Genomic DNA, 56027 nt, shown 5'->3' with positions numbered 1-56027 from the left:
TGAGCTCAGGCCGGGTCGGCGCCCCGGCCTTCGGTGACGCGGCCCAGCGTGACCCCGGCATAGCGGGCCAGGCTGGCGAGCAGCGCGCTGGTGCTCGGATCGATCGGCCCGGCTTCCGCCCAATAGGCGCCCATCGCCATGCTCGGCCCCATCAGCCCGATCGGATACATCGACATGCTGCGCACGAAGGTGGGCTTGTACGCATCCACCGGAACGCGCGGATCGTCATAGATGTCGGGAATGTGGATCGGCCGCGCCTCGAGGATGGCGAGGCCCGATATGCAATTCTCGATCGGAAAGCGCTCGCCCGCCCAGAGCGGAGTCATCGCATCCTCGGCGACATAGGCAACACGGTCGCCCTCGCGGCGGATGACGGTGACGCCGTCGCAGCGCGCGATCGTGCGCGCGCATTCCCGCAGCACGTTGACCAATTCGTCGATCGAGGTCGCATGCGACAACCGGGCCATCGCTTCGGTCAACAATCGGCGTTGCTCGAAACTGTCCGGCTCCCTCAAGCCTCGCTCCTCACGAGCGGACCCGTTCAGGGTCTCGCCTGCCTCAATCCCATTGGTCACGGCCAGATACGCAGCCTTGTTCTAGACGTTTCAACGCGAAATCCGCCAGATCGGATCGGCTTCAACACGACGAAGCCACGCGATGACCCGCAGTCGCCTGCGCACCAGAGGAGCAGGCGGCCTGGGCATTGCGCCGAGCAGCACCATTTCGCCTGCATCCTGAACGGAGTTCCAGTATGCGCAACTACGCAAAAATACCGGTGCCGTGAAAGTCGGATAGGCATGAGGCCCCCAAGCTAGGCGCGCACGCGCAGGGCCGAAACGGCGGCGGGCGGCAAGTCGCGCGTCGTGCCGCTGAAGATCGGGTGCTTGCCATTGGGGGGAGGCGGCATGGCGGCCGCATCGGTGCGGAAGGCGCCGGTGCGCTCGGCGAGCGTCCGGGCTTCCTGGGCGAGCGTGCGAGTGGCGGCCGAAGTCTGCTCGACCATGGCCGCGTTCTGCTGCGTGCCCTGGTCCATGGCGCCGATCGCGGTGGAGACTTCGCCGATCGCGATCGCCTGGGCGCCATTGTCCCGCGCCATGCTGCCGAGCAGCGCATGCACTTCGCCGACGTCGCTCGCGATGTTGGCCAGCGCGCCGTCGACCTGCATCACCGCATCGACCGCGGTGACGACCTCCGCCTGGGTGGTGGTGAGCTGCTCGCGGGCGCGGCCGGCTTCCTCCTCGGCGCGCATCGCCAGCGCGCTGACCAGGTCGGCGACGACGGCGAAGCCGCGCCCCGCCTCGCCGGCGCGCCCGGCCTCGACCGCGGCGTTCATCGCGAGCACGCGCGTCTGGAACGCGATCTTGTCCAGCCCCTCGATCACCGCGTCGATGCCCTTGGCGCTTTCCGAGACCCGGTTCATCGCCTCGACCGCCTGGGTGGCGACGCCGCGCCCGCCATCGACGGTGGCGATCGCCTGATCGGCGCGCATGACGGTCGACTTCGCGGCCTGGGCGGTGCTGCGCGAGCGATCGCCCATCTGCGCGACGGCGGCGTTGGTCTGCTCGAGGCTGGCGGCATTCGCCTGGGTGCGCCGGGCGAGATCGTCCGCGGCCTGCGCGATCTCGTCGGTGGTGCCGTTGATCCGCCGCGTGCCGATGGCAACGGCCTGGATCATCTCGCGCATCCGGGCGAGCGTGTGATTATAGCTATGCTCGAGCGAGGCATAGGCGCCCGGCGTGTCCGCAAGCTGGCGGGTGAGGTCGCCGCTGGCGAGCGCGGCCAGGGCCTCGTCCAGCGTGCCCATCGCGGCTTCGCGGCTCGCCTGCTCCTCCTCGAAATAGATCGAGAGCGACAATTCCATGTCGAGCAACGCGGCCTTGACCAGCGCGGCGGGCAGGACCGCGAGCGCGCGCGGGCGCAGCGTGCCGAGCAGGCGCCGCCACCAGGGCGTGCGCGCCATCGCCTCGTGGAGCAGCTGCTCGAGCACCAGCGCATAGCCGCCGACATACCAGCGCGGCTCGAGCCCGATGCGCGCATGGGTGGCGCCGATGCGGCGCACGCTCTGGTGATATTGCGCATCGAACTGCCCCGTGGCGAGGTGGTTCCAATGGCCTTCCTGCGCCGTCTGGGCGCTGCGCATATGCTCGGGGCTGGCGAAGAAGCGCGCGGTCTCCGGCGTGGCGCGGACGCGGGCGTAGAAACGATCGAGTGCCTTGCCGATCGCCGAGCGGATCAGCGCGCTGTTTCCGGAAAGCGTGGCGCGCTGGGCGGCATCCATCTCCATGAACGCGAGACGGGAAGAAATGGGGTCGGTCACTCGGCACTCCTTGGGGGGAGGCCCGCCGGTCTGGCGGCGGGCCATTCCCCCCATTCTAGGAGGCCGCGAGGGCGGAAGCATGGGTCGCTACGGGTTTATCCCGCCGCTTTCGCGAGGCCCCGCGACAGCTGGAGCGCGCCGTTGAGCCGGGCCTGGGGCGTCGCCCAGGCGCGAGCGATCACCAGCTTCATGTCGGGGCGCAGCTTCGCCGTGCCTTCCAGCTTGTCGACATAGGCGAGCAGGCCGTCGACATTGGGGAATTTGTCGTCGTGGAAACTCACCAGCGCGCCCTTGGGGCCGACATCGAGCTTGGCGATGCAGGCGCGCTTGGCGTTCAGCTTGGCCTCGATCAGCGTGATCAGGTTCTCGGTCGCCTCCGGCAGCTTGCCGAACCGGTCGATCAGCTCGGCGGCGAAGGCCTCGATGCCGGCGCGGTCGTCCACGTCGTTGAGGCGGCGATACAGGCCCATGCGCAGGTCGAGATCGGGAACATAGGTCTCGGGGATCATGATCGGCGCGTCGACGGTGATCTGCGGGCTCAGGTCGCGCGGGCGCTCGTCGCGCAGGCCGCCCGCCTTGGCGTCGAGGATCGCCTCCTCCAGCATCGACTGGTAGAGTTCGTAGCCGACCTCCTTGATATGGCCGGACTGCTCGTCGCCGAGCAGGTTGCCGGCGCCGCGGATGTCGAGATCGTGGCTGGCCAGCTGGAAGCCGGCGCCCAGCGATTCCAGGTCGGACAGCACCTTGAGGCGCTTTTCCGCCGCCTCGGTCATCAGGCGCTGGGCCGGGGTGGTCAGATAGGCATAGGCGCGCGTCTTGGAGCGCCCGACCCGGCCGCGCAGCTGGTAGAGCTGGGCGAGGCCGAACTTGTCCGCCCGGTTGATGATCAGCGTGTTGGCGCTGGGAATGTCGATGCCGCTCTCGATGATCGTGGTCGAGACGAGCAGGTCGTATTTGCGATCGTAGAAGGCGGACATGCGCTCCTCGACCTCGCCCGCCGCCATCTGGCCGTGCGCGACGACATAGCGGATCTCGGGCACGTCGTGGCGCAGGAATTCCTCGATCTCGGGCAGGTCGGAGATGCGCGGGGTGACGAAATAGGCCTGGCCGCCGCGATAATGCTCGCGAAGCAGCGCCTCGCGCAGCACCACCGGATCCCAGGGCATCACATAGGTGCGCACCGCCAGGCGATCGACCGGCGGGGTCTGGATCACGCTGAGCTCGCGCAGGCCCGACATCGCCATCTGGAGGGTGCGCGGGATCGGCGTGGCGGTGAGGGTGAGGACGTGGACGTCCGCCTTCATCGCCTTGAGCCGTTCCTTGTGGGTGACGCCGAAGCGCTGCTCCTCGTCGACGATGACCAGGCCGAGCCGCTTGAACTCGACGCCCTTGGCGAGGACGGCATGGGTGCCGACGACGATGTCGATCGTGCCGTCGGCGGCGCCGTCCTTGGTCGCCTTCATCTCGGTGCTGCCCACCAGGCGCGAGAGGCGGCCGACCTTGATCGGGAAACCCTCGAAGCGCTGGGTGAAATTATTGAAATGCTGGCGGGCGAGCAGGGTGGTGGGGCAGACCACCGCGACCTGCATGCCCGCCATCGCCGCGACGAAGGCGGCGCGCAGCGCCACCTCGGTCTTGCCGAAGCCGACATCGCCGACGATCAGCCGGTCCATCGGGCGGCCGGCGGCGAGATCCTCGAGCACGTCGCCGATCGCGCGGTCCTGGTCGTCGGTCTCCTCATAGGGGAAGCGGTCGACAAAGGCGGGATAGCCGCCGGCATCGGGCTCGGCGACTTCGGCGGGTCGAGTGGCGCGCTTGGCGGCGGTGGCGATGAGCTCGCCCGCGATCTCGCGGATCCGCTCCTTCATGCGGCTCTTGCGCCGCTGCCAGGCCTCGCCGCCCAGCCGGTCCAGCGCCGCGCCCTCCTCGCCCGCGCCGTAGCGGCTCAGGACCTCGAGATTCTCCACCGGAACATAGAGCTTGTCGCCGCCGGCATAAGTGAGGGCGACGCAGTCGTGCGGGGCCTTCTGCACCGGGATCTGGGTGAGGCCCTCATAGCGGCCGATGCCGTGATCGACGTGCACCACCAGATCGCCCGGCGAGAGCGTCGCCAGCTCGTTGAGAAAGGCGTCGGTCGACTTGCGGCGCTTCGAGCGGCGGACGAGGCGGTCGCCCAGCATGTCCTGCTCGGTGAGCACCGCGACGCCGGGGGCGGAGAAGCCGTGATCGAGCGGCAGCACGATCATCGCCACCGCGCTGTCGGCGATGCCCATCGCCTCGTGCCAGCTGTCCGCCTTGCGCGCCGTCTTGAGGCCGTGATCGGCGAGCAGCCCGGTCAGGCGCTCGCGGGCGCCGTTCGAATAGCTGGCGAGTATCGGTTTCTTGCTAGATTTCCGTAGCTTGGCGATATGGTCTACGACAGATTCATAGACATTGGCACCGGCGGCCCGCTCGGGCGCGAAGTCGCGCGGGCCGTCGACGTCGAAGTCGAGGACGGTGGCGCTGACCGGCTCGTGAAAGGGCGTGCTGGTGTGCGCCGGCCAGTCGGCGAGCCGCTTTTCCCATTCGTTCGCAACAAGATAGAGCGCATCGGCGGCCAGCGGGCGATAGCTGCCCGGATCGGCGGACTGGGCGCGGACGCGGTTCGACTGATAGTCGGCGATCGCTTCGAACCGCGCTTCGGCGGCACCGGCATCGCCGGCGTCGCGGATCAGGATCGCATCGCCGGGAAGATGCTCGAACAGCGTCTCCAGCCGCTCCTCGAACAGCGGCAGCCAATGCTCCATGCCGGCGAGGCGGCGGCCGTCGCTGATCGCCTGGTAGAGCGGGTCGCCGGTGGCGGTGGCGCCGAACTTTTCCCGATAGCGCGTGCGGAAGCGCTTGACCGACTCCTCGTCGAGCAGAGCCTCGGAAGCGGGGAGGAGCGTGAAGCCGTCGATCCGCCCGGTGGTGCGCTGGTCCGAGGGATCGAAGGTGCGGACGCTCTCGATCTCGTCGCCGAAGAAATCGAGCCGCAATGCCTGTTCGGCGCCCGAGGGGAAGAGGTCGACCAGCCCGCCGCGCACCGCGAACTCGCCGGCGTCGTTCACCGTGTCGACGCGGATATAGCCATTTGCCTGGAGCAGGTTTCCGAGCTTTTCCAGGCTGATACGCTCGCCCGGCGCAAGGCGGGCGACGAGCTGGCGGATGCGGAAGGGCGTGAGCGTGCGCTGGGTGACGGCGTTTACCGTGGTGACCAGCAGGCGCGGCTTTTCGCCTTTGTTCTGAAGGGCATGGAGCGTCGCCAGCCGCTCGGCCATGACCCGCAGGGTCGGGCTGGCGCGGTCATAGGGAAGGCAGTCCCAGGCCGGAAAGCCGAGGATTTCGAGCTCGGGCGCGAAATAGGGCGCGGTGCCGGCCACGGCGCGCATCGCGGATTCGTCGGGCGCGACGAAGACGGTCATCCGCCCGGTGCGCGCCAGATCGGCCAGCATCCAGGGGAGGAAGCCGGTCGGAGCGCCCGACAGGGTGAGAGGCCGTTGCGCGGAGAGGATGGTCTTGAGGTCGGGCATTCGGGATCAGCGAGAAATAGGCACGTAGTTCAATGTCTTGAGGGCGGTCATTACCGTGCCGGCATAGCGTGGGGGAGCGGGTTCGACGCCCATCGCCCAGGCCATGATATCGACGTCCTGCTCCTCGAGCAGTTCCTCGAACAGGTCCATCTCGGCGTCGTTCCAGCCGGCGCCATGCCGATCGAAGAAGCCGCCGATCAGCAGGTCTGCTTCCTTCACGCCGCGATGCCAGGCGCGGAAGCGCAGGCGCTTGAGACGGGTTTCGCGGTCCATTCGGTCCTCAACGGGAAATGGCCGGCAGCGCGAAAAATGCGTGTCGGCGAAAATGGTGGATACGATTTCCCAGATAGGTTGCCGCGCCGGCGAACGCCAGCCGCAACTTAATCGGCCGTTTCCGCCCGCCCGGCCGGCGATCTTGCTATGATGGGCAGATACTCTGCGTAAAGGCCGTCCAAAAATGCGTTTCGTGATGCTCAAGTCGATCAACGGCGACCCCATGCTGGTCAACATTGCCGCGGTGCGGACGGTCGCCACGATCAACATGGCCGGTGCCGATGTCGGCGTGCTTTCGTTCGACGGCGCGCACGAAGTGGTGGTCGGCTCGACCGTGATCGAAGTGCATGCCGCGATCGAGGCGGCCGGCCAGGCGATCGCGCCCGCGCGCAGCATCGCCTGATCCCGCACCCCCTAGCGGCGCGCCATCGCAAGGATTAGGTCGGGCGCCATGCGCCCCGAGATCCTCAATCCGCTCTTCGCCGAAGTCACGGCGCTCAAGGGGATCGGCGCGGCCCTGGCCAGGCCGCTCGAGCGGCTGGGGCTGGCGCGCGTCGTCGACGTCGCTTTCCATCTCCCCACCGGCTTCATCGACCGCATTCCGCGCGACGCGCTGATGGCGTCCGACGCCGGAAGGATCATCGCGATCGAGCTCACCCCGGTGCAATATCGCTTCGGCGGCAGCGCCCGCTCCCCCGCGCGGGTGCAGGCGGTGGACGCGCACGGCAACCATGCCAGCCTCGTCTTTTTCGGCGGCAATTCGGGCTGGGCGAAGAAGCTGCTCCCGCTGAACGAGAAGCGCTGGGTCTCGGGCCGGCTCGACCAATATGGCCAGGAGCTGCAGATCGTGCATCCCGAGGTCGCGCTGCCCGAAGAGGCGGAAGGCGGCGGGCGCGAGGCGATCTATCCCTGTTCCGAGGGCATCACGTCCAAGCGGATCGCGGCGCTGGCCGCCCAGGCGATCGCGCGCGCGCCCGATCTGCCCGAATGGATCGAGCCGAGCCTGAAGGACCGCCACCAATGGCCGGGCTGGAAGGAGGCGCTGGCCCGCATCCATGCCGACCCCGCCGACGCCAAGGCGCGCGAGCGGCTCGCCTATGACGAAGTGTTCGCCAACCAGCTCGCGCTGATGCTGGTGCGCGGCGAGGCCCGCGCCAAGCGCGGCCGGCCGCTGACCGGCGACGGGCGGCTGCGCGACCGGCTCCGGCTGCCCTATGTCCCCACCGGCGCCCAGTCGCGCACGATCCGCGAGATCGAGGGCGACATGGCGCAGAGCCAGCCGATGCTGCGCCTGCTCCAGGGCGATGTCGGCGCGGGCAAGACGCTGGTGGCGACGATGGCGCTGCTGATCGCCGCCGAGGCCGGGGCGCAAGGCGCGATGCTGGCTCCCACCGAGATCCTCGCCCGCCAGCATTACGACAATCTCTCGCGCCTGCTCGCCGGGCTCGACATCCGCGTCGCGATCCTCACCGGGCGCGACAAGGGCAAGGTGCGCGAGGCCGTTCTGATGGGGCTCGCCGCCGGCGAGATCGACATATTGGTGGGCACCCATGCGATCTTCCAGCAGGGCGTGACCTATCGCGACCTGGGACTGGTGGTGGTGGACGAGCAGCACCGCTTCGGCGTGGCCGAGCGGCTGATGCTCCAGGCCAAGGCGCAGGTGCCGCCGCACCTGCTGGTGATGACCGCCACGCCGATCCCGCGCACGCTCCAGCTGGCCAGCCATGGCGAGATGGACGTGAGCCGGCTGGACGAGATGCCGCCCGGCCGCCAGCCGATCCAGACGACAGTGATCGCCGAGGACAAGCTCGACGCGGTGATCGCCGGGCTGGGCCGGCATCTCGATGCGGGCAAGCAGGCCTATTGGGTGTGCCCGCTGGTGGAGGAGAGCGAGAAGACCGACCTTGCCGCCGCCGAGCATCGCGCCGCCACGCTCACCGCGCGGTTCGGCGACAAGGTCGGGCTGGTCCATGGCCGGATGAAGGGGCCGGAGAAGGACGCGGTGATGGCGCGCTTCGCCGCGGGCGAGCTGGGCGTGCTGGTGGCGACGACGGTGATCGAAGTGGGGGTGGACGTGCCCAACGCCACGCTGATCGTGATCGAGGCGGCGGACCGGTTCGGCCTCGCCCAGCTCCACCAGCTGCGCGGGCGCGTGGGCCGGGGCGGGGGGCAGTCCCACTGCATCCTGCTGCGCGGGGAGAAGCTCAGCGAGACGTCGCGGGCGCGGCTGGCGCTGATGCGCGACACCACCGACGGCTTCCTGATCGCCGAGCGCGACCTGGAGCTGCGCGGCGCGGGCGAGATCCTCGGCACCCGCCAATCGGGCGAGCAGAGCTTCCGCCTGGCGACGCCGGAGAGCCTGGCGACGCTGATCGCGGCGGCGAACGCCGATGCGCGGCTGCTGGAGGACCAGGACCGCGCGCTGCACACCGCGCGGGGCGAGGCGGCGCGGATCGCGCTCTACCTGTTCGAGCGTGACGCGGCGGTGAGCCTGTTGCGGGCGGGATAGGGGGCGATAGGCCCCGCCGTCTTCCCGTTTTTCCCGTCATGCCCGCAATCCTTCGGCGCCACCCCCTATCCTCGGCGTCTATCCCCTTGAGGAAGGAGTGCCCCAATAGCCGTCATCCCCGCGGAGGCGGGGATCCAGGGTAGCGCGGGACAAGGATGCTGCCAGGCGAGCGCTCCCCGGAGCGCGCGGGACTCGACTGCGCGCAACTCGCCCCTGGCCCTGGATCCCCGCCTGCGCGGGGATGACGAAGGGAGTCGCTGGGATTGCGAATAAAATCAAAGCCTTGATCGGGCTATTATCCTGGATTGGGGCCTCGCTATTCCTCCTTCGCCGCTCCGGCCTTGCGCCGGAGTCCCGCTGTCTTGCCGAGGGCAGAAGAAGCGGGATCCCGGCGCAAGGCCGGGATGACGGTGGGAAACGGATACTCGTTTGGGTTCCCAACCTGCGCGCGCGACTCAATCAACAAAGCCCGTCCTCCCCGCGCGGGCGGGGGTGACGGGAGTAGTTTCAACGGCTTGTCCGAGCTTGTGCCGAACCGTCGGTGCGCGGGTTCGCCGCCGCCGACGGATCGGCGGCGGCGGTCCGGTGCCGCTCAGTCCGCGCGGCGTGGATTTGCCTTGATCGCGCGCGCGGGCAGCGGGATCCCGTCCGCGTCGAAGATATTGGGGCTGAACGTCTTCTCCGGGCCGCTCGGGCAGTTCAGCGGGCCCGCCGTGCCCGGCGTGCCATCCTTGTTGTAGCACGCCACCGAGCCCGGCAGCGATCCGTTCACCCAGGTGCCGGAGCAGGTGCGCGTGCACCCGTTGGAGAAAGTATGGACCTGTTCCGCCGAAGCCGGCGCCGCCCAAGCAGACATCGCGAACAATGCCGTCCCTGCAATATATGCCTTCATTTCAGCTTCCCTCCTTTAGTGGGAGGCAAAGCTTCTCACCAATAGATCTTATGCAGGCTGAACGATCTGTTGTGTAACGGAAAGAAGATATGCGTAATTTGCAAGAAAAGGCGCCACTTGTCTTGGGTGTCGAGGCAGTGTCGCGCCGCATCTCGATGCCAGGGAGGCACTGCGTCCGGAGAATGGACGATGGCGCCTTCCACCGTCATCCCCGCGCAGACGGGGATTCAGGGTAGCGTGGAACAATCCAGGCAATCGCGCCGGGTATCGGGGGGCAATCCGGGCCTCGTGGCCCTTGCTCCTGCCTGCGGGGCGGCAGCGGGTAGAATGGCGGGACGGGAACATGCGTATCCCAACCTGGCTGGATAGTAATCCATCCCGTTGTTTTCACGTAGAGTTGTAACGAGCTCGAGGGCCGGTGACTTTAGTGATCGATGGTGCGCGGACCTCGTGTCATGACCCGGAAATATTACTAATGAAAACTATATTCGAATCGTGCGGTCCGCGGTGCATTCCGTCGGTCGGCGAAATCCACGTTCTGAGCATGGAGGTGTTGTGTCCTTCCTGGCGAAAATCCTTTTGATTTTTTCTGCCTGTTTTCTGACGACGGCAGGCGCTTCAACCCAGGCTTTGCCCAAATATTACAAGGTCTCGCTGCAGATCGAGCGCGGCGGCAAGATCATCGGGAAGCCAAACCTCATCATGACGCCCGGCGCTTCGGCGATCATGACGGCAACCAACGGCGAATATTCGCTGCGAACGTCGACCGGAACCGATGGCGGGATCAAGACCTCATCGATCAATGTCGCCACGGAGCTTTACTTCTCCAGCAACGGCCGGTGGGAGCTTGTCGCCGTGCCCAATATCTTCGCCACGATCGGGCGAAGCGTCGATATGCACTACAATCTCCCGAAGTACGGCAATGTCGTTTTGACGTACAATGTGGAGGTCGTGGATACTCTGGCCACGAACGTCACCTCATGGGGAAAGAATGCCTGCTCGGAAAAGCGCGTTTCCGAATGGAAGGCAGCCATGAAGAAGCCGGTCTCCTTCCTGTCCGCCAGGAAGAAAAATCAGGTAATCAATATATGTTGCAGCCCGTGCTCGACGATACGCTGCTGTTCCGCCGGCCCCATATGCTGCAGCGATGAGGCCAGGTGCCCGGGCCAGCGCTGCTGCAGCGATCCGCCGGTCTGATGATCCCGATGGCCTGCCGGGATCGATCCGGGCAGGCCATCGCGCGAAACGCCTGCCGGGCTCGCGCGGCCGTTCGGTCTTCAGCGTCTTTGGAAGCCGCCGACGGAGCGATCGGGCAAGGCGGAACTCCCACGGCCACGGCATCAACGGATGCCCAGGCCCCGCATCCATGCTATGGTCGCTGCCGGGCGCAGGAAGAGAGGCCTCTATGCAAAGGTCATGGTGGTTGGCGGCGGTGCTGCTGGTGGTCGCAATCGGCCTGGTGGGCGGCGTTTACGAAGGGGCCCTGGCGGCGATGCGCCTGGACATGCCCCATTGGGTGATCCTCCTGCTGGCCGTCGCCGTGCCGGTGGTGCTCGGCAGGGCCGCGGATCGCGTCTGGCGCCAGTTGAAATAGCGGGCGGCCCCCTCCGTCCCGGGGCCTATTTCGCCTTCACCATGGTCGAGATCAGCTCGTAATAGCTGGCGAGATCGATCGCGCGCTCGAACTGGCAGCCGATCCGGCCGCCCAGCGCCCAGCGCACATCGGCCACCACGGTGCCGGCATGCGGCAGCACCACGCGGATGCGCGCGCCCGTCTCGAACGGATCGTCGCACCGCGCCATCAGGCCGTGCGGCGAGATGTTGACGATGATGAAGTTCAGCTGCTTCGCGTCGGGGCCGAAGGCACGCGCGCGGTAATAGACGTCCTCGCGCCCCTCCCGCCGGATCTCCGAATAAGCCAGGTTCGATCCAAAATTCACGCACGGCCTCACGAAACGCTTGAGGTACGTCTGCGATTGATACCGTTACCGCGTGAATCCCGTTGCAACGAAGAGGCTTAACAGCGACTTATCAGGGCCGTCGGCGGAATGTCACGCGGGCACGAGCATCCCGTGCTTCTTCCGGCCGAAGCTGAGCTTGACCGGCGCGGCCACCGCGATCTCGAGCGCGGGATCGCTCACCACCTGATCGTCGACGCGGATCGCGCCCTCGGCGACCTTGCGGCGGGCTTCTCCCTTGGAGGGGCAGAGGCCGAGCGCGATCAGCCCGTCGACCACGGCGATGCTGCCGCCCGCCACCGCATGGGTGGGCAGCGCGCCGCCGGCGGAGCCTTCCTCGAACACCTTGCGGGCCGTCTCGGCGGCTTCCTCGGCGGCGGCGCGGCCGCGGCACATGGCGGTCGCCTCGTTGGCGAGGATCTTCTTGGCCTCGTTGATCCCGGCGCCTTCCAGCGCCTCCAGCCGGGCGATCTCGTCCAGCGGCAGGTCGGTGAACAGGCGGAGGAAGCGGCCGACGTCGCGGTCGTCGGTGTTGCGCCAGAACTGCCAGTAATCGAATGCCGAGAGCTGGTCCTCGTTCAGCCACACCGCGCCCGACATGGTCTTGCCCATCTTGCCGCCATCGGCGGTGGTGATCAGCGGCGTGGTGACGCCGTACACCTCGGTGCCGTCGACCCGGCGCGCCAGCTCGATGCCGTTGACGATATTGCCCCACTGGTCCGATCCGCCCATCTGCAGGCGGCAGGCGGCGCGGCGCGACAGCTCCAGAAAGTCATAGCCCTGGAGGATCATGTAGTTGAACTCGAGGAACGAGAGCGACTGCTCGCGGTCGAGGCGCAGCTTCACCGAATCGAAGCTCAGCATCCGGTTGACCGAGAAATGCCGGCCGATGTCGCGCAGGAACGGGATATATTCGAGCTTGTCGAGCCAGTCGGCATTGTCGACCATCACCGCGTCGCTGGGGCCGTCCCCGAAGGTGAGGAACTTCTCGAACACGGTCTTGATCGAGGCGATGTTGGCGCGGATCACCTCGTCGGTCATCAGCTTGCGGGCCTCGTCCTTGAACGAGGGGTCGCCGATCTTGCCGGTGCCGCCGCCCATGAGGACGATCGGCTTGTGGCCGGCCTGCTGGAGCCGGCGCAGCAGCATGATCTGGACGAGGCTGCCGACGTGCAGCGACGGCGCCGTGGGATCGAAGCCGATATAGCCGGGGACGATCTGCTTCGTGGCGAGATCGTCGAGCGCCTCCGGGTCGGTGACCTGGTGGACGTAACCACGCGTGGAGAGCAGGCGGAGCAGATCGGACTTGAATTCGGTCATGATGCGGGCCGCATAGCCGAGGCGCGCGGGCGCGTCATCCCCGGCGCGAACATGGGTCGGGCATGTTCGATGTGCGGAATTCCGCATGGCTGCGGGAAGGCGTGTCACCATTTCCGCATGTTTTGAGCCTCCCGCTGGATGGGGGATATGGATAAGTATCTGTGAAAATGTGAATTATTTCGGATTCATTGCCAGGCGGCACGTTTGGGCGCGTGGCTGTACAATGGCCGGACATCAACATCGTCCGACACGAAACCGGCCGAGTATCCGAGAGAGGATTCGATTCCGTGCCCATAGCGCTGCGCGCCCTAGCCGGCGGCACCGTGCCGCTTGCCATGCTGCTGACCGGCGGCGCGGCGGCGCAGACCGTCCGCGAGGTCCCGGCTCCGGCGCCGCGGGAAAAGGCGGACGGCGCCGGCTATCCGGCGGCGGCGGCCGGCGATGGCGCGGTCACGGGCGGCTACAGCCTGTCGCGCTGGGCCGAGGACTGGCGGGCGATGCGCGATCCGGCGCGGCGCGACGATCCGCTCGACCGGCTCAAATTCCTGCCGCTCGACAAGGATGGCGACATCTATCTGACGCTGTCGGGCGAGGCGCGGCTGCGCGTCAACCTGACGAGCAATCCCGGCCTGCGCGAGGCGCCGCACCAGCGGCAGGACATCAACCGGCTGGTCGCCGGGGCCGATCTCCATCTCGGGCCGCATCTGCGCCTGTACGGCGAAGTCGCGCATGGCGGCATTTCGGGGCGGGAGCTGGGGGTGCCGGCGGCCTCGCTGCGCAACGACCTCGTCTTCCAGCAATATTTCGCCGAGGCGACCGCCGAGCTGGGCGGGGTGGCGATCGGCGCGCGCTATGGGCGGCAGGAATTCACCGACGGGCCCAACCTGCTGGTCTCGCAGCGCGACAACAACACGATCCGCTATACGCTGAACGGCATCCGGGCCTGGGCGCGGAGCAGCTGGCTGCGGGTCGACCTGTTCGATCTGCGGCCCACCGCCTATGGCGATCTCGGCCCCGACGACGACGTCAACGATCCGGCGCGCCGCTTCTCGGGCGTGACGTTCGGCGTGGCGCTGCCCAAGGCCTGGCTGGGGGGCTCGAAGCTCTATTTCGATCCCTTTCTCTGGCGCCGGCGCAACGATGTCGGCGCCTGGGGCGGCCGGGTGGGGCCGGCGCGGCGCTATTATGCGGGCGCGCGGCTGTGGGGCGATGTCGGGCGCGTGGCGATCGACTGGTCGGTCAACCATCAATGGGGCCGCTATATCGGCCAGGACATCGATGCGTGGCAGGCATTCTTCGCCCAGAGCTATCGCCTCGGCAGATCCGCCACGGCGCCGCGCATCGGCTTCCATGCCGATTATGCCAGCGGCGGCGGCGGCTATGGCGACGGCAAGCTGCGCAACGCCTATGCGCCGTTCGGCAACAACATCTACTACAGCTACCAGCTGTTCCTGACCCCCTCGAACCTGGTCACGGTGGCGCCGACACTGGCCTTTTCGCCGGTGAAGGGAGTGCGGCTGACGGCGGAATATGCGCTGGCCTGGCGCGACGATGCGCGCGACGCGGTGTACCGCGCCAATGGCCAGCCCTTTGCCGGCACCCAGAAGGTCGCGGATCGCAAGATCGCCGATGTCAGCCGGGCACAGCTGGTCTGGACGATCTCGCCGCGCCTCTCCGTCACCGGCCGGTACGAGCATCTGGCGGCGGGCCCGTCGCTCACCAAGGCGGGGTATCGCAGCTCCGATTTCCTGTCCGGCTGGGTCAGCTTCCGTTTCTGAGGCTGCTTCGCCGATGCGGCGAACTGGGCTAGGGCAGGGCGCATGGCGCTGCACATCCCGCTGGTCCCGCATCCCTCCCATCCGCCGCACATGGTGGAGCGCGTCGAGGTTTCCGCCGATATCCGGCACGGCCCGAGCGTGCTTGCCTATCGCGTGACGGGAGGGATGCCGAAGCTGCCGGCGCCCGCCCCGCCGGAGCGGACCGACGGGCTGTGGCGGCACACCTGCTTCGAGCTGTTCGTGCGGCCGGCGGGCGGCGAGGGCTATTTCGAGTATAATTTCTCGCCCTCCACCCAGTGGGCGGCCTATCGATTCGACGGGTATCGCGAGGGCATGCGCGACCAGCCGCTCGCCGCGCCGGCGATCGAGCCGCTGGCGGACGGCATCCGCGTGCGGGTCGACCTGGGCGGACTGCCGGCGGGCGTCTGGCAGGTCGCCGTCACCGCGGTGATCGAGGAGGCGGACGGCGCCAAATCCTATTGGTCCGTCGCGCACGCCCCGGGGGCGCCCGATTTCCATGCGCCCGGCGGCTTCGCGATCGAGGTGCCGGCGGGATGATCCGCCGGTTGCGCGCGACGATCCGGCTTGCGTCGCCGCCGAACTCCCGGCACCTGCTGCGCCATGAAATTCGGCATCGACCGGCTGCTCGCCGACCCTGAGCTTCGTCGCCCCCTCCAGGGCAAGCGCGTGGCGCTGCTCGCGCATCCCGCCTCGGTGACCGCGGACCTGACCCATTCGCTGGACGCGCTGGTCGCCGCCGGGCTCGACGTCTCGGCGGTGTTCGGCCCGCAGCACGGCGTGCGCGGCGACCTGCAGGACAATATGATGGAGTCGCCCGACTTCACCGATCCCACCTATGGCATGCCGGTGTTCAGCCTCTATGGCGAGGTCCGGCGGCCGACCGGCCAGTCGATGGGCACGTTCGACGTGCTGCTGGTCGACCTGCAGGACGTCGGCTGCCGCATCTACACCTTCGTGACGACGCTGCTCTATGTGCTCGAGGCGGCGGCGGCGCATGGCAAGAGCGTGTGGGTGCTCGACCGGCCCAACCCCGCCGGCCGGCCGGTGGAGGGCACGACGCTGCTGCCCGGCTGGGAGAGCTTCGTCGGCGCCGGGCCGATGCCGATGCGCCACGGCATGACGCTGGGCGAGATGGGGCACTGGTTCATCGCGCAGTTCAAGCTGGACCTCGACTATCGCGTGATCGCGATGGAGGGCTGGCAGCCCGATGCCGCGCCCGGCTTCGGCTGGCCGCCCGAGCGGCCCTGGATCAACCCGAGCCCCAATGCCGCCAACGTCAACATGGCCCGCGCCTATGCCGGCACGGTGATGCTGGAGGGAACGCTGCTTTCCGAAGGGCGCGGCACCACGCACCCGCTCGAGCTGTTCGGCGCGCCCGATATCGATGCGAAGGCGGTGATCGCCGAGATGCGCGCGCTGGCCCCCGCCTGGCTCGCCGGCTGCACGCTGCGCGACCTGTGGTTCCAGCCGACGTTCCACAAGCATGTCGGCCAGCTCTGCTCGGGCGTGTTCATCCATGCCGAGGGGCCGGGCTATGATCACGCCGCGTTCCGCCCGTGGCGGCTCCAGGCGCTGGGCTTCAAGGCGATCCGCCGACTTTACGGCGATTACCCGCTGTGGCGCGACTTCCCCTATGAATATGTCTTCGACAAGCTGGCGATCGACGTGATCAACGGCGGCCCGGACCTGCGCGAATGGGTCGACGATGCGGGCGCGGAGCCTGGCGACCTCGACGCGCGGACCGCGCCGGACGAGGCGGCCTGGGAAGCGGCGCGGGCACCGCATCTGATTTACTGACTCCACTCCCCTCCCTGGAAGGGAGGGGTTGGGGGTGGGTGTTTGACCGCGATACGGTGAAGCATGCGTGGCATCGGCAGTATCGCCAAGCCTCCACCCACCCCTAACCCCTCCCTTGCAGGGAGGGGAAGCAGCGGGATTTGATTGTCGTGCATGAACCCCTTAACCACCCCAGGATGCTCGCGGGGCTCATATTCGCAGTCGAGGAGGCCGAAGGCCGGCCGGGGACGCTGATGGCGACACTGCCCTTTGGCGGGATGACCCTGCTCGAATATCAGGCGCGGCTGCTGTTCGGCGCCGGGGCCGAGCAGGTGCTCGTCGCGGTGGGCAAGATGACGCCGGCCCTGCTCACCGCGGTCAACCGCGCCGCCAAGCGCCATCCTCGGATCGAGATCGTCCGCTCGGCCGAGGAAGCCGCCGAGAAGATCGCGCCCGGCGCGCAGGTGCTGGTGATGGCCGATGGGCTGGTCACCACCGATCCGGTGATGGACAAGATGGCGACGACGAGCGGCGAGGCGCTGCTCGTCACCGACGATCCGGCGTCGCCCGCCGCGATCGAGCGGCTCGACATGCGCGACAGCTGGGCCGGCGTCGCCCGGATCACCGTGGAGCAGCTCGCCCAGATCGCGCAGATGCCCGAGGATTACGACTTCCAGTCGGCGCTGCTGCGCGTCGCCGCCCAGTCGGGCGCCGAGCATGTGCCGCTCACCGCGGGCTGGCTCAAGAGCGGCCATGCGGTGGAGCGCAGCGTCGAGGGGCTGGCGGCGCGCAACACCGGCGTGCTCGCCGCGCTCACCGAGCGCCGCACCGACTGGGCGGACCGCTGGATATTCACTCGCGCCGCGCGGATCGCGCTGCCCGAGCTGGTCGGCCGCAACGTGCCCGGCTGGACGGTGAGCGTCGCCGGCGGCGCGATCGCCGCGCTGGCGCTCGTCCTTACCGCGATGCGCTGGCCGGGGGCGGGCACCGTCACCGCGCTGGCCGGCACCGCGACGCTGGCCACCGGCGCGGCGATGGCGGTGCTGCGTGGCGAGGACAAGCGGGCGCGCCTGCTCGAATGGGCGATCTTCGCGCTGTTCGCCCTGGTCGCGCTGCTCATCGGCTGGGGAGAGTTCGCCGCCACGGCCAACACCACGCCGCCCGTACTCGCCCTGGTGGCCATGGCCGCCCAGTTGCTCGTCGAGCGGGCGCCTTCCCGGCCGAAGCGCTGGTGGGCCAGCCCGTCGGCGCATCTGCTCATCCTGACCCCGTTCGCGCTGGCCGGATTCGCCACGATCGGCCTTGCTGCGGCTGCGATATATTCCTTCGCGACGCTCGCCGCGGCGGTTGAGGGCGCACGCGAAAAAGCTTAGTCTCGTCTTAAGGACATTTCCGCTAGCTTGAGGTCGATGTCGGATAATCCCGTCGGCATGCGCGATGGCTCGGCCGTTGGCGCTCGGGAGCTGCTCGCACGCGCGGCGGCTGCGGAGCTGCGCGCCTATAAGGGGCTGATGATCGCGGTCGAAGATTTCTTCCTGCCCGAGGAGGCACGGCTCGACGAGCATAGCCGCGCAGGCCTGGCCGCGCTGCTCCGCGGGCTCGTGGAGACGGTGGAGGGCGAGATTCGCGAGCACGCGGTGCGCCTGCTCACCGGACGCGGCGAGGCCGAGCTGGTCGGCGCGCTGATCGAGCCGGGCACCGCCGTGCTCGCCCGGCTATGGTCCTCGGGCCTGCTGCGCGACGGCGAGCTGATGGCCGAGCTGATCGCCCGGGTGCGCCAGGAGATGCTGGGCACGGCGCTGCCGATGAGCGCGCCGGACGATCCCGAGCGGCCCAGCCTGATCAACCGATTCGTCCAGCATCCCGATCGGGTGGTCGCCGCCAGTGCCATGGCGGTACTGATCGCCGAAAGTCGCCGCAGGACGAGTCCCGAAGTGGGACAATTCCAGACCGAGCTGCCCGCCGAGCTGCATCACAAGCTGGTGTGGTGGACGGCCGCCGCGCTCCGCGAAGGGGTGGAGGGCATCAACGAGGCGCTCGACCGGGCGCTTTGCGAAGCGGCCCAGCGCAGCCTTGCCGCGTATGACGAGGGCGATCGGCTCGAGGCCGCCGCGATGCGCTTCGCCGCGGCGATCGACGCCCAGCCGGGCGAGCTTTCGGGCATGCTCGTCGAATCGCTGGGGGACCGGCGGGTGGTGCTGTTCATCGCGCTGCTCGCCCATGCGATGGGCGTGCCCTATGCGCTTGCCCGCGATCTCGTGCTCGATCCCGCCGCCGAACGGCTGTGGCTGGCGCTGCGCGCGCTCGAGATCGGCCGGGAGGGCGTCGCCCAGATCGGCTATGCGCTGAGCGAGGCGGATCCGCGGCGCGACCTGGAGAAATTCGCCGACACGCTCGATTCCATCGCCGCGATCGCACCGGGCGAGGCGCGCAACGCGCTGGCGCCGCTTCGCCTCGATCCCGATTATCGCGCGGCCCGGATCGCCTTGCAGCGGGGAGGGGCGAAATGAACGTGATCGATCCCACGCTGCCGCTGTCGATCGCCCGGCTGGACGCCGAGGGGCGGCTGATCGATGCCGAGGCGCGGCTGTTCGAGCTCAACATGCGCGCCGGCGGCATGATCGGCGCGCCGCTCGCGGTGCCCCAGATCGCCACCCTGGCGCGGCTCTCGCAGCGGCTGGGCATCGCCATCTCGCGCAACGTCATCGCGGCGGACGGCGAGGACGATCTGGAATTGTGGGTGCGGGCCGAGCCCGAGCAGGGCGGCGTGCGCCTCGAGGTCAGCGGCTGGCGGCTGCGGCCGGGCTGGCGCGCGCCGGCGGGCGAGCCCGAGCGCGACGGCGATTTCTTCCGCTCGGCGGCCGACTGGCTGTGGGAGACCGACGCGTCGCTGCGCATCACCTTCCTCTCGATCGAGGCGGGCGCGCGCTACGGGTTCGACAGCTCGATGATGCTGGGCCAGCCGCTCACCCGGCTGTTCCGGCTCGAACAGGACGAGGCCGGCGAATTGCCGATCCTTTCGGCGGTGGCGGCCCAGGGCCGGTTCGACGGGCAGAAGGCCGAGCTGCGCGGCACCGGCCGGATGGTGCGCCTGGCGGCCACGCCGCGCGCCGATCCGGGCGGCCGCTTCGCCGGCTTTGTCGGGGCGGCGCACATGCTCGACCAGGCGATGCCGGCCGCGCCCAAGGTGGATGCGCCGGTGCCTGCCGCCGCGGTGCCCTTTGGCGGCTTCCCCGATTCGTTCAGCCAGCGGCTCGACCGGGCGCTGCGCGGGCCGCTCGGCAAGATCATTGCCAATGCCGATTCGATCAGCGCGCAGACCGAGGGGCCGCTCAAGCCCGATTATGCCGAATATGCGAGCGACATCGCCAATGCCGGGCGGCACCTGCTCGGGCTGGTCGACGATCTGGTCGACCTGCAGGCGATCGAGCGCGACGATTTCGGCACGGCGGACGAGGAGATCGACCTGGCCGATGTCGCGCGCCGCGCCGCCGGGCTGCTGGCGGTGCGCGCCGCCCAGGCCGAGGTGCGGATCGACCGGCCGTCGATGGACGAGAGCATTCCGGTGCGGGGCGAGTTTCGCCGCGCGCTGCAGGTGCTGGTCAACCTGATCGGCAACGCGGTGCGCTATTCGCCGCAGGGCGGGATGGTGTGGATCCGGCTGGAGCGCGACGAGGCGCGCGGCCATGTGATCGTCGCCGATCAGGGCAAGGGCATCGCCCATGCCGATCAGGAGAAGATCTTCGAGAAGTTCGGCCGCGTCGATCCGAGCGAGCCGGGCGGATCGGGGCTGGGCCTCTACATCGCCCGCCGGCTTGCCCGGGCGATGGGCGGCGACCTGGTGGTGGACAGCGCGCCGGGGCAGGGCGCCCGCTTCGTGTTCAGCATGCCGATCCGGCAATAGGGCGCCCGCCGGAACCCGGCGGACGCCCCAGCGGCCTCCTCAGGCCCGCTCAGCGGCGATAGCAGACCGTCACGCGGCGATGATGGCGCCATTCGGTGCGGCAATAGCGATTGCCGCGATGATAGCGGCCGCGATCCCAGCCGCGATGGCGGCCGCGATCCCAATGGCGGCGGTCGCGGTTCCAGTGGCGGCGATCACGATCCCGATAGCGCCAGTCCTGCGCCGCGGGCGCGGCGGCCGCCAGCGCGATCACGCTGGTGGTGGGCACCGGTGCGGCAGCAGCCGGCGTGGCGGCGCTGGCGACGCCGACGGTGGCGAGCGCGGCCGCGGCAATCAGCTTGGCAAGGTACATTTCGGTTCTCCATTCCTCTCTTCCCGCATGGGCAGAACGATAGAGAAGCGATTGAGTCGCGTTGCTGAACCCGTTGGTATGCTGCGGTTAAGGTTGGCGCTCCTCGCGCTCGGCCCGGCGGGCAGCCTTGCGTTCGGCGCTGGTGGGGACGAGGCGGACGCCGCCGACCAGGATCGCGCTCAGCACGGCGATGATGCCGCCGCGGATCGCCCAGGTCCGGCTGCCGATCATCGGGCTGTCGGCGGGCAGATGGAGAATGCCGAGGCCCTGGAGCAGGAACACCAGGCCGGCGATGATGCCGAGCATGCCGGCAAGGATCAGGATGGTCTGGCGCATTCCGGCGGCTCCCTGGTGATGGTCAGGAGCGCCTTAACCGAAATCGCCGCCCCCGCGAAGGCAGGGACGGCGAAATCGGGCCGATAATCGGGAAGGTGCCTCAGCGCTGGCCGACGGGCACGTAGTCGCGCTGCACGGGGCCGGTGTAGAGCTGGCGCGGACGGCCGATCTTCTGCTCGGGGTCCGAGATCATCTCGTTCCACTGCGCCACCCAGCCCACGGTGCGGGCCAGCGCGAACAGCGCGGTGAACATGGTGGTCGGGAAGCCGATCGCCGAGAGGATCACGCCCGAATAGAAGTCGACGTTCGGGAAGAGCTTCTTCTCGATGAAATAGGGGTCGTTGAGCGCCATTTCCTCGAGCTGCAGCGCCACTTCGAACACCGGGTCGTTGACCTTGAGCGCGTCGAACACCTCGCGCACCGTCTTCTGCATCACGGTCGCGCGCGGATCGTAGTTCTTGTAGACGCGGTGGCCGAAGCCCATCAGGCGGAACGGATCGTTCTTGTCCTTGGCGCGGGCGATATATTCGGGGATGCGCTCCGGACGGCCGATCTCGCGCAGCATGTTGAGCGCCGCCTCGTTGGCGCCGCCATGCGCCGGGCCCCACAGGCAGGCGATGCCCGCCGCGATGCAGGCAAAGGGATTGGCGCCCGACGAGCCGGCGAGGCGCACGGTCGAGGTCGAGGCGTTCTGCTCGTGATCGGCGTGGAGGATGAAGATGCGGTCCAGCGCCTTCTCGACGACCGGGTTCACTTCATAGGGCTCGGCCGGCACGCCGAAGGTCATGCGCAGGAAGTTGCCGGTGTAGCTCAGGTCGTTCTGCGGATAGAGGAACGGCTGGCCGACGCTGTACTTATAGGCCATCGCCGCGATCGTCGGCATCTTGGCGATCAGGCGGTGCGACGCGATCATGCGCTGCTGCGGATCGGTGATGTCGGTCGAATCGTGATAGAAGGCCGAAAGCGCGCCGACCACGCCGCACATCACCGCCATCGGGTGCGCGTCGCGGCGGAAACCGCGATAGAAGGTCGCCAGCTGCTCGTGCAGCATGGTGTGGCGCGTGATCGTGTGGCTGAACTTGTCGAGCTCGTCCTGCGAGGGAAGCTCGCCGTTCAGCAGGAGGTAGCTGACCTCCATGAAGCTCGACTGCTCGGCGAGCTGGCCGATCGGATAGCCGCGGTGGAGCAGCACGCCCTCGTCGCCATCGATATAGGTCAGGCCCGATTCGCACGACGCCGTCGAGGTGAAGCCAGGGTCGTAGGTGAACATGCCGGTCTGGCCATAGAGCTTGCGGATGTCGATGACGTCCGGTCCGACGCTGCCCGACAGGACCGGATACTCGACATCCTTCCCCGGAACCTGCAGCTTCGCGGTATCGCTCATAAACGTCGTCCTATCTTTGGGCCGGACCTGGAATCAGGCCGGCACGGTCATCTGATCAGCGATACGGGCCAGGCTTTCCTCGCGCCCCAGCAGAGCCAGGACGTCGAAGATGCCCGGGGACGTCCGGCGCCCGGTGAGCGCCGCGCGCAAAGGCTGCGCGGCCGCACCGAGCTTGACACCCGCATCTTCCGCAACGGTGCGTACCGCCGCTTCGAGCGCTTCCGTATCCCAGCTTTCCACGCCGTCAAGCGCGGCGTGGAGCTGGGCCAGCAGCGCCCGCGCGTCGCCCTCTAGCAGAGCCTGGGCACCGTCGTCCAATTCCAGTGGGCGAGTGCGAAACAGGAAGGCCGCTCCGTCTGCCAATTCGAGGAGATTCGCGGCGCGCGGCTTCAGCGCGGCCATGCTGCGGCGCAGAAGATCCCGCTGCGATTCCGAAAGTTCGAAACCGATTCGCGCGGCCACCAGATCGGCGAGGCGATCATCGTCCGCGGCGCGGATGTAATGGCCGTTGAGATTCTCCAGCTTCTTGAGGTCGAAGCGGGAAGGCGACTTGCCGACGCCGGACAGCTCGAACCATTGGATCGCCTGCTCGCGGCTGATGATCTCGTCGTCGCCATGCCCCCAGCCGAGGCGGAGCAGATAATTGCCCAGCGCCTCGGGCAGGATGCCGAGCTGGTCGCGATATTCGTCGACCGCCACGGCGTTCTTGCGCTTCGACATCTTGGTGCCGTCGGGATTGAAGATCAGCGGGATGTGCGCGTATTCGGGCTCTTCCCACGCCATCGCGCGATAGATCGGCAGCTGGCGGAAGGCGTTGTTCAGGTGGTCGTCGCCGCGGATCACGTGCGTCACGCCCATGTCGTGATCGTCGACCACCACCGCGAGCATATAGGTCGGCGTGCCGTCCGAGCGGAGCAGGACGAGATCGTCCAGCTCGCTGTTGTTGACCGTGACCGGCCCCTGGACGTGATCCTCGATCGTCACCGCGCCTTCCCGCGGCGCCTTCAGGCGGATGACATAGGGCGCGTTGCCGCCCTCCGCGGGGTCGCGGTCGCGCCAGCGGCCGTCATAGCGCAGCGGCTGCTTGTTCGCCTTCTGCTCGGCGCGCATCGCCTCCAGCTCCTCGGCCGTGGCGAAGCATTTATAGGCATGGCCGCTCGCGAGCATCGCGCGCGCGACTTCGGCGTGCCGCTCGGCGCGGGCGAACTGATAGACCTCCTCGCCGTCCCAATCGAGGTTCAGCCAGCGCATCCCGTCGAGGATCGCGGCGATCGCCGGCTCGGTCGAGCGCGCGCGATCGGTATCCTCGATGCGCAGCAGGAACTTGCCGCCATGGTGACGGGCGAACAGCAGGTTGAACAGGGCGGTGCGCGCACCGCCGATGTGGAGGAAACCCGTAGGCGACGGCGCGAACCGCGTGACGACCCGTTTCGCACCCGTATCAGATGTTGCGCCCAACCGCGCTTGCTCCCAGACTAGATTTTCGATGGCCCATTCAGCCGCCATGGGCGCCCCTAGCACGGGGTTTTCCTCCCTTCAAATGGGGGGCGCGGCGCTGTTCCGCCAGACAGGGGAGGCGATCGAGCGCTGGCTCGAGGCGGAACGCGCGCAGCTGCCGCTCTGGCTGCCGGTGGCGCTGGGGGGCGGGATCACCGCCTGGCTCCTGCTTCCCGACCTGACGCGCTGGATCGCCTTCCTGCTCGCGGCGGGCGCGGTGGCGCTGCTCGGCCTGGCACTGCCGGGGCGGCTGGGGCGGGTGCTGCTGCTCGGCGGGCTTGCCCTGGCGGCCGGGTGCGCGCTGATCTGGTGGCGGGCGGAGCGCGTCGCGGCGCCGGTGCTGGCGCGGCCCGCGGTGGTGGAGATCACCGGCCGGGTGGCGGCGGTCGAACCCTTGCCGGCACGGGCGCTGGTGCGGGTGACTTTGCTGCCGGAGCGGCGCGACCTGCCGCCCCGGGTGCGCGTGAACCTGGCGGCGAAGGATGTGCCCCAAGGGGTGGCGCGCGGCGCGGTGGTGCGGCTGCGGGCGCGGCTGATGCCGCCCGCCGGCGCGTCGGTGCCGGGCGGGTATGACTTTGCCCGCGCCGCCTGGTTCAACGGCCTGGGGGCGACGGGCAAGGGCTTTGCCCCGGTGACGGTGGTGACGCCGGCCGAAGCATCGGGCGGAGGCCTGCGCGCCGCGCTCTCGGCGCATATCCAGTCGCGCATCCCCGGCAGCGGCGGCGGCATCGCCTCGGCGCTCGCCACGGGCGACGAAGGCGCGATCGCCGAAGCCGATGTCGAGGCGATGCAGCGCTCGGGCCTGGCGCATCTGCTTTCGGTGAGCGGGCTGCACGTGACGGCGGTGACCGCGGCGGCGATGCTGCTGGTGCTGAAGCTGCTCGCCCTCAGCCCCACGCTGGCGCTGCGCTGGCGGCTGCCGCTGGTCGCGGCCGGCGCGGGGGCGCTGGCGGCGATCGGCTATACCTGGCTCACCGGCGCCGAGGTGCCGACGATCCGCTCCTGTGTCGCCGCGCTGCTGGTGCTGCTGGCGCTCAGCCTGGGGCGCGAGGCGATCACGCTGCGGCTCGTCGCGGCGGGGGCGCTGCTCGTGCTGCTGCTCTGGCCCGAAGTGCTGGCGGGAGCCAGTTTCCAGCTGAGCTTCGCCGCGGTCACCGCGATCGTCGCGCTGCACGAGAGCCCGCGCATGCACCGCTGGTTCGGCAAGCGCGAGGAAGGCCGGGCGGCGGCGCTGCTGCGCGGTGCCGGCGCGCTGCTGCTCACCGGGGTCGTGGTCGAGCTGGCGCTGATGCCGATCGGGCTGTTCCATTTCCATCAGGCCGGGCTCTACGGCGCGCTCGCCAACATCGTCGCCATCCCGCTCACCACCTTCGTGATCATGCCGATCGAGGCGCTGGCGCTGCTGCTCGACCTGGTCGGGCTCGGCGATCCCGCCTGGTGGCTCACTGCGCGGACGCTCGACCTGCTGCTCTGGCTGGCGAGGACCACCGCCGCGGCGCCGGGCGCGGTGGCGGCGCTGCCGGCCATGCCGCGGGGCGCCTTCGCGCTGATGGCGGCGGGCGGCCTGTGGCTGGCGCTGTGGCGCACCGGCGCGCGCTGGGCGGGCATGGCGCCGCTGGCGATCGGCCTGGCCTGGATGCTCGCCACGCCCGCGCCCGACCTGATCGTCACCGGCGACGGGCGGCATCTCGCGATCCGCATGCCCGATGGGGGCATGGCCCTGCTGCGCGACCGGGCGGGCGACTATACCCGCGACATGCTGGCCGAGACGGGCGGATCGGATGCCGAGCCGGTCGCGCTCGCCGACCAGCCGGGTGCGCGGTGCAGCCTGGACCTGTGCATGATCGAGCATCGGGCCGGCGGCCGCGTCTGGCGCGTGGCGGCGACACGAAGCGGCTATGCCTTGCCCTGGGCCGAATTCACGGCGCTGTGCCGCAGCGTCGACGTGATGATCAGCGACCGCCGCCTGCCGGCTGCCTGCACTCCGCGCTGGCTCAAGCTCGACCGGCCGGCGCTGGCGAAGACCGGCGGGGTGGCGATCGCCTTTGCCGGCGGGCGCGTGACGATGGTGCGCGGGGCGAGCCGGCATCCCTGGATCGACCCGCCCAGGGTGCAGCCATTCCATGTGCCGGATGCAATTCCTGCTGTCGGGACACGAAATCCCTCGCTTTCGGCCCGGATCGCCCTTCTCTTTCCGTCATGATCCGGCCTCCCAAGAAGAGCGACACGATCGAAGTGCGGCTGCCCCATGCGGTGAAGCGCGCCTTCATGGAGCAATGCCGTGCCGAAGGGCGCACCGCGAGCGACGTGGTGCGGGGCTTCGTTGCGGCGCGCCTTTCCGGCGAGGCGAGGGCGGTGCCGGCCCCGCGCCGCTGGTCCCGGCCCATCGCCGCGGCGGCGATGCTCGGGGCGCTGGCGCTCGCCATCCCCGGTGCGATATCGGCCGCACCGGACCTGCGGCCGGCCTTCGCCGCGATCGACCGCAATCATGACGGGCTGCTGACCCCCGACGAATTTGGTCCTCGCCCGCAGGCTACGGGTATCGATTGCGCGCCCCATCGGGTGCTGGCGCTGCCACTGCGCCGTGCCGCTATGCCGGAGGCGCGCGGCATTCGGCCCTTCATCCTCTCGGCGCGGGACTTCGACCTTGCCAGGGCCGACGCGAACAAGGACGGCAAGGTGAGCTTTGCCGAATATGCGGCGCAACGATTGCGGATGTTCCGGGCAGGATTCGGCCTGCTCGATGCAGACCATGACGGCATGCTGACGCCGGGCGAATATGCGGCGGCCTGGAGCCTGTTCAGCTTCCGCGGCAAGCAGCCCGACCTGGCACCCTTCCAGGAACTCGACCGCAACGGTGACGGCAAGGTCACCTGGGCCGAGTTCCTGGCCTGAGCCGTCAGTAGCGGCGGAGCAGCCCGGCGAGGCGGCCCTGCACGCGGACCTGATCGGGGCGATAGCGCTGGGGATTATAGTCGCGATTGGCCGGGTCCAGCCGGATCATCCCGCCTTCCTTGCGGAAATATTTCAGCGTCGCCTCGTTCTCGTCGATCAGCGCCACCACGATCTCGCCCTCGCGCGCAGTCTCGGTGCGGCGGATCAGCGCGAAATCGCCATCGAGGATGCCGGCCTCCACCATCGAATCGCCCGCCACCTCGAGCGCATAATGCTCGCCCGCGCCGAGCAGGGCGGCGGGAACCGGCAGCATGGTCGAATCCTGCAGCGCCTCGATCGGCGTGCCGGCGGCGATGCGGCCGTGCAGCGGGATCTCGACCACGTCGTTGGCGGGGGCCGGAGGTGTCGCGGAAGTTGACGAAGCTGGCGCCACGGGGGCCATATTCTTCGGGCTCGCGGGCTTCTTCGCCTCGCCCCGTTCCGGCATGCGCAGCACTTCGAGCGCGCGGGCGCGGTTGGGCAGGCGGCGGATGAACTCGCGCTCTTCCAGCGCCGAGATCAGCCGATGAACGCCCGACTTCGACTTGAGGTCGAGCGCCTCCTTCATTTCCTCGAACGAAGGCGACACGCCAGTCTCGGCAAGCCGATCGGCAATGAAGCAGATGAGCTCGTGCTGCTTGCGCGTGAGCATCCAGTTTCTCCCGGTCTGGAACAGACTGGGAACGTTTTTGCAATGTTCCGCCTGCTTGTCAAGCGATGTCGAGGATTTCCGCCGAGTCGCCGGTTTTCGCCTCCAGGGCCCCCGCCGGGCGGACGATCAGGCAGGTGGCGCGCGCCAGCGTGCGCAGCATCGAGGAGTCCTGGATCGTCGCGGCATGGGCGCGGCCGCCGATCAGCTCGGCGCGGAGATAGTCGGCGCGGACGCCGGTGGCGGGCAGGGGCTCGCCCAGGGGGACGATGCGGGTGCGCGGCAGTGGATCGGCGGCCCCGGCGAGATGCGCGATCAGCGGGCGGACGAACAGCGTCGCGGTGACGAAGGCCGAGACGGGATTGCCCGGCAGGCCGAGCACCGCGGCATCGCCCAGCCGGCCGGCCATCATCGGCTTGCCGGGGCGCAGCGCCACTTTCCAGAAATCGATCGCGGCGCCGGCCGCCTCGAGCGCGGGGCGGACCAGGTCGTGATCGCCGACCGAGGCGCCGCCGGTGGTGACGAGCAGGTCGCAATCGAGCGCGCGGAACGCGGCTTCGAGCGCGTCCCGGCGATCGGGCAGGATGCCGAGGTCGATCAGCTCCACTGCCGGGCCGGCCAGCAGCGCGGCGAGGAGCAGGCGGTTGGTCTCGGGGATCTGGCCCGGGCCGAGCGGGGCGCCGGGCGGCACCAGCTCGTCGCCGGTCGAAAGCAGCGCGACGCGCACCTTGCGGCGGACGGGCAGCACGGCATGGCCGGCGATCGCGGCGAGCGCGAGCCGGGCGGGGGAGATCGCCTCCCCGGCGCGGATCAGCAGGTCGCCGCCGGTGAAATCGAGCCCGCGCGGGCGGACGCTGCTGCCCGGATGCGGCGGGCCTTCGCCGGCGAGCGCGAGGCGGCTGCCGTCGCGCGCGGCTTCCTCCTGCACCAGCACGGTGTCGGCGCCAGGCGGGAGCGGGGCGCCGGTGAAGATGCGCAGCGCCTGGCCGGCGCCGATCCCGCCGCCAAAGCCATGGCCGGCGGCGCTCTCGCCGATCACTTCCCAGGGGCCGGGCAGGTCGGCGAAGCGAATCGCATAGCCGTCCATCGAGGAGAGATCGGCGGCGGGCTGGGTGCGCAATGCCGCCACGTCCCCGGCCGCCCACCGCCCCGCCGCCGCGGCCAGGGGGCAGGCCTCCTCCGGCACCGGCTCGGCGAGCGCCAGCAGGCGGCGCTGGGCTTCGGCGACGGGGAGGAGCGCGGGCATGGATCCGGCCTAGGCCAGCACCGCGCGCGGCGCCAGCCTTCAGGACCGGCCGGCGATCCGTCCCAGGTCGTGCTGCTTCAGCGGCAGGCGGAATTCGCAGAGAAAGCGGTGGCGATCGTCGGTTTCGATCACCGCGGCCGGGCCGCCGCCGATGTTCGGCAGCGAGATCCACAGCTGGGCGCCGGTCGCGAAGGGCGCACGCGTCTCGAATTCGACGAGCTGGGGCGTGATCGCGCGCAGCTTGACGTTCCACCAGCGCACGCCTTCGCGCACGCGCGCCGGCGTATCGAGGCGGATCGCCTGCTTGTCCGGGATCAGGCCGACGGGCTCGTGCATCATCGCCATGCGCGTGTGATGCGACGGAGTCTGCTGCACCTGGCGCAGCCACGGCATCAGCACCTGCCAGGGCAGGTCCTCGTCAAAGGCGACGCCGGCGAGATTGCCCTGCGACCATTTCACTGCGCCGTCGAGCGGCCGCAAGCCGTCGAAATTGATCTGCACCAGATCGCCGAGCTGGAGCGCGATGTCGGTCTCGAAGCCGCAGCCGCCCTGGGAGAGGTTGCGGCTGCGCGTGAACTCGACCTGGTTGCCGCGGCGCACGCAGATCGTCTGATGCAGCTCGACGCGCGGCACGGAGCGGCGCTCGGCGGGAAGGGCGGCGAGATTGCGGGCGAGCGTGCCGATCACGTCGATCGGCAAGTCGAACAGAAAGCCCGCCGAGCCCTGCTCGGTCCAGGCGATGCGGCCGGGCAGCGACTGGCCGTTGGCGAGCTCCAGCCGGAGCCCCTCTTCCTCCACCACTTCGTCGTCGAGCTGGAGCATGGCGCCGACCGCGCTGAGCTTGCGGATCGCACAGGCGAGGCGGCCGGTCTCGCCGGCCAGGAAGGCCGAATCGAACGCCGCGTGCTCGCCCGGCTCGGCAAGGAGCTGGGTGCCCGGCGGCTCGGCCGACAGGCTGAAAATAGTGGAGGACGCAAGTCCTTGTCGCATAAATGATTTTTCCCGCCCCGGCCCAGGCGGATAGTGCGACCCAGGATCTGAAGGCGGGGTTAATCCGCAGGGTTGCGGAATTCCTAATGGCCGCCCGGCCGTCATCCCCGCCCGCGCGGGGATGACGGGGAAGGATAGAGGCTCCAGCCTAATCGCGGTCCGGCGCCCCCAGCGGGAAATAGGCGCGATAGGGCCGGGCTTCCTCGACGCAGCGGGAGACCGAGGGGCGGGCGAGCAGGCGGGCGCGATAGGCGCGCAGATTGGCCAGCGCCTCGGGGATCGGGCGCACCCAATCGGCATAGAAGAGCGAAGGCGCGGCGGCGCAATCGGCGAGGGTGAAACTGTCTCCCACTGCCCAGACCCGCCCGGCCAGATGGGCATCGAGCCAGGCATAGACCTTGTCGAGCCGCGCCATCGCCTCGTCGAGGCCGATGGGATCGCGCCGTTCCTCGGGCAGCAGCGCGTCGAGCACCGGCCGCTGCATCGTGCCCATCACATAATTGTCGAAGACCCGGTCGAGCATCCGGGCCTGCACCGCGACATCGGCGTCGGCCGGGATCATCGGCACCGGGCCGGGGTGATGGACATGGAGATATTCGATGATCGCCGTCGCCTCGAGCACCGTGCGTGCGCCCTCGACCAGGACCGGGAAGAGCTTGAGCGGCCAGCGCGCCTCCAGCTCGGCATTGGCCCCGGCATCCTCCAGGCTGCGGAAGGTGAAGGGAGTGGCGTTCTCGTAGAGCGGGATCAGCGCCTTCCAGGTATAGGACGAGAAGGGGTGGCCGAAGAGCTGAAGCGACATGGCATCCTCTGATAGTTAGGTTTAAAGCTAACTATATTGGCATGGAGGCGCTGTCACGTGCTTTCTTCAGCCATTCCCCTCCGTGGAGGAGGGGTTAGGGCCAATCGCCATTCGGGCTAAGGGAGCGGAGTGGAAGGCCGGAACAGTTCGAACCAACCTCCTTGGTCACCTTGAACTTGTTTGGCGTTTATCCTCTCGGGACAAGGAGTGCCCGATAGCCGTCATCCCCGCCTGCGCGGGGACGACGGAATGGGGTGTACCTGTCTTTACGGGATAAGCGCCCAAGGGAAGATGGCCCGTCGGCAGGACGCCTGGACGCTACTCGCTCCCAGCCCCTCCCTTCCAGGGAGGGGAGCGCAAGGGGAATAGGCGCTCAGGCCGCCCAGTCGCCCGATTTGCCGCCCTTCTTGGCGAGCAGCCGGATCTCGCCGATCACCATCGTCCGGTCGAGCGCCTTGGCCATGTCGTAGAGCGTGAGCAGCGCGGTGGAGACGGCGGTGAGCGCTTCCATCTCGACGCCGGTCTGCGCTTCGGTGGCGGCGGTGGCGGTGACCGTCACACCGGTCTCGTCCGGCACCAGTTCGACCGCGACCCGGGTAAGCGGCAGCGGATGGCAGAGCGGGATCAGCTCGGCGGTGCGCTTGGCGGCCATGATCCCGGCGATGCGGGCAGTGCCGAGCACGTCGCCCTTCTTCACTGCCCCGGCGCGGATCGCGGCGGCGGCCTCCGCCGACATCGCGATGCGCCCGGTGGCGACGGCCTCGCGCGCGGTGACGGCCTTGCCGGCAACATCGACCATGCGCGCCGCGCCGGTTTCGTCGAGATGGGTGAGGTCGGTCATTTCCCTCTCCTCGAGGAGGCGCGGGAGAACGGGCCCACCCCGTTCATCCCACCAGTGCCCGGGTCGCGGCTTCCACATCGTCTTGGCGCATCAGCGACTCGCCGATCAGGAAGCAGCGAATGCCGTGCGCGGCCATCGCGTCCAGGTCGGCGCGGCCGTTCAGCCCGCTCTCGGCGACGAAGGTGCAATCGGCTGGCGCATGGGCGACGAGTTCGTAGGTTTTCTGGACATCGACCTCGAAGGTCTTGAGATTGCGGTTGTTCACGCCGATCAATCGCGAGCGGAGCCGAAGCGCCCGTTCGAGCTCGGCGGCATCGTGCACCTCGACCAGCACGTCCATGCCCAGGCCCAGCGCCGCATCCTCGATCTCGGCCATCTGCGCATCCTCGAGCGCGGCGACGATGATCAGTATCGCATCCGCGCCGATCGCGCGCGATTCGAGCGCCTGCCAGGGATCGACCATGAAGTCCTTGCGGATCACCGGCAGGTCGCAGGCGGCGCGCGCGGCGATCAGATATTCCTCATGCCCCTGGAAATATTCGAGATCGGTGAGCACCGACAGGCAGGCGGCGCCGCCGGCCTGATAGGCGCGGGCATGGGCGGGCGGATCGAAATCGGCGCGGATCAGCCCCTTGGAGGGGCTGGCCTTCTTGATCTCGGCGATCAGGCCATAGCCGCCCGCCGCGGCCCTGGCGTCGAGCGCGGCGCGGAAGCCGCGCGGCGGCGTGCGGGTGAGGGCGAGGCCGTGCAGGTCGGCGACGGAGGCGGCGCGGCGCCGCGCGGCGACCTCGTCGTGCTTGGTGGCGATGATCTTGTCGAGGATCGTGGACATCAAAAGGCGATCCAGCAGTCGAGCAGCGCCTTGGCAAGGCCCTTGTCGATCACTTCGGCGGCTTCCTCGGCGCCCTCGCGCAGGTCGCCCGCCTGGCCGGCGATCACCAGCGCGGCGGCGGCGTTGAGCAGGACGGCGTCGCGATAGGGGCCGGGCTCCCCCTGGAGCAGGCGGCGCAGGGCGAGGGCGTTATACTCCGGGCCGCCGCCGCGAATGGCCGCCAGGGGGTGGCGGGGCAGGCCGGCGTCTTCGGGGGCGATCCGCGCCGGCAGGCCGGAGCTGCCGATGCTCACCACGACGCTGGCATGCTCGGTCGAGAGCTCGTCCAGCCCTTCCTCGCCCGAGACGATCGCGGCGGAATCCACGCCGAGCTGCCGGAGCGCCTCGGCATAGATCGGCGCGTAATCGGGGCGGGCGATGCCGATCAGCTGGCGGCGGACATGGGCCGGATTGGCCAGCGGGCCCATCAGGTTGAAGATGGTGCGGCGGGCGATGCGGCGGCGCAGCGGCCCGATCCGCGCCAGCGAGGGATGGTGCGCCTGGGCGAACAGGAAGGCGATGCCGAGCTCGTGGAGCGATTCCTCGGCCCGGGCGCCGGCGCGGTCGAGATCGAGGCCAAGCGCCTCCAGCGTATCGGCGGCGCCCGATTTGGACGAGGCGGCGCGATTGCCATGCTTGGCGACCGGCACGCCCGCCGCGGCGACGACCAGGCTGACGGCGGTGGAGACGTTGAGCGTGTGATGCCCGTCGCCGCCCGTGCCGCACACGTCGATCGCGCCCGCCGGGGCGGTGATCGGGATCAGCCGGGCCCGCATCGCCCGTGCGGCCTCGGCGATCTCGATGCTGGTCTCGCCGCGCACCGACAGGTCGATCAGGAAGCGTTCGATCTCGGGCTCGGGCACCTTGCCGTCGAGAATGTCGGCAAATGCCTGGGCGGCGGATTCGCGGGCGAGCGGCGTCGCCGGATCGGGGAGGAGGGCAAAGGGCGTCACGCGGGCTCTATCGGCCCAGGGGCGGGGCGAAGTCGAGCAAATCCTGCTGGAGGCGGCATGAAGCCCCGCTGGGGGCGTGGAAGCGGCTTGACCGGACCGCCGCGGCGGCGTCTTGAAGAAGCGCAACTTCGGGGCGTGGCGTCGATATGGTCTCCCATCTGGTGCAGGGGCTGGCCCTGCTGCTGTCGATCGCGGTGCCGGTGGGGCAGGATCGGGGCGAGCCGGTCCATCAGGCACAGATGGAGGCGCGGATCCGCGCGGCGCCGCGCCCGGTCACCGGCAGCGACGGCAGGCGGCACCTCGCCTATGAATTGCAGGTGACCAGCCATTATGCGGGCGACGCACCGCTCCGGCTGACGCGCCTGGCGATCTTCGCGGGCGATGCCCGGACGCCGCTGGCGACGCTGGAGGGCGCGGCATTGCGGGCGCGGCTCGGCGCGCGGGCGGCGGACGAGGCCCCGCAGGACGGCATCCCGATCGCCGACGGGACGAGCCGGACATTCTTCCTCTGGCTCGCTTTGCCGCCCGGCGCGCCTCCCGCGACCCTGCGGCACCAGCTCAGCTTCCGCGCCGACAAGGGGGCGATCCAGCGCGCCGACGATGTGCGGACCCCGGTGATCGCGGCGGCGCCGGTGCGGATCGGGCCGCCCCTGCGCGGCGGGCGCTGGCTGGCGGTCGAGGGGCCGGGCAACCATCTGTCGCATCACTGGGGCAGCATGGTCGCGATCGACGGCATGCTGAGCATCCCGCAGCGCTACGCCATCGACTGGTTCGGGCTGGACGGCGGCAACCATTCGATCCGCGGCGTCCATGCCTCGCCGGCGGCGACCATGGATGCGGACTGGATCGGCTATGGCCGCGACGTGCTCGCGGTGCGCGACGGCGTGGTGGTCGATGCGCGGGATGGCATCCCGAACGGCACCCCGCTGGCGCCCCAGCAGGTGCCGGACGACCTCACCGCGCGGATCCTGTACGGGAATTTCGTCGTCCTGCGGATCGCGCCGGGCGTCTATGCGCATTACGCGCATCTGCGGGCCGGCAGCGTGCGGGTGCGGCCTGGCCAGCGCGTGCGCCGCGGCATGGTGATCGGCCGCCTCGGCCAGACCGGAAGCGCGGGCGCCCCGCATCTCCATTTCCATGTCAGCGACCGGCCGGGCTTCGAGCGATCGGAGGGGCTTCCCTTCGTCATCGACCGGTTCACGCTGCTCGGCGAGGCGAGGATCGAGGACAGCTTCGACTCGGCGGTGCCGGTTCCCGTGCGGGCGGCCGGCGCGCGCATGCGCCGCGACGCGCTGCCGCTCGACGGCAGCATCACGGCGTTTCCATGAGCGGCGGTGGCGCGGGTATCAGCTCGCGTTGCCGGGGGGAGCGTCCCCGCCGCCGTCCTGGCCGCACCCGCCACGGTGCCAGCCGTGGCGCGCGGGCAGCTCGTCGGGGGTGAGCTTGCCATCCTTTTTGATGTCGAGCTTGTCGAAGCGGGCATTGGCCGCCGCGATCCATTCGGCGCGAGTGATCGTGCCGTCGCCATCGGTATCGGCGCTGGCGAACCGGCCTAGGTCCCCATTTCGGCCGTGACCCATGCTGGCGGAGGCGATGCCGCCCGCCGCCACCGTGACCAACACACCCGCGAGCGTCGCGCTGACCAGCTGCAGCTTGTGGTTCATTGCGTTCTCCTTCCCGCCCGGAATCGGGCCAGGCTGGAGAAAATCGCCGGCGAACGTCGCGCGTCTATGTCGTCGGATGACCGAATTTGTCGCAAATTATCCGCGCGTCAGGCGATCGCGCGCGCCTCGATCCCGGCGATGCGCAGGAAATTCGCCAGCATCGCATGGCCATGCTCGGTGGCGATGCTCTCCGGATGGAACTGCACGCCGTGGATCGGCAGCGACTTGTGCCGGAAGCCCATCACATGCGCGTCGTCGGCGGTGGCGTTGACCACCAGATCCTCGGGAATGTCGGTGACGATCAGCGAATGATAGCGCGTCGCGGTGAACGGCGAGGGCAGGCCTTCGAACAGGCCGGTGCCGTCATGGTTCACCGGGCTCGTCTTGCCGTGCATCAGCCCGCCGCGCACCACCGATCCGCCGAAATGCTGGCCGATCGCCTGATGGCCCAGGCAGACGCCGAGCAGCGGCTTGCCGAGATCGGCACAGGCGGCGACGAGATCGAGGCTGATCCCGGCTTCGTTGGGCGTGCAGGGGCCCGGCGAGATCAGGAAGGCCTGGGCATTGCTGGCGACGGCATCCCGCGCGGTGAGCGCGTCGTTGCGCACCACCTGCACATCGGTGCCCAGCTCCATCAGATAATGGACCAGGTTCCAGGTGAAGCTGTCGTAATTGTCGATGACGAGGATCATGGGAATGCCCCTAGCGCCTTCGTCCTTCCCGCGAAAGCGGCGTGGCGAACCCGGGTCAACGCTGCAGCGCCACCACGATCGGCCCGATCGGCGCGCCGCCGTCCATGCGGTCCGCCACCGGATCCCACAGGCGCGAGACGGCGCCGTCGAGATAAAGGGCATCGGGCGCGGCGAGCCTGTCGCGGAACAGCCGGGCGAAGCGGCCGAACGACACCGGTTCGTTGCTGATCGCGAACCAGGCGCTGCCGTTCATGCCGACGCCCACCGCGTTGCGCACCTGGAGCGAGGTGCCGTTCTCGGCCAGCTTGGGGTGGAGCTGGCCGTCGATCAGCAGCATCGGCCCGGACTGGGTGGCGAAACGGACGTGATCGGGCTTGTTCCGCGCGAAATCGTCGGTGGTGGCGACGTGCCAGCCCTTGGCGTCGCCCCAGAACACGCCGTTCGGCTGCATGTGGAAATTGCCGGGCCCGGGGCGCCGGTTGAGCGGCTTCTGCTCGGCGCCGTCCTCGACATAATAGCCGATCGGCAGGCCGGAGGCGTCGAACATGCCGGCGTTCATCGCGAAGGCAATGCGCGGGTAGCGCGGGCCCAGCCGCGGCTCGAGCCCGGTGAAGTCGCGCATCGGGCGGCCGTCCTTGCCCTTGTCGACCAGCATCAGCGCGTGCTTCTGCGGATCGGCGCGGCACACGGTGAAGCGCGTGCCTTCGAAGCGAATGTCGCGGCACGCAGCGTCGATGCCTCCGTTGGAGGCGCAGGCGGCGAGCAGCAGGAGGGCGCCGGCAGGGGCGATCGGCCGGATCATCCCTGCCACTTAGGGGCAAAAGACGCGGAGGCAAGGCGCCGCGTGCCTTGGGCTTGCCACAGTGAGGCGGCACGCCGGGCGGCGAGGGGCGTTGTTGCGCCGGAAGGAGTGTTCATGATCGTTCGTTTGCTCGTTGCCGCCGCGCTGCTCGCGGGGCCCGCCATGGCGCAGGACAGCAAGCAGTCGCAGGATACCGAGAGCAGCGGCCCGCCAAAGCGGGTGCGCAGCATCCTGCTCTACGGGCAGGAGGAATGCCCGAAGCCGCAGAGCGAGGAGGAGATCGTCGTGTGCGCCAATGCCGGCGAATCGCCCTATCGCATCCCCAAGCAGTTCCGGAACCAGCCCAAGCAGGACGCCGCTTCCCAGGCCTGGACCAACCGGGTGGAGACGGTGGAAGAAGTGAACCGCGCCGGGCTGCCCAATAGCTGCTCGCCGGTGGGTACGGGTGGCCAGACCGGCTGCACCCGCCAGATGATCCGCCAATGGTATCAGGAGCGGCTCGACCAGAAGGCCAAGGACGCGCAGGTTCCTTGAGCGGGTAGGACTCTTCCTCGCGCAGCGGGGGTGGGGGAAGGAGGGTGGACGAAGCCGCCGGCTTGTCTCCTTCCCGTCATCCCTGCTTTCGCGGGGATGACGGCCATTGGGCATTCCTCGTCTCAAGGGGACAAGCGCCGAACAAGTTCAGGGTGACGAACGAGGTTGGTTCGGCGTGCTCCCGCCCGCCAAGCCACATCCTCAGCCTGAATGCCGATTGGCCCTAGCCCGGCTCGTGCCCGGTCTCGTCGTCGTGCATCCTTCGGATCTTGTCGAAGGCCGCTGCTCCGCCGGGCTTGCTGTTGATGGCAAGGTGAAGCTGGCAGCTTGGGCAGGTCACGCCGCTCCCGTCCAGGAGCTGGGTGATCTTGACCTCGATATAATGGCCGCACTGGGGACAACTGAGTCCAGGATTGCGGGATGGGTTCACGAATGCCTCTCCTTCTTGCGCGAAGAAGCCTAGCGTCCGCCCGCGAGCCCGCAAGGCCGTGCGCCGCCATCGCCCGGGGAAAGGCGCTCCCGGACAATCCGGCCCGCCCGACGATCGCGAATTACGGCAGCGCGTAGGCGACCACCTCGTCGCCGATCGGCGTCTCCATGAAATGATGGCCGCCGGCATAGATGACGAGATACTGCCTGCCGTTCGCCTCATAGGTGATCGGCGTCGCCTGGCCGCCCGCGGGCAGCACTGCCTTCCACAGCGTCCTGCCGGTCTTCAGGTCGATCGCGCGGATCAGATTGTCCGTCGCCGCCGCCACGAAGATCAGCCCGCCCGCCGTCACCACCGCGCCGCCATTGTTCGGCGTGCCGATGCTGATCGGCAGCATCGAGGGGATGCCGAACGGCCCGTTGGTGCGCGCCTCGCCGAAGGGGCGGTCCCAGATCGTCTTGCCGCTGGCCATGTCGATCGCGCGGATCCCGCCATAGGGCGGCTGCTTGCAGAGCAGCCCGGTGAACGGCATCCGCCAGCCGGCATTGACGTTGATCGCATAGGGCGTGTTCGCCTGGGGATCGCCCGCTCCTTCGGCACCGCCGATCCTGCCGCGGGCCTGGTCGCGCGGGGCCCAGCCGAGCCGGTCCGCCTCCGCGCGCGGGACGAGCCGGACATAGTTAGGCATGTCGTTGTAGTTGGCGACGATCACTCCGCGCTGCGGGTCGACCGCGACGCCGCCCCAATCGGTGCCGCCATTATAGCCGGGATATTGGATCGAGTGCCGATCGGCCTCGGGCGGCGTGAAGAAGCCCTTGTAGCTCGCCCGGCGGAAGTTGATGCGGCACAGCATCTGGTCGATCGGCGACATGCCCCACATGTCGCGCTCGGTCAGGTCGGGCTTGCGCAGCGTATGCCAGAGCGAGACGCGCTGGGTGGCCGCGCGCTGCTCCGGCTCGACGCCGCCGCCCGGCACCTTCATCTCGCCGACCGGAGTAAGCGGCTGGCCGGTGCGGCGGTCGAGGATGTAGATGTCGCCCTGCTTCGAGGGGAGGATCAGCGCGGGCGCCCCCTTATAGTCGACCAGGGTCGCCTGGGCGCCGAAATCATAGTCCCACACATCGCCGCGCACCGCCTGGAAGCGCCATTTCGGCTTGCCGGTGGTCACGTCGAGCGCCACCAGCGACGTGGCGTAGAAATTCTCCTCCGGCCGGCGCAGCGACGAATAATAGTCGGCCGCGGCATTGCCCATCGGGAGATAGACCAGCCCCAGCTGCTCGTCGCCGCTCGCCATCGTCCACATGTTCGGCGTGCCGCGCGCCCATTCCTGCCCGGCGGGCGGGGCGCCGTTCCAGTGCGGATGCATCATGTCCCAGGCCCAGCGCAGCTGGCCGGTGACGACGTCGAACCCTTGGATCACCCCCGACGGCGCCCAGCGATCCTGCCCGTCCAGCACCTGATGACCGGTGACGAGCACGCCGCGAACCAGCGTCGGCGGCGAGTTGATCGAGACGAAGCCCGCCGGAACCTTGCCCATGCCCTGCTTGGCGTCGACCTGGCCGTCCGTGCCGAAATCGGCGCAGGGCCTGCCGTTCCTCGCATCGACGGCGATCAGCCGCGCGTCGAGCGTGCCCTCGATCACCCGCGTCGCGCAGGCCTGGTTCGCCGGCGCGTTGGGAACCGCATAATAGACCACGCCGCGGCACGCCGCCGTATAGGGGATCGCGTCGTCCGGCACCTTGGGATCGTAGCGCCACTTCTCCATGCCGGTGGCGGCGTCGAGCGCGAGCAGGATGTTCTTGGGCGTGCAGATATACAGGCTGTCGCCCACCTTGAGCGGCGTATTCTCCGCGCCATAGGTCTTCCGGATCATCGCGGAGGATGGCAGGTCGCCGGTGTGGGTGAGCCAGACCTGCTTGAGCTTCGCGACGTTCGCCGGCGTGATCTGAACGAGCGGCGAGTAGCGCCGGGCGCTGGTGGTACCGCCATAGACGGGCCAGTCGGCCCCGGTCTGCTGGCCCGAGGGGTCCAGCATCCCCGCGGTGCCGGGCGCGGGCAGGCCAGCGCGCACCGGATCGGGCTGGCCGGCTGCGGCGGCCCAGAAGTTGATCACGGTGAGCACCAGCGCCACCGCGACGCCGCCCAGCGCCAGCCGCCACTTGCCCGGCGCAGGGGTGAGCGTCGGCAGCACCAGGATCACCGCGACGGCGAGCACGACGGGTGCGATCACGCGGGGCACCTGCGCCCAGGGATTGGACCCGACTTCCCACCAGGCCCAGAGGATGCTGGCCACGACGATGGCGAGATAGAGCCAGCCTCCGCCCATCCGCCCGCGGATCAGCAGCCAGCCGGACCAGAGCATCAGCGCGCCGGTGAGAAGATAGTAGAGCGAGCCGCCCAGCACGGCGAGCCAGACCCCGCCGACCGCCAGCACCAGCCCGATCAGGCCGATCACCGCGCCGACGATCATCGCGGCGATGCTGCGCCGCCGGGGCGTTTCCTCCACCGGCTCGAGATAGGGGATGCGCTCCCCTTCATAGCGCGTGTCGGTCATCGCTTGCTCCCTGTTGCCCGCGGACGGACTGGAAACCGGGGGCGCAACGATTGGGTTCCCTCGCGCACCAAAATTCATGTTCGATGCGGTCGCCCCGTCGAAAGCCGAAGTGACGGCCCGGAGAAACGCAAAAGCCCCTAGCCCTCGCCGCCGCCATTACCTAGATCAACGCCCATGCCTGATCCCAACACGCTCGTTCAGCCCGACAAGGGCCAGCCCGCCCGCACCATCCACGTGATCGACGCCAAGGGGTTCGACGCGTGGCTCGCCGCCCAGCCGCCGCGCCACCGCACCGCCGCCGCCGCGCAGAAGCTGGCGCCCAGCGCCCATGCCAGCGCGATCCTGCCCGGCGACGGCGCCGAGGACTGGTCGGTGGTGAGCGTCGTCGCCAACGTCGAGCGCCTGTCGGCCTGGTGCCTGGCCAAGCTCGCCGAGACGCTTCCGGAAGGGACGTACCGCGTCGAGGGCGTCGAGCCCGGCAAGGCGATCCATGGCTGGCTGGCCGCCCAGTATAAGTTCGATGCCTATAAGAAGGACGAGAAGGCGCCCGTCGGCCCGCGCGTGCTGCTCACGTCCGAGCCCGCGCGGATCGAGGAAGCGGTGCGCATGGCCAATGCCACCTACAAGCTGCGCGACCGGATCAACACCGGTGCCAACGACATGGGGCCCGCCGATCTCGAGGCCGCCGCGGCCGAGCTGGTCAAGGCGCATGGCGGCCAGCTGACGGTGGTGAAGGGCGATGAGGTCGCGAAGGGTTACGGCCTGCTCTGGGCCGTCGGCAAGGCCGCCGGCAAGGGCCGCGAGCCGCGCCTGATCGAGATCGAATGGGGCAATCCCGAGCATCCGAAGATCGCGATCATCGGCAAGGGCGTGTGCTTCGATTCGGGCGGCCTCGACATCAAGCCGGCCGCCGGCATGCGCCTGATGAAGAAGGACATGGGCGGCGCGGCGCACGCGCTGGCCACCGCCGAGCTGATCATGGCGTCGCGCCTGCCGGTGCGGCTGCACATGCTGGTCCCCGCCGTCGAGAACTCGATCAACGGCGAGGCGACGCGCCCGGGCGACATCATGCGCTCGCGCAAGGGCATCACGGTGGAGAACAGCAACACCGACGCGGAAGGCCGCCTGATCCTGGCCGATGCGCTGACCAAGGCCGAGGAGAAGGGGCCGGAGCTGGTGATCGACTATGCGACGCTCACCGGCGCCGCCCGGGTCGCGCTGGGCGCCGACCTGCAGGCGCTGTTCGCCAATGACGACACGCTGGCGAGCGAGCTGCTGGCCGCGGCGGAGACCGAGTCGGATCCGATGTGGCGCCTGCCGCTCTACGATCCGTACAAGGAGATGCTGAAGTCGGACGTGGCCGATATGGTCAACGCCGCCGAGGCGCCGTTCGGCGGCGCGCTGACCGCTGCGCTGTTCCTCAAGGAGTTCGTCCCCGAAAAGGCGCAATGGGCGCATCTCGACATCTTCTGCTGGAACGGCAGCCACAAGCCCGGCCGCCCCAAGGGCGCCGAGGCAGTGAGCCTGCGCGCCGTGTGGAAGGTGCTGAAGGACCGCTACGGGAAGTAAGTCTCGGCTCCCCTCCCTTGCAGGGAGGGGAGCAGACAGGTTGCGCTAGAACACCAGCTTCCGCGCGAAGAAGGGCAGCATCTCCATGTAGATGCGCCCGTCCTCGCCCCAGTGCCGCTCTCCCCAGCCGCCGCGATATTCCTCGGCTTCATAGGGCACGCCGAACGCATCGAGCGTGTGGGTAAAGGCCTGGAGCGAGACGATATGGTCGGGATTGGCGTCCCCTCGCGCCCAGTCGAACATGAAGCCGCGCAGGCGCCTGAGATTGTCGGCATGCGCCGGCACCTGGCGCTCGAGGAAGAAGCTGGCGTTGAGCCGCTCGGTCAGCGCCGCATCCACTTCCAGCCCGCCGTCCTTCAGCCGCGCCGGCGGATCGAAGAACAGCGGCGGGCGTGCCGGATCGGGCAGATGCGCCTGGAAGATCGAGGTGAAGATCAGCGAGAAGCCGTCGCCGCGCAGATCGTCGATTCCCCTGGCGTCCTGGAGCAGCCGCCAATTGGGCCGCGAGAACATCGTCTGCAGCCCCGGCCCCATGCCGATCGGATGGAGCGCATAGACCGCGCCGAAGACCTCGGGATGGCGCATCGCCAGGCGGATCGCGCCGTGCCCGCCCATGCGGTCGCCCGCAATCCCGCGCGAAGCCGGCGAAGCCAGGGTGCGGTAGCGCGCATCCACCCAGGCAATGAGCTCGCGGGACAGGAAATCCTCCCAATTCCCGGTCGCCGGCGAGTTGACGTACCAGGAGCCGCCCGCCGGCGTGGTGCAGTCGACCGTCACGACGATCACGCCGCCGATCACGCCGCGCGCGATTGCCCGGTCGAACAGCGCCTGCGCCCCGTTGTTCGACCAGGGCGCCCGATCGTCCTCGAAGAAATTGCCGAGATAATAGACCACCGGGAAGCGCTTCGCGCGGTTCGCGGCATAGCCGTCGGGCAGATAGACGGTGACGCCGCGCGCGCTCGGCAATCCGGCGGCGTTGCCCCTCAGGCTGGCGGCGTCGATCCGGCCGTGATCGAGCGTGCTCGCGGCAGCGGCGGGCGTGGCGACCAGGGCGAGCAGGCAGGCGAACCAGGCGAGAAGCGGCATCGAACCCTCCCGTGAACCGCGCGCATGCTATGCGGATGGCGGCACGGCACAAGCCCGCTCCACCAGGACGGTGCGATCTGCTACGGAAGCGCCATGCAGGCCAGGCATCCCAACCTCATTCTCACCGCCTGCATCCTGGCCTCCAGCCTCGCCTTCATCGACGGATCGGTGACCAATGTGGCGCTGCCGGCGATCGGGGCGGACCTGCGCGCCACGCCCGCCGAGCTGCAATGGACGATCAACGCCTATATGCTGCCGCTCTCGGCCCTGCTGCTGATCGGCGGCGCGGCGGGGGATCATTTCGGGCGGCGCCGGCTGCTGGTGCTCGGCATCGGCATGTTCACGCTCGCTTCGATCGCCTGCGCCGTGGCGGCGGACCTCACCCTGCTGCTCGCCGCCCGCGCCGCGCAGGGCATCGGCGCGGCGATCCTGCTGCCCAACAGCCTCGCCACGCTCGGCCATGCCTTTACCGGCGAGGCGCGCGGCAAGGCGATCGGCACCTGGGCCGGAGTCGGCGCGATCGCGGGCGCGGTCGGCCCGCCGCTCGGCGGCTGGCTGGTCGACGCGATCGGCTGGCGCGCGATCTTCTATGTCAACGTGCCGGTGGCGCTCGCCGCGATCTTCATCGCGATGCGCTATGTCGAGGAAAGCGCCGAGGGCGACTTGCCGCTCGATCTGCCCGGCGCCGCCGCCGCGACGCTGGCGCTGGGCGCGATCACCTGGGCGCTCACGCTCTGGTCGAGCCACCACGCGCTGGACGCGCCGGTGGCGATCGGCCTCGCCACCGGCGCGCTCGCCATCGGCCTGTTCCTGTGGATCGAGCATGCGCGCGGCGACCGGGCGATGATGCCGGTGGCGATGTTCGGCTCGCGCGCCTTTGCCGGGCTCACCCTGCTCACCTTCCTGCTCTACGGCGCGCTGGGCGGGGTGCTGCTGCTGCTCCCCTATGTCCTCATCCAGGCCGGCGGCTATTCGGCGCTCCACGCCGGATTCGCGCTGCTGCCGATGCCGCTCGGCATGGGGATCGCCAGCCGGGTGATGGGCAAGGTGACCGCGCGGGTGGGCCCGCGCTGGCCGCTCACCATCGGCCCGCTGATCGTCGCGATCGGCTTCGCGCTGCTGCTGCGGGTCGATGCGGACGCGCCCTATTGGAGCTCGGTATTCCCCGGCGCGCTCGCCATCGCGATCGGCATGGCGAGCGTCGCCGCGCCGCTCACCACGGCAGTGCTCGCCTCGGTCGACGAGACGCATACCGGCACCGCGTCGGGCTTCAACAGCGCGATCGCCCGCACCGGCGGGCTGATCGCCACCGCGATCGCCGGCGCGGTGATCGCGGCCGCCGGCGCGGGGCTGATCAGCGCCTTCCACATGGGTGCGCTGGTCGGCGCCGCCGCGGCCGCGCTCTCGGGCGTGACCGCGTATCTTACCCTGGGTGAAGTCAGGAAACCGACGCAGCCCCCCGAATGATCGGCACGAACTTCTCGGCGGTGAGGCTCGCGCCGCCGACCAGCGCGCCGTCGACATTGTCGAGGGCAAGGATCTGCGCGGCATTGGCCCCGGTCACCGATCCGCCATAGAGGATGCGGATGCCGTCGGCCTTGGCCTCGCCGATCATCATGCGCAGCTTGGCGCGCAGGATCGCGTGCATCGAGGCGATCTCGTCGGGCGTCGGCGTCTTGCCGGTGCCGATCGCCCAGCGCGGCTCATAGGCGAGCGTCAGCCAGCTCGGATCGGCATCGTCGGGCAGCGATTTCTCGATCTGCGACTGGACGATGCGCTCGGCCCGCCCCGCCGCGCGCTCGGCCTCCAGCTCGCCGCAGCACAGGATGACCCCCAGGCCGTGCCGATGCGCGGCGGCGGCCTTCATATAGGCATCGTGGCTGGTCTCGTGCTGGTCGCCGCGGCGCTCGCTATGGCCGACGATGGTGAGGGTGGCTCCTTCCTCCACCAGCATCGGCGCGGAGATGCAGCCGGTATGCGCGCCCTGATCGGCCTCGTGCAGGTCCTGCGCCCCGATCGGCAGGCCGCCCGCGACCTGGGCCGCCGGGTGAATCAGCGTGAACGGCACGCACAGCGCCACGTCCACCGCCGGTGCCGCCGCGGCCGCCGCCGCGATCGCCTCGACCTCGGGCAGCTGCGCGCGCAGCCCATGCATCTTCCAGTTCCCGGCCACCAGCTTGCGGCGCATCACCCAACCTCCCGTTTTGATTATTTCACTCGCGGATAGCAGGCGCGGGCGTTCGCACAAGCTTGATGGCGGCGGATGAGCGCCCTAAAGCACCGGGAAACGCGTCTCCAACGATCGGCCCTTCATGCTCAGCTTCTTCCGCAATTTCACCAAGTCGCGCTACGGCCTGATCGCGGTGTTCCTTTTCCTCGGCCTCATCGCCATCGCCTTTGCCGCCGGCGACATCACCGGCATCCGCAACTCGGGCGGCGGCGCGACGAGCAGCACGCTGGCCACGGTGGGCGGCGAGAAGATCAGCGACACCGATGTGAAGGACCGGATCGACCGGTTCATCCGCAACCTCCAGCGCGAGGGCCAGAGCGTCACGATGGCGCAGTTCCTCGCGCAGGGCGGGCTCGACATCGCGATCGACGAGATGATCAACCAGGCCGCGCTGGTGGAATTCGCCAAGAAATCGGGCATGCAGGTCTCGAAGAAGCTGATCGACACCGAGATCGCCAGCAACCCCTCCTTCGCCGGCATCGACGGCAAGTTCAGCCAGCAGGCGTTCGAGAAGCTGCTCGCCGACAATCGCCTGGCTCCCGCTCTCTTCCGCGAGAGCATGATGCGGGAGCGGTTCGGCACCTGGCTGGTCAACCGGGCGACGATCGGCACCGATATTCCGAACGGCGTGGTCGCGCCCTATGCCTCGCTGCTGCTCGAGCGCCGTGCCGGTGTCGTCGGCATGGTCAACACCGCCCAGATGGATCCGGGCGCCGATCCCGACGACAAGACGCTGAACGCCTATTATGTCAGCCACCGCGCCCGCTATCTGGTGCCCCAGCGCCGCATCGTCCGCTACGCGACGGTGATGCCGGACCAGATCCGCGCCCAGCAGACCGCGACCGAGGCCGAGATCGCCGATGCCTACAAGAAGGCCGGCGCCCGCTTCGCCGCGACCGAGAAGCGCGGCGTGCGCCAGCTGGTCGTGCTCGACCAGGCAACCGCCAACCGGATCGCCGGCGAAGTGAAGGGCGGCAAGGCGCTGACCGCCGCCGCGCAGGCCGCCGGCCTCGAGCCGAGCAATTTCGAAGGCATCCAGAAGGCCGAGCTCGGCCGCCAGACCACCGCCGCGATCGCGGATGCCGCCTTCGCCGCGGCGCAGGGCGGCATCGTCGGCCCGATCAAGTCGCAGCTCGGCTGGCACATCCTGGTCGTCGAAAAGATCGAGAAGGTCGCCGCCAAGTCGCTCGACCAGGCGCGCGAGGAGCTTTCGACCGAGATCACCCAGCGCAAGACGGCGCAGGCGCTGGCGGACACCCGCCAGAAGATCGAGGACGGCGTGGGCGACGGCAAGAACTTCGCCGAGCTGCTGGCCGATGCCAAGCTGACCGCGCAGGTCACTCCGGCGCTCGCCGCGGGCGGCACCGATCCGGACAATGAAGCCTATAAGCCCGATCCCGCGATGGTCGCGATCATGCGCGGCGGCTTCGCCATGGAGAATCCGGACGACGATTCGCAGATCGTGCAGATCTCGCCCGAGGGCGGCTTCGCGATCGTGAAGCTCGACCGGATCGTCCCCGCCGCGCCGCGGCCGCTCGCCGGCATCCGCGACAAGGTGAAGGGCGACTATCTGACCGACAAGGCGCTGGAAAAGGCAAAGGCCGTCGCCACCGCGGTCGTCGCCGCGCTCAACAAGGGCGTGCCGATGGAAAAGGCCCTGGCCGATGCCGGCGCCAAGGGGCCGGCGCCCAAGCCGTTCGACTTCAAGCGCCAGGAAATCGCGCAGAAGGAAAATTTCATCAAGATGGCCTTCAGCATGCAGCCGAAGACCGCCCGCATGCTCGACGCGCCCAACCGCGACGGCTTCTACATCGTGTATCTCGGCACGGTGGAGCCGCATGACGCATCGGGCGATGCCATGGCGATGGCCGGCATGCGCAGCGCGCTGCAGCAGCAGATCCCGGCGGAATATGCCCGCGAGTTCATCCGCGCGATCCGCGGCGACATGAAGGTCACCCGCAACGAGGCGGCGATCGCCCGCCTGCGCGCGGACCTGACCCGCCAGGGCGTGCGCTGAGCCGGTGATCGAGGGCATCGAAGCCGCCCGCGCGGCGCTCGCCGCCGGGCGGCCGGCGCTGCTCTGGCGGCGCCAGATCGCGGATACCGAGACGCCGGTTGCCGCCGCGCTCAAGCTCATCGAGCCCGGCCGGGGCGATTTCCTGCTCGAATCGGTCGAGGGCGGATCGGTGCGCGGGCGCCACAGCCTGATCGGACTGGCGCCCGACCTCGTCTTCCGCGCCACCGGCAACGAAGCGGCGATCAATGCCGAATGGCTGACCGACCGGCACGCTTTCCGGCCCTGCGCCGAGCCCGCGCTCGACGCCTTGCGCGGGCTTGCCGCGCGCTGCCGCACCGAAGTGCCGCCCGAGCTGCCGCGCGCGCTCGCCTGCCTGGTCGGCTATTTCAGCTACGAGACGGTGGGCCTGGTCGAGAAGCTGCCGCGCCCGCCCGAGAACCCGATCAGCGTGCCGGACATGATGTTCGTGCGCCCCACCGTGGTGCTGGTGTTCGACCGGCTCGCCGATGCGCTGTTCCTGGTCGCTCCGGTCTGGCCGGACGGAGACGTGGACCTGGCGGCCGAGCGGATCGATGCGGTGGCTGCGCAGCTCGCCGGCGCGGCGCTCCCCGCTCCAGTGCGCGCCGAGCCCGAGGAAGTGCGGCTCACCCCGGTGCTGCGTCCGGGCCGCTATGGCGAGATGGTCGCCGCGGCGAAGGAATATATCTCGGCGGGCGACATCTTCCAGGTGGTGCTCGCCCAGCGTTTCACCACGCCCTTCGCGCTGCCGCCCTTCGAGCTCTATCGCGCGCTGCGCCGGATCAATCCCTCGCCCTTCCTCTATCATCTCGACCTGCCGGGCTTCGCGCTCACCGGATCGAGCCCGGAGATCCTCGTGCGGGTGCGCGACGGCGAAGTGACGATCCGGCCGATCGCCGGCACGCGCCCCCGCGGCAAGACCGCGGCGGAGGACGAAGAGAACCGCGCCAGCCTGCTCGCCGATCCCAAGGAACGCGCCGAGCATCTGATGCTGCTCGACCTGGGCCGCAACGATGTCGGCCGGGTGGCCGAGGCAGGCAGCGTGCGGGTGACCGACAGCTACACGGTCGAGTTCTACAGCCACGTCATGCACATCGTCTCGAACGTGGTCGGCAAGCTGGCGCCGGGCAAGGACGCGCTCGATGCGCTGTTCGCCGGCTTCCCGGCGGGCACGGTGAGCGGCGCGCCCAAGGTGCGGGCCTGCGAGATCATTGCCGAGCTGGAGCCCGAGACACGCGGCCCCTATGCCGGCGGCGTCGGCTATTTCTCGCCCGACGGATCGATGGACAGCTGCATCGTGCTCCGTACCGCGCTGGTGAAGGACGGCACGATGCACGTCCAGGCCGGCGCCGGCATCGTCGCGGACAGCGATCCGGCATACGAGCAGCGCGAATGCGAGGCCAAGGCGGGCGCCTTGTTCGCGGCGGCGCGCGAGGCGGTCCGCCAGGCCGGCGAGGCGGGGTTCGGGCAGTAGCTCCCCCGATCCCCCTTCGGGCGGCGCGACGGAGCGAGCGCCTCCGCGACCTGGGATTTCGGCATTCGGCTTCCTTCCCTCGCCGCCGCGAGTGGAGGGAATAGAGCTGAGCGTCGATACGGCCCAGGTGACCGCCGGCGTTCAGCGCAGTGCCTTCACTCCCGGCGCGCACAGGGCGATCGCGCGGTCGATCATGAAGCCGAGCCGGTCGCGCGCCTGGGCGAGCTCGGCGGGATCCAGCCCGCGGTCGAGTGTCTCGAAGTTGAGATAGGCGAGCCCGTGCAGCACGGCATAGTTGGAGAGCGAGCCGTCGCTGGTCACCACGCGCTCCTGCACGACGTTGAAATCCGCGCCGACCATCGCGTCGCGGCAAAAGGCGGCGCCGGGCGGATCCCTGGCGAGGAAGGTGGCGAAGGCGACGGTGTCGTCATCGTCGAACGGCCAGGCCTTCGATAGCGAGGGGCTCGGGATCAGCGTGTCGTCGCAATAGCGGATCGAGATGATCCCGCTGCCCTCCTGATCCCCCTTGTTGCAGCGCGAGCCGGCCGTTTCGAAGCCCTTGGCGTTGGTGTGGAGCGCGATGATCGGCCAGGCGCCATGCGCGAGATCGGCCAGGACGTTGCGTGCATAGCCGGGGAGCGCGGTGTCGAAATTGCGATTGGGGTCGATCGGCCTGCCATAGTCCACCGCCTCGTTCAGCCGCTTGCCGTCGCTGCCGGGCGAGATGCCGGAGTCGATCGCGATCAGCACGCCGCCATATTTCCGCACGGCCATCAGCCCGGCCTCGAACCCGGCATTCTCATTGTCGTGCGGCACGAAGAAGAGCGGCCCCCGGGGGCGCTCCGCATTGGCGATGCGCCACAGGCGCCAGCGGGCCCGCTCCTCGCGGAATTCCACGGCCGAGACGGCCAGTCCCCGCCATTCCGCCGGGTCGCGGTGCCGGGCGAAATCGTCGTCCCGCACGCTCAGCGGATCGACTGGCCGCACCGTTGCGGCGTCGGGCGGGCTGGCGGTGAACAATAGGGCGGCAACCAGGGCGGGAAGGCGCATCAGTCCCTCGGCTGGACCAGGAACTGCTCGAACTTCCCTTCCTTGCCCGGCTCGGCATAGGTGATGGCGATCAGCTTGCGGCCATCGGCATAGACGATGTCGTAGTTGCGGTTGACGAAGCCGCCGCGCAGCCGCGGCTTGCCGCGCGCGGTGAAGCTCGCCGGATCGCCCAGCGGGGCGAGGCTGGCGTGATAGTCCCCGGTCGCCTGGGCGGTGAAATAATAGCTGGCGTCCTCGGTGAGCTGCGACCGGTCGAGCGTGCCGGCGCGGAGTTGGTCGAACAGCTTGCGCGCGAGCTGGTCGCGATAGAGGTCCTCCGAGATGACGGGAGCGGGCTGGGGGACGGGATAGAGGAGATCGGTGATCCCGCCGGTGATCGCGTCCTGCGCGCCGCCGAAATCGGCATTGACCAAGGCGACCACGGCGAAGCGCTTGCCGGGCATCACGAAATTGTCGGAGAGGAAGCCCACCGCCTCGCCGCCATGCGCGACGGTCTTGTCACCCGCGCGATTGCCGAGCGACACGCCGAGGCCATAATGGGTATCGCTGCCGTTGGTGAGCTTGATCGCGGTTTCCTGCGTCGCCCAGTCCTCGGGGCTCAGGATCTTGCGGTCGATCCGGGCGATGTCCCATTTGGCAAGGTCGCTGGCCGACATGGCCAGCTCGCCCGCCGCCCATAGCCAGCCATGCGCCGCCGGCCGGGCCGCGCGGACGGGGCCGAGCGCGAAGCGGTGGTTGCCCTGGGGGAAACCCTTGCCCACCGCATAGTCCTGATCCATCGCGTCGATGCCGAGCGGCTTGAAGATCTTCTTCTGGAGATAGTCGAGCAGCTTCATGCCCGAGGCCTTCTCGATGATCATGCCGGCGACGACATAGCCGGTGTTCGAATATTGCCAGGCGGTGCCGGGCTCGAAATCGAGCGGCTTCTTCGCCCAGCGATCGAGGATCTGCCGCGGCGTCACCGGCTTCTCCATCGCGGCGAAGTCATAATCCTGCGGCCAATAGTCCTGGATGCCGGCGGTGTGGCTGAGCAGCTGGCGGATGCTGATCCGGTCCGCGCCCGTGATGTCCGGCACCCATTTCGACACCTTGTCGTCGAGGCCGAGCTTGCCCTCGTCCTCGAGCAGCAGGATCGCCGCGGCGGTGAATTGCTTGGAGATCGAGGCGATCTGGTATTTCGCCGCCGGGCTGGTCGCCTTCATGCCCGGGCCCTGATCGCCATAGGCCTTGGCGAAGACGATCCGACCGTCGCGCACGATCGCGACCGAGGCCGAGGGCACGCCCGACGATTTGAGCGCATCGGCGACGATGGTGTCGACCCTGGCGGTCTCGTCGGCGGAGAGCTGCTGCGCGGCGGCGGGGGTGGCGATGAGAAGGGCGGCGGCGAGGGCGGGTCGGAACATGGGGCCTCCGGAGCGTGGTCGCGCAAGCTTAGGCCAGCCTGCCGTTTCCGTCATCTTTCCGTTTGGCGCGCGCGCCATGCGCACCCGGCATGGAATCGGCTAAGTATCGTCACATGTTGCGCCGAAACGGTGTAATTGCCTGTTAGTAACATCGGAGATCGCCTCCCGGTAATGCAAAATCTAATATGTTCTACTTGAAGTAGATAGCTGTTATGATCGCAGCGGGGTTGCAGCATATACGAAGCATTTTACTCACCTCGATTGAGAGGGGAATTGCCATGTTATTTGCATTTGCAGCGATGATGGGGTGGTGTGGCACCAAATGGCCGGGCTGGTGGCGCTGGCCACGGCCGCCACATCCGGATCCCGAGCCCTGGTGGCGGCTGGTCGACGGCATTCTCGGCGCGGCGGGCGGCGTGATCGCCGTCAATCTGTTCGAGCCGATGCTGCGCGATCAGGGGCTGATCACCACCGGCCTGACCGCGTTCTTCGGCGGCCTCGCCGTCGCGACCGTCGTCGAGTCGGTGATGGGGCTGAACGCCAAGGCGCGCTGAGCTCTAGGGGGCGGGCGGTGCCCCCGCGGCACCGCCTTGCTCGCGTCAGGCCAGCGGCACGCCATAGAGGTCGTGCTCGTCCGCGTCCTCGATCTCGACCCGCACGATATCGCCCTGGCGAAGATGCCCCGCGTCGCGCAGGAACACTTCGCCGTCGATCTCCGGCGCATCGGCCTGGCTGCGGCCGGTGGCGCCGCCTTCCTCACCGACCTCGTCGATGATCACTTCGAGCGTGCGGCCGATCCTGGCCTGGAGCTTGGCCGCGCTGATCGCCGCGGTCTTCTCCATGATCCGGGCATAGCGTTCTTCCTTGACTTCCTCGGGCACCGCGCCGGGCAGGTCGTTGGCGGCGGCGCCTTCGACCGGCTCGAAGCGGAACGCGCCGACCCGGTCGAGCTGGGCCTCGTCGAGCCAGTCGAGCAGATACTGGAAATCCGCCTCGGTCTCACCGGGAAAGCCGACGACGAAGGTCGAGCGGATCGTCAGGTCCGGCGCGATCGCGCGCCAGTTGCGCAGCCGCTCGAGCACCTTGGCCTCATTGGCCGGGCGCTTCATCGAACGGAGCACCGACGGGCTGGCATGCTGGAACGGAATGTCGAGATAGGGGAGGACCAGCCCCTCGGCCATCAGCGGGATGACCTGGTCGACATGGGGATAGGGATAGACATAGTGCAGCCGCACCCAGGGGGCGATCCTGCCGAGCTCGCGGGCGAGATCGGTCATGTGGGGGATGACTTCCTGGCCCTTCCACATCCGCGGCTCCTTGCGGATGTCGACGCCGTAAGCCGAAGTGTCCTGGCTGATGACCAGCAGCTCCTTCGTCCCGGCCTCCACCAGCTTCTCCGCCTCGCGCAGGATCGCGTCGGGGCGGCGGCTTACCAGGTCGCCGCGCAGCGCCGGGATGATGCAGAAGGCGCAGCGATGGTTGCAGCCCTCGGAGATCTTCAGATAGCTGTAGTGGCGCGGCGTGAGCTTCAGGCCCGCGTCCGGCACCAGGTTGACGAAGGGCGAGGGCGGCATCGGCGCCGCCTCGTGCACCGCGCCGACCACTTCCTCATATTGATGCGCGCCGGTGACGGCGAGCACATTGGGGAAGCGGGCGCGGATCGTCTCGGCTTCCTTGCCCATGCAGCCGGTGACGATCACCCGGCCATTCTCGGCGATCGCCTCGCCGATCGCCTCGAGCGATTCTTCCTTGGCGCTGTCCAGAAAGCCACAGGTGTTGACGAGCACGACGTCGGCGCCGGCATAGTCGGGCGACATCGCATAGCCGTCGCTGCGCAGCTTGGTGAGGATCCGCTCGCTGTCGACAAGGTTCTTGGGACAGCCGAGCGACACCATGCCCACGCGGGGCGCCTCGGGGAGTTTGGTTGCCATGATTGGCGGGCGACATAGGGATTTTCGCCGAAAAAGCTAGGCCGATGCTTTCGGGGAGCGATTCGGCCGGTGCCGCGGGGTCAGCCGGGCGCGCGGAAGATGAACCAGGCACCCGCCGCGATCAGCGTGAAGCCGATCAGGTGATTCACCGTGATCCTCTGGCCGAGATAGAGGATCGAGAAGCCGACGAACACGGTGAGGGTGATCACTTCCTGCATCGCCTTGAGCTGCGCCGCCGAATAGACCGCGCTGCCCCAGCGATTGGCCGGCACCGCCAGGCAATATTCGACGAAGGCGATGCTCCAGCTCGCCAGGATGACGAGCAGCAGCGGCGCCTGCTTGAACTTCAGATGCCCGTACCAGGCGAAGGTCATGAACACGTTCGAGCCGATCAGCAGCAGGATCGGCAGAAGGCGGGCAAGGAGCATTTCGGACATGGCGCGACCATGGCCGGGATGGCATCAGGGTCAAGATGGAGACGATTTCCCAAGAGAAGCTGCGCGCCCAGCTGCGCGAGCTGGGCGTGCGCGAAGGCGGCGTGCTGCTCGTCCATATGAGCTATCGCGCCGTCCGCCCGGTCGCGGGCGGGCCCGAGGGGCTGATCGAAGCGCTCACCGCGGTGCTGGGGCCGGAGGGCACGCTCGCCATGCCCTCGGCGACCGGCGACGACGATGCGCCCTTCGATCCGGCGGCCACGCCCAATCGCGACGATCTGGGCATCGTCGCCGACCTGTTCTGGCGCATGCCCGGGGTATTGCGCAGCGCGCATTTCGACGCGGTCTCGGCGCGCGGCCCCAGGGCCGAATGGATCACCGGCGGCCCCTTCGTGCTGCCGCCCGCCGCGCCGGACAGCGCGATCGACCGTATCCGCCGGGCCGGCGGGCAGGTGCTGCTGCTCGGCATCGGCCATCACGCCAACACCATGCTGCACCTGGCCGAACTGGTCGGCGGCGCGCCCTATCGCAGCGACTTCCACTATATCGATGCCGGCGGCGCCGAGGTGCATTATGGCGAGAATGACAGCTGCTGCGAGAAGTTCGAGCTGGCCAATGCCTGGCTGAGCGCGGCGGGCCTGCTGCGCGAGGGCAGGGTCGGCCATGCCGAGGCCCGGCTGATGGACGCCGAGGATCTGGTGCGGATCGCCGCCGAGAAGGTCCGTGCCGATCCGCTGCTGTTCCTGCACGGCGCCGAGGAAGGCTGCGAGGAGTGCGACGAGGCGCGGGAGAGCCTTTGAGCTTCGGCATCAGGCTCGTCGCAAGGCGGCCCGGATGCCCTACATCTTGCGCCGGATCCGCTCGACAAAGGTCCCGAAGGTCGTACCCTGCGCCGATTTCGGCGCGGGCTTGTTTTCCCTATCTTCCCGGCAATGCCAGCCATCTCGTAACATCCTTGCGCGAGCGCGATCCTATCTTTCCAACAGGGTCAAAGAGCCGCCGAGGCACGACCACGGCTGTGTGAGCCCAGCAGGCGAAATCCTACATTGCAAGCTGTGGCTGCCAGGGGGGGCGGGCATGTGGCTTGGGTTGAGGACTCATATCCCTCTCTCGTCATCCCTGCGCAGGCGGGGATCCAGGGTAGTCGCGGGACAGCGATGCCACCGGGTGAGCCGCTCTCCGGGGAGCCCAGGGCTTGATCGCGCGCAATCCGCCCGTGGTCCTGGATCCCCGCCTGCGCGGGGATGACGGTGGAGAATGGCTGGGATGAGCTAGAGAATGGCCGGGGCGGCGGCGGCGAGCCTGAGGCTCCCCGTCCTATCCCGTCACGATCTCCAGGATCGTGTCCCCGGACTGCAGCGCCTGTGCCTCGGGCGCCTTGTGGCCATGGGGCGCGCCGCCGCGATAGATGCGCACGCCCAGCCCGGTCGCGATCGCCGATAGCGGCTTGCCGATTTCCTCCGGCCGCACCTTGCGCTCGGCAAGCTCGACCGTGCCGTGGATCGAGGCGAGGTCGGTCAGATAGTCGGCGAGGTGGCGGCCCTGGCACGAGCTGGCCAGCAGCAGCCCGGCGAAGCTCACCGGGTTCACCACCGTCGTCGCGCCCGCTGCCCGTGCCGGGAGCTCATTGTCCTCGTTGCGCACGATCACGCTGATCGGGACGCCGGCCGCCAGGTGCCGCGCGGTAAGGGTGATCAGGATCGACGTGTCGTCGCGGCCGGCGCAGACGATCATCGATTCGGCGCTCGTGATGTGCACGTCCTGGAGCACCTGGTCGCGCGTCGCGTCCGCCTGCAGGACGATGCAGCCGCGTTCCTCGGCACGGGCGATATTGGCCTCGTTCTGGTCGATCACCACGATGCTGCCCGGCTGGCGGCCGCGCGCGATCAGCTCGTCGACGGTCTCCGAGCCGGTGGTGCCGTATCCCGCCACGATGATGTGCCCCGAAAGGGTCCGCTGGATCACTGCCATACGCCATTTTTCCCAGGTGCGCTTGAGCACGAAATTATAGGCGGTGCCGAGGAAGAGCAGCACCACGAAGATGCGGATCGGCGTGACGACGAACGCGTCGAACATCCGCGCCGAATTGCTCACCGGCACGATGTCGCCATAGCCGGTCGTGGTTATCGAGATCGACGTGAAATAGAGGATGTCGAGGAAGCTGACCTGCCCGTCCGCCGAATCCTTCAGCCCGTCGCGCTCGATCCAATGGACGCCCACCGCCAGCGCGAGCAGGGCCAGCACCGCCAGCACGCGCCATCCGATCGAGGCCCAGACGGGCAGGCTCGACTTGCGCTTCAGCATGGAGGACGGCCTGAGCGCCATCAGCGCGCGGGCAGCCTCGGCAGCGGATCGACGGGATTGCGGCCCTGACGGATCTCGAAATGGAGCTCGGGGCGGTCCGCAAAGCCCGAATTGCCGGATAGCGCGATCATCTGGCCCTTCTTCACTGCCTGGCCGCGCTGCACGAGCAGCTGGCCGGCATGACCATAGACGGTCGTCCAGCCATCGCCATGGCGAAGGATCACCAGGCCGCCCAGCGCCGGGATGTCCGAGCCGACATAGGCGACCACGCCGTCCGCCGCGGCGAGCACGGGCGTGTCGAGCGGCACGGCGATCTTGATGCCGTCATTGCGCTCCCCGCTTGCCCCCGGGCCGAAGTGCCGGATCACATTGCCCCGAAGCGGCCATTGGAAACCGCCCGCGAGCCGTGCCGGCGCCGCCACCGGGGTGGTGGGCGCCAGCACGCGCGCGGAGGAAGCGGTCGGCTGGGCCGGCCTGGCCTTCTCGGCAATGGCGGGCTGGCCGCCGGTGACGATATCGTCGACGCCCAGATCGAGATGGAAGCGCGCGGCGCGCTGCTCGATCGTCTCGGGCCGGCCCGAGGGCGAAGCGGTGTCGGGGATCAGCAGCCGCTGGCCGGTGCGCAGGATGTACGGCTCCTCCAGATCGTTGACCGCGATGATTCGCGACCAGTCGACCCCA

Annotated in this window: 51 protein-coding genes (2 of these 51 running past the window's edge); 21 read left to right on the top strand and 30 right to left on the bottom strand. The window is 69.0% G+C overall.

The window, feature by feature from the left end; all coding sequences use genetic code 11:
- Window positions 1–3 carry the 3' portion of a hypothetical protein gene (locus OMP43_RS08260; RefSeq protein WP_280279231.1) on the top strand. The gene continues 381 nt to the left of window position 1, outside the view, so 3 of the gene's 384 nt are visible here — the last part of the coding sequence; its start codon lies beyond the left edge, outside the window; its stop codon occupies window positions 1–3.
- 2 nt (window positions 4–5) lie between these two features.
- On the opposite strand, the gene OMP43_RS08255 is transcribed toward OMP43_RS08260, so the two are convergent.
- From OMP43_RS08255 to OMP43_RS08240, 4 genes are all read right to left on the bottom strand, one after another.
- Window positions 6–515: a GAF domain-containing protein gene (locus tag OMP43_RS08255; protein ID WP_280279230.1), complete on the bottom strand. Its 510-nt coding sequence runs from the start codon at window positions 513–515 to the stop codon at window positions 6–8.
- Between the two features lie 296 nt (window positions 516–811).
- Window positions 812–2317, bottom strand: a complete 1506-nt coding sequence (locus tag OMP43_RS08250; RefSeq protein ID WP_280279229.1) for a protoglobin domain-containing protein — start codon at window positions 2315–2317, stop codon at window positions 812–814.
- A gap of 95 nt (window positions 2318–2412) precedes the next feature.
- Window positions 2413–5868, bottom strand: coding sequence for a transcription-repair coupling factor (gene mfd / locus OMP43_RS08245; protein ID WP_280279228.1), 3456 nt, complete (start codon window positions 5866–5868; stop codon window positions 2413–2415).
- Between the two features lie 6 nt (window positions 5869–5874).
- Window positions 5875–6141, bottom strand: a complete 267-nt coding sequence (locus OMP43_RS08240; protein ID WP_280279227.1) for a succinate dehydrogenase assembly factor 2 — start codon at window positions 6139–6141, stop codon at window positions 5875–5877.
- Window positions 6142–6325: 184 nt separating this feature from the next.
- Here OMP43_RS08240 and OMP43_RS08235 point away from each other — a divergent pair, with 184 nt between their 5' ends.
- Entirely contained in the window at window positions 6326–6544 is a 219-nt protein-coding gene (locus OMP43_RS08235; RefSeq protein WP_125617325.1) for a hypothetical protein, read from the top strand.
- Between the two features lie 48 nt (window positions 6545–6592).
- On the top strand, window positions 6593–8650 hold the full coding sequence (gene recG, locus OMP43_RS08230) for an ATP-dependent DNA helicase RecG (protein ID WP_280279226.1): 2058 nt from the start codon (window positions 6593–6595) through the stop codon (window positions 8648–8650).
- Between the two features lie 592 nt (window positions 8651–9242).
- On the opposite strand, the gene OMP43_RS08225 is transcribed toward recG, so the two are convergent.
- Entirely contained in the window at window positions 9243–9542 is a 300-nt protein-coding gene (locus OMP43_RS08225) for a hypothetical protein (protein WP_280279225.1), read from the bottom strand.
- 555 nt (window positions 9543–10097) lie between these two features.
- Between OMP43_RS08225 and OMP43_RS08220 the strand changes: the two genes are divergently transcribed.
- The gene (locus tag OMP43_RS08220) at window positions 10098–10739 is read left to right on the top strand and encodes a hypothetical protein (protein ID WP_280279224.1); all 642 of its coding nucleotides are present in this window, start codon (window positions 10098–10100) and stop codon (window positions 10737–10739) included.
- Between the two features lie 208 nt (window positions 10740–10947).
- On the top strand, window positions 10948–11136 hold the full coding sequence (locus tag OMP43_RS08215) for a hypothetical protein (RefSeq protein WP_280279223.1): 189 nt from the start codon (window positions 10948–10950) through the stop codon (window positions 11134–11136).
- A gap of 25 nt (window positions 11137–11161) precedes the next feature.
- On the opposite strand, the gene OMP43_RS08210 is transcribed toward OMP43_RS08215, so the two are convergent.
- Window positions 11162–11482, bottom strand: a complete 321-nt coding sequence (locus tag OMP43_RS08210) for a PilZ domain-containing protein (RefSeq protein ID WP_280279222.1) — start codon at window positions 11480–11482, stop codon at window positions 11162–11164.
- 111 nt (window positions 11483–11593) lie between these two features.
- Window positions 11594–12820 (bottom strand): tyrosine--tRNA ligase, encoded by a 1227-nt coding sequence (gene tyrS / locus OMP43_RS08205; protein ID WP_280279221.1) that lies wholly within the window; start codon window positions 12818–12820, stop codon window positions 11594–11596.
- 287 nt (window positions 12821–13107) lie between these two features.
- Between tyrS and OMP43_RS08200 the strand changes: the two genes are divergently transcribed.
- The 6 genes from OMP43_RS08200 to OMP43_RS08175 all read left to right on the top strand — a co-directional run bounded on the left by OMP43_RS08200 (window position 13108) and on the right by OMP43_RS08175 (window position 20299).
- Window positions 13108–14598 (top strand): alginate export family protein, encoded by a 1491-nt coding sequence (locus tag OMP43_RS08200; protein WP_280279220.1) that lies wholly within the window; start codon window positions 13108–13110, stop codon window positions 14596–14598.
- Between the two features lie 42 nt (window positions 14599–14640).
- Complete coding sequence (locus OMP43_RS08195) at window positions 14641–15156, top strand: DOMON-like domain-containing protein (RefSeq protein ID WP_280279219.1); 516 nt, start codon at window positions 14641–14643, stop codon at window positions 15154–15156.
- Window positions 15157–15219: 63 nt separating this feature from the next.
- Window positions 15220–16416 carry a DUF1343 domain-containing protein gene (locus tag OMP43_RS08190; protein ID WP_280279218.1) on the top strand — a complete coding sequence of 399 codons (1197 nt, stop codon included), beginning with the start codon at window positions 15220–15222 and terminating at the stop codon, window positions 16414–16416.
- A 149-nt stretch (window positions 16417–16565) separates the two neighbouring features.
- Window positions 16566–17768: a hypothetical protein gene (locus OMP43_RS08185; protein WP_280279217.1), complete on the top strand. Its 1203-nt coding sequence runs from the start codon at window positions 16566–16568 to the stop codon at window positions 17766–17768.
- A gap of 36 nt (window positions 17769–17804) precedes the next feature.
- Window positions 17805–18905, top strand: a complete 1101-nt coding sequence (locus tag OMP43_RS08180; RefSeq protein ID WP_280279216.1) for a DUF2336 domain-containing protein — start codon at window positions 17805–17807, stop codon at window positions 18903–18905.
- Complete coding sequence (locus OMP43_RS08175) at window positions 18902–20299, top strand: ATP-binding protein (RefSeq protein WP_280279215.1); 1398 nt, start codon at window positions 18902–18904, stop codon at window positions 20297–20299. Before OMP43_RS08180 ends, OMP43_RS08175 begins: the two co-directional genes overlap by 4 nt.
- Window positions 20300–20348: 49 nt before the next feature.
- On the opposite strand, the gene OMP43_RS08170 is transcribed toward OMP43_RS08175, so the two are convergent.
- From OMP43_RS08170 to gltX, 4 genes are all read right to left on the bottom strand, one after another.
- Window positions 20349–20651, bottom strand: coding sequence for a hypothetical protein (locus OMP43_RS08170; RefSeq protein WP_280279214.1), 303 nt, complete (start codon window positions 20649–20651; stop codon window positions 20349–20351).
- Between the two features lie 87 nt (window positions 20652–20738).
- The gene (locus tag OMP43_RS08165) at window positions 20739–20987 is read right to left on the bottom strand and encodes a hypothetical protein (RefSeq protein ID WP_280279213.1); all 249 of its coding nucleotides are present in this window, start codon (window positions 20985–20987) and stop codon (window positions 20739–20741) included.
- Window positions 20988–21087: 100 nt separating this feature from the next.
- Window positions 21088–22371 carry a citrate synthase gene (locus tag OMP43_RS08160; RefSeq protein ID WP_275916622.1) on the bottom strand — a complete coding sequence of 428 codons (1284 nt, stop codon included), beginning with the start codon at window positions 22369–22371 and terminating at the stop codon, window positions 21088–21090.
- A 33-nt stretch (window positions 22372–22404) separates the two neighbouring features.
- Complete coding sequence (gene gltX / locus OMP43_RS08155; protein WP_280279212.1) at window positions 22405–23829, bottom strand: glutamate--tRNA ligase; 1425 nt, start codon at window positions 23827–23829, stop codon at window positions 22405–22407.
- Window positions 23830–23911: 82 nt separating this feature from the next.
- On the opposite strand from gltX, the gene OMP43_RS08150 reads away from it, so the two are divergent.
- Window positions 23912–26071 (top strand): ComEC/Rec2 family competence protein, encoded by a 2160-nt coding sequence (locus OMP43_RS08150; RefSeq protein WP_280279211.1) that lies wholly within the window; start codon window positions 23912–23914, stop codon window positions 26069–26071.
- On the top strand, window positions 26068–26763 hold the full coding sequence (locus OMP43_RS08145; RefSeq protein ID WP_280279210.1) for an EF-hand domain-containing protein: 696 nt from the start codon (window positions 26068–26070) through the stop codon (window positions 26761–26763). Before OMP43_RS08150 ends, OMP43_RS08145 begins: the two co-directional genes overlap by 4 nt.
- A gap of 4 nt (window positions 26764–26767) precedes the next feature.
- Here OMP43_RS08145 and lexA read toward each other — a convergent pair whose 3' ends face one another.
- The 7 genes from lexA to trpD form a co-directional block, all read right to left on the bottom strand.
- Window positions 26768–27454 carry a transcriptional repressor LexA gene (lexA, locus tag OMP43_RS08140; RefSeq protein ID WP_280279209.1) on the bottom strand — a complete coding sequence of 229 codons (687 nt, stop codon included), beginning with the start codon at window positions 27452–27454 and terminating at the stop codon, window positions 26768–26770.
- Between the two features lie 58 nt (window positions 27455–27512).
- The gene (gene glp / locus OMP43_RS08135; RefSeq protein ID WP_280279208.1) at window positions 27513–28697 is read right to left on the bottom strand and encodes a gephyrin-like molybdotransferase Glp; all 1185 of its coding nucleotides are present in this window, start codon (window positions 28695–28697) and stop codon (window positions 27513–27515) included.
- A gap of 39 nt (window positions 28698–28736) precedes the next feature.
- The gene (locus OMP43_RS08130; protein ID WP_280279207.1) at window positions 28737–29687 is read right to left on the bottom strand and encodes a PilZ domain-containing protein; all 951 of its coding nucleotides are present in this window, start codon (window positions 29685–29687) and stop codon (window positions 28737–28739) included.
- Between the two features lie 148 nt (window positions 29688–29835).
- Complete coding sequence (locus OMP43_RS08125; RefSeq protein ID WP_280279206.1) at window positions 29836–30489, bottom strand: glutathione S-transferase family protein; 654 nt, start codon at window positions 30487–30489, stop codon at window positions 29836–29838.
- A 373-nt stretch (window positions 30490–30862) separates the two neighbouring features.
- Entirely contained in the window at window positions 30863–31330 is a 468-nt protein-coding gene (gene moaC, locus OMP43_RS08120) for a cyclic pyranopterin monophosphate synthase MoaC (protein ID WP_280279205.1), read from the bottom strand.
- A 43-nt stretch (window positions 31331–31373) separates the two neighbouring features.
- Window positions 31374–32162 (bottom strand): indole-3-glycerol phosphate synthase TrpC, encoded by a 789-nt coding sequence (gene trpC, locus OMP43_RS08115; RefSeq protein WP_280279204.1) that lies wholly within the window; start codon window positions 32160–32162, stop codon window positions 31374–31376.
- Window positions 32162–33154, bottom strand: a complete 993-nt coding sequence (gene trpD, locus OMP43_RS08110) for an anthranilate phosphoribosyltransferase (protein WP_280279203.1) — start codon at window positions 33152–33154, stop codon at window positions 32162–32164. Before trpD ends, trpC begins: the two co-directional genes overlap by 1 nt.
- Window positions 33155–33300: 146 nt before the next feature.
- Between trpD and OMP43_RS08105 the strand changes: the two genes are divergently transcribed.
- A complete protein-coding gene (locus OMP43_RS08105; protein WP_280279202.1) occupies window positions 33301–34482 on the top strand; it encodes a M23 family metallopeptidase in 1182 nt (393 codons plus the stop codon).
- Between the two features lie 18 nt (window positions 34483–34500).
- Here the strand turns inward: OMP43_RS08105 and OMP43_RS08100 are convergent, their stop codons facing one another.
- The 3 genes from OMP43_RS08100 to OMP43_RS08090 all read right to left on the bottom strand — a co-directional run bounded on the left by OMP43_RS08100 (window position 34501) and on the right by OMP43_RS08090 (window position 36312).
- Window positions 34501–34818 carry a hypothetical protein gene (locus tag OMP43_RS08100; RefSeq protein ID WP_280279201.1) on the bottom strand — a complete coding sequence of 106 codons (318 nt, stop codon included), beginning with the start codon at window positions 34816–34818 and terminating at the stop codon, window positions 34501–34503.
- Window positions 34819–34925: 107 nt separating this feature from the next.
- Window positions 34926–35510: an aminodeoxychorismate/anthranilate synthase component II gene (locus OMP43_RS08095; RefSeq protein WP_280279200.1), complete on the bottom strand. Its 585-nt coding sequence runs from the start codon at window positions 35508–35510 to the stop codon at window positions 34926–34928.
- A gap of 55 nt (window positions 35511–35565) precedes the next feature.
- Window positions 35566–36312 carry a phosphodiester glycosidase family protein gene (locus OMP43_RS08090; RefSeq protein WP_280279199.1) on the bottom strand — a complete coding sequence of 249 codons (747 nt, stop codon included), beginning with the start codon at window positions 36310–36312 and terminating at the stop codon, window positions 35566–35568.
- 114 nt (window positions 36313–36426) lie between these two features.
- On the opposite strand from OMP43_RS08090, the gene OMP43_RS08085 reads away from it, so the two are divergent.
- Window positions 36427–36846 carry a hypothetical protein gene (locus tag OMP43_RS08085; protein ID WP_280279198.1) on the top strand — a complete coding sequence of 140 codons (420 nt, stop codon included), beginning with the start codon at window positions 36427–36429 and terminating at the stop codon, window positions 36844–36846.
- A gap of 551 nt (window positions 36847–37397) precedes the next feature.
- Here OMP43_RS08085 and OMP43_RS08080 read toward each other — a convergent pair.
- Entirely contained in the window at window positions 37398–39782 is a 2385-nt protein-coding gene (locus OMP43_RS08080) for a membrane-bound PQQ-dependent dehydrogenase, glucose/quinate/shikimate family (protein ID WP_280279291.1), read from the bottom strand.
- Between the two features lie 222 nt (window positions 39783–40004).
- Here OMP43_RS08080 and OMP43_RS08075 point away from each other — a divergent pair, with 222 nt between their 5' ends.
- On the top strand, window positions 40005–41399 hold the full coding sequence (locus OMP43_RS08075) for a leucyl aminopeptidase family protein (RefSeq protein ID WP_280279197.1): 1395 nt from the start codon (window positions 40005–40007) through the stop codon (window positions 41397–41399).
- 45 nt (window positions 41400–41444) lie between these two features.
- Here the strand turns inward: OMP43_RS08075 and OMP43_RS08070 are convergent, their stop codons facing one another.
- Window positions 41445–42485, bottom strand: a complete 1041-nt coding sequence (locus tag OMP43_RS08070) for an alpha/beta hydrolase-fold protein (RefSeq protein WP_280279196.1) — start codon at window positions 42483–42485, stop codon at window positions 41445–41447.
- Between the two features lie 93 nt (window positions 42486–42578).
- On the opposite strand from OMP43_RS08070, the gene OMP43_RS08065 reads away from it, so the two are divergent.
- A complete protein-coding gene (locus OMP43_RS08065; RefSeq protein ID WP_280279195.1) occupies window positions 42579–43952 on the top strand; it encodes an MFS transporter in 1374 nt (457 codons plus the stop codon).
- Here OMP43_RS08065 and tpiA read toward each other — a convergent pair.
- Window positions 43924–44676 (bottom strand): triose-phosphate isomerase, encoded by a 753-nt coding sequence (gene tpiA, locus OMP43_RS08060; RefSeq protein ID WP_280279194.1) that lies wholly within the window; start codon window positions 44674–44676, stop codon window positions 43924–43926. The genes OMP43_RS08065 and tpiA overlap by 29 nt on opposite strands.
- A gap of 121 nt (window positions 44677–44797) precedes the next feature.
- Here tpiA and OMP43_RS08055 point away from each other — a divergent pair, with 121 nt between their 5' ends.
- Window positions 44798–46732, top strand: coding sequence for a peptidylprolyl isomerase (locus tag OMP43_RS08055; RefSeq protein WP_280279193.1), 1935 nt, complete (start codon window positions 44798–44800; stop codon window positions 46730–46732).
- 7 nt (window positions 46733–46739) lie between these two features.
- Window positions 46740–48224: an anthranilate synthase component I gene (trpE, locus tag OMP43_RS08050; RefSeq protein ID WP_280279290.1), complete on the top strand. Its 1485-nt coding sequence runs from the start codon at window positions 46740–46742 to the stop codon at window positions 48222–48224.
- Window positions 48225–48365: 141 nt separating this feature from the next.
- Here the strand turns inward: trpE and OMP43_RS08045 are convergent, their stop codons facing one another.
- Window positions 48366–49274: a hypothetical protein gene (locus tag OMP43_RS08045; RefSeq protein WP_280279192.1), complete on the bottom strand. Its 909-nt coding sequence runs from the start codon at window positions 49272–49274 to the stop codon at window positions 48366–48368.
- Window positions 49274–50677, bottom strand: a complete 1404-nt coding sequence (locus tag OMP43_RS08040) for a serine hydrolase domain-containing protein (RefSeq protein ID WP_280279191.1) — start codon at window positions 50675–50677, stop codon at window positions 49274–49276. Before OMP43_RS08040 ends, OMP43_RS08045 begins: the two co-directional genes overlap by 1 nt.
- Before the next feature lie 278 nt (window positions 50678–50955).
- On the opposite strand from OMP43_RS08040, the gene OMP43_RS08035 reads away from it, so the two are divergent.
- A complete protein-coding gene (locus OMP43_RS08035; protein WP_280279190.1) occupies window positions 50956–51231 on the top strand; it encodes a hypothetical protein in 276 nt (91 codons plus the stop codon).
- Window positions 51232–51276: 45 nt separating this feature from the next.
- Here OMP43_RS08035 and rimO read toward each other — a convergent pair whose 3' ends face one another.
- Window positions 51277–52608, bottom strand: a complete 1332-nt coding sequence (rimO, locus tag OMP43_RS08030) for a 30S ribosomal protein S12 methylthiotransferase RimO (RefSeq protein WP_280279189.1) — start codon at window positions 52606–52608, stop codon at window positions 51277–51279.
- An 80-nt stretch (window positions 52609–52688) separates the two neighbouring features.
- Window positions 52689–53036, bottom strand: coding sequence for a DMT family protein (locus OMP43_RS08025; protein ID WP_280279289.1), 348 nt, complete (start codon window positions 53034–53036; stop codon window positions 52689–52691).
- A gap of 44 nt (window positions 53037–53080) precedes the next feature.
- On the opposite strand from OMP43_RS08025, the gene OMP43_RS08020 reads away from it, so the two are divergent.
- Complete coding sequence (locus OMP43_RS08020) at window positions 53081–53842, top strand: AAC(3) family N-acetyltransferase (RefSeq protein WP_280279188.1); 762 nt, start codon at window positions 53081–53083, stop codon at window positions 53840–53842.
- Window positions 53843–54359: 517 nt separating this feature from the next.
- Here the strand turns inward: OMP43_RS08020 and OMP43_RS08015 are convergent.
- On the bottom strand, window positions 54360–55346 hold the full coding sequence (locus OMP43_RS08015; protein ID WP_280279187.1) for a potassium channel family protein: 987 nt from the start codon (window positions 55344–55346) through the stop codon (window positions 54360–54362).
- 20 nt (window positions 55347–55366) lie between these two features.
- On the bottom strand, window positions 55367–56027 hold the 3' portion of the coding sequence (locus OMP43_RS08010) for a peptidoglycan DD-metalloendopeptidase family protein (protein WP_280279288.1). It continues 455 nt past the right edge of the window; the window shows 661 of its 1116 coding nt (coding positions 456–1116); its start codon lies off the right edge, out of view; it ends in the stop codon at window positions 55367–55369.

The sequence above is a fragment of the Sphingomonas sp. CBMAI 2297 genome, from assembly GCF_029870595.1.
Classification (GTDB): Bacteria; Pseudomonadota; Alphaproteobacteria; order Sphingomonadales; family Sphingomonadaceae; genus Sphingomonas.
Note: the sequence above shows the minus strand (reverse complement) of the source record. Positions and strands in the feature narration are given on the sequence as shown.

What these genes read in the sequence shown, in the direction of transcription:
- mfd (WP_280279228.1), bottom strand. Translation starts at nt 5,868, where the DNA reads ATGCCCGACCTCAAGACCATCCTCTCCGCGCAACGGCCTCTCACCCTG.
- OMP43_RS08240 (WP_280279227.1), bottom strand. Translation starts at nt 6,141, where the DNA reads ATGGACCGCGAAACCCGTCTCAAGCGCCTGCGCTTCCGCGCCTGGCAT.
- OMP43_RS08235 (WP_125617325.1), top strand. Translation starts at nt 6,326, where the DNA reads ATGCGTTTCGTGATGCTCAAGTCGATCAACGGCGACCCCATGCTGGTC.
- recG (WP_280279226.1), top strand. Translation starts at nt 6,593, where the DNA reads ATGCGCCCCGAGATCCTCAATCCGCTCTTCGCCGAAGTCACGGCGCTC.
- OMP43_RS08225 (WP_280279225.1), bottom strand. Translation starts at nt 9,542, where the DNA reads ATGAAGGCATATATTGCAGGGACGGCATTGTTCGCGATGTCTGCTTGG.
- OMP43_RS08215 (WP_280279223.1), top strand. Translation starts at nt 10,948, where the DNA reads ATGCAAAGGTCATGGTGGTTGGCGGCGGTGCTGCTGGTGGTCGCAATC.
- tyrS (WP_280279221.1), bottom strand. Translation starts at nt 12,820, where the DNA reads ATGACCGAATTCAAGTCCGATCTGCTCCGCCTGCTCTCCACGCGTGGT.
- OMP43_RS08195 (WP_280279219.1), top strand. Translation starts at nt 14,641, where the DNA reads ATGGCGCTGCACATCCCGCTGGTCCCGCATCCCTCCCATCCGCCGCAC.
- OMP43_RS08190 (WP_280279218.1), top strand. Translation starts at nt 15,220, where the DNA reads ATGAAATTCGGCATCGACCGGCTGCTCGCCGACCCTGAGCTTCGTCGC.
- OMP43_RS08180 (WP_280279216.1), top strand. Translation starts at nt 17,805, where the DNA reads ATGTCGGATAATCCCGTCGGCATGCGCGATGGCTCGGCCGTTGGCGCT.
- OMP43_RS08175 (WP_280279215.1), top strand. Translation starts at nt 18,902, where the DNA reads ATGAACGTGATCGATCCCACGCTGCCGCTGTCGATCGCCCGGCTGGAC.
- OMP43_RS08170 (WP_280279214.1), bottom strand. Translation starts at nt 20,651, where the DNA reads ATGTACCTTGCCAAGCTGATTGCCGCGGCCGCGCTCGCCACCGTCGGC.
- OMP43_RS08165 (WP_280279213.1), bottom strand. Translation starts at nt 20,987, where the DNA reads ATGCGCCAGACCATCCTGATCCTTGCCGGCATGCTCGGCATCATCGCC.
- OMP43_RS08160 (WP_275916622.1), bottom strand. Translation starts at nt 22,371, where the DNA reads ATGAGCGATACCGCGAAGCTGCAGGTTCCGGGGAAGGATGTCGAGTAT.
- OMP43_RS08150 (WP_280279211.1), top strand. Translation starts at nt 23,912, where the DNA reads ATGGGGGGCGCGGCGCTGTTCCGCCAGACAGGGGAGGCGATCGAGCGC.
- OMP43_RS08145 (WP_280279210.1), top strand. Translation starts at nt 26,068, where the DNA reads ATGATCCGGCCTCCCAAGAAGAGCGACACGATCGAAGTGCGGCTGCCC.
- lexA (WP_280279209.1), bottom strand. Translation starts at nt 27,454, where the DNA reads ATGCTCACGCGCAAGCAGCACGAGCTCATCTGCTTCATTGCCGATCGG.
- glp (WP_280279208.1), bottom strand. Translation starts at nt 28,697, where the DNA reads ATGCCCGCGCTCCTCCCCGTCGCCGAAGCCCAGCGCCGCCTGCTGGCG.
- OMP43_RS08130 (WP_280279207.1), bottom strand. Translation starts at nt 29,687, where the DNA reads ATGCGACAAGGACTTGCGTCCTCCACTATTTTCAGCCTGTCGGCCGAG.
- OMP43_RS08125 (WP_280279206.1), bottom strand. Translation starts at nt 30,489, where the DNA reads ATGTCGCTTCAGCTCTTCGGCCACCCCTTCTCGTCCTATACCTGGAAG.
- moaC (WP_280279205.1), bottom strand. Translation starts at nt 31,330, where the DNA reads ATGACCGACCTCACCCATCTCGACGAAACCGGCGCGGCGCGCATGGTC.
- trpC (WP_280279204.1), bottom strand. Translation starts at nt 32,162, where the DNA reads ATGTCCACGATCCTCGACAAGATCATCGCCACCAAGCACGACGAGGTC.
- OMP43_RS08105 (WP_280279202.1), top strand. Translation starts at nt 33,301, where the DNA reads ATGGTCTCCCATCTGGTGCAGGGGCTGGCCCTGCTGCTGTCGATCGCG.
- OMP43_RS08100 (WP_280279201.1), bottom strand. Translation starts at nt 34,818, where the DNA reads ATGAACCACAAGCTGCAGCTGGTCAGCGCGACGCTCGCGGGTGTGTTG.
- OMP43_RS08095 (WP_280279200.1), bottom strand. Translation starts at nt 35,510, where the DNA reads ATGATCCTCGTCATCGACAATTACGACAGCTTCACCTGGAACCTGGTC.
- OMP43_RS08090 (WP_280279199.1), bottom strand. Translation starts at nt 36,312, where the DNA reads ATGATCCGGCCGATCGCCCCTGCCGGCGCCCTCCTGCTGCTCGCCGCC.
- OMP43_RS08085 (WP_280279198.1), top strand. Translation starts at nt 36,427, where the DNA reads ATGATCGTTCGTTTGCTCGTTGCCGCCGCGCTGCTCGCGGGGCCCGCC.
- OMP43_RS08075 (WP_280279197.1), top strand. Translation starts at nt 40,005, where the DNA reads ATGCCTGATCCCAACACGCTCGTTCAGCCCGACAAGGGCCAGCCCGCC.
- OMP43_RS08070 (WP_280279196.1), bottom strand. Translation starts at nt 42,485, where the DNA reads ATGCCGCTTCTCGCCTGGTTCGCCTGCCTGCTCGCCCTGGTCGCCACG.
- OMP43_RS08065 (WP_280279195.1), top strand. Translation starts at nt 42,579, where the DNA reads ATGCAGGCCAGGCATCCCAACCTCATTCTCACCGCCTGCATCCTGGCC.
- OMP43_RS08055 (WP_280279193.1), top strand. Translation starts at nt 44,798, where the DNA reads ATGCTCAGCTTCTTCCGCAATTTCACCAAGTCGCGCTACGGCCTGATC.
- OMP43_RS08045 (WP_280279192.1), bottom strand. Translation starts at nt 49,274, where the DNA reads ATGCGCCTTCCCGCCCTGGTTGCCGCCCTATTGTTCACCGCCAGCCCG.
- OMP43_RS08040 (WP_280279191.1), bottom strand. Translation starts at nt 50,677, where the DNA reads ATGTTCCGACCCGCCCTCGCCGCCGCCCTTCTCATCGCCACCCCCGCC.
- OMP43_RS08035 (WP_280279190.1), top strand. Translation starts at nt 50,956, where the DNA reads ATGTTATTTGCATTTGCAGCGATGATGGGGTGGTGTGGCACCAAATGG.
- rimO (WP_280279189.1), bottom strand. Translation starts at nt 52,608, where the DNA reads ATGGCAACCAAACTCCCCGAGGCGCCCCGCGTGGGCATGGTGTCGCTC.
- OMP43_RS08025 (WP_280279289.1), bottom strand. Translation starts at nt 53,036, where the DNA reads ATGCTCCTTGCCCGCCTTCTGCCGATCCTGCTGCTGATCGGCTCGAAC.
- OMP43_RS08020 (WP_280279188.1), top strand. Translation starts at nt 53,081, where the DNA reads ATGGAGACGATTTCCCAAGAGAAGCTGCGCGCCCAGCTGCGCGAGCTG.
- OMP43_RS08015 (WP_280279187.1), bottom strand. Translation starts at nt 55,346, where the DNA reads ATGCTGAAGCGCAAGTCGAGCCTGCCCGTCTGGGCCTCGATCGGATGG.